Below are 57,671 nucleotides of genomic sequence, written 5' to 3'. Positions count from 1 at the left end.
GTCCAGTTGTCGGGCGTAAAAACAAAACAAGTGATCTATGTTGCTGGAGGCATGTTAGTGTTTCTTGGCTTAATTCCTAAAGTAGCTGCACTTACAACTTTAATTCCAACACCTGTTATGGGCGGAGCAATGGTTGCGATGTTTGGTATGGTATTCGCTTCAGGCATTAAAATGTTAAGTGAAGTAAACCTAGCAAAGCAAGAAAACCTTTTAATCATCGCTTGTTCAGTCGGAATGGGACTAGGTGTAACGGTAGAACCAGAATTGTTCAGCAAACTTCCAGAAAGTGTTCAAATCTTAACAGAGAACGGAATTGTAGCTGGAAGTATCATGGCTATCTTGTTGAATTTACTATTTAACGCAAAATCGAAAAAGGTAATCGTTCCTCAAATTCAAAAGAATCAAAAGCAAGCGGTATAATCATAAAAGCGGTTATCCTCACTGAACCCAGTTGATGATAGCCGCTTTTTATGTTTATTCTGATTTAATGTTTCTTTCTTTGTCTTTGTCTTTTTTGTAGTCATTTTTTTGTACATTTCTTCTGTGGCGAATGCACTTCGATCTTTCATTGGATTACGCAATCCCTCCCGAATCATTTTTTCTCTTAATTTCCTAGCTTTTGATTTTGCCATATTAACAACCCCTTCAGGAATAATATACCATATTTTATGCTGAACATATGTATTTTCTCCTAATAGAAAATAGGTCTTTCTCATTAAAATTTATTAATTTTATGTAATGTTTCTAATTTTTCCCTAGGCTCTCTATCTTTAACAAATAGCACATGGTATCATATTTTGGGACCTGACTCGTCAGTTTCAATTATTGTAAAGGGGTTTGAGGAAATGAAAACCAATCATAAAAAAGTAGTTTCTCTTACGTTAGCAATAAGTCTATTAAGTTCACCTTTAGCTGGAAATGCTATCGCAAAAATGCCTGCTAAAAATGTTGGTAAAGTCAACCTTCGAATTATGGAAACAACAGACATCCATACGAATCTGCTTAACTTTGATTATTACAAGAATGCAACTTCAGAAACTGTAGGATTGGCCAAAACAGCTACCCTTGTAAAGCAAGCTCGTAAAGAAAACAAGAACTCAGTACTCGTTGATAATGGTGACCTGATTCAAGGAACGCCCCTTGGTACATACAAAGCAAAAATTGAACCATTGAAAGAAGGGGAAGTTCACCCCGCTATTGCAGCTATGAATCTAATGGGCTATGATATGGCGACTCTAGGAAACCATGAATTCAACTATGGTTTAGATTTCTTAGATGAAACATATGACGATGCTAATTTTCCATATGTAAATGCAAACGTCTATGTAGATGACCATGATAATAACCCGAACAATGATGTTAACAAATATACTCCTTATAAAATTGTAAAGAAAATGGTTAAAGATGAAAACGGCAGACCACAATTCCTTAAAATTGGTTATATCGGATTTGTACCTCCGCAAATTAACGAGTGGGATAAATCTCATCTTGACGGTAAAGTTATCACAAAGAACATTATTGAAAGTGCCGAAAAGTTTGTTCCTGAAATGAAGAAAAAAGGAGCAGATATCATTATCGCACAAGCTCACTCTGGGTTTAACGGGAGTGAAGCTAATACAGAAGACGTGATCTATTCACTAAGTAAAGTTAAAGGAATTGGCGCCATTACATTCTCACACACACATAAAATATTCCCAGCAGCAGATGAAAAGTCATTAGATGCATTATTTAAAGATGCTAAAGGCAACGTACTTCCAGGAGTAGATAATGCAAAAGGAATGATTAACGGCGTACCGGCTGTACAAGCAGGTTATGGCGGAGGTTCACTTGGATTAATCGACTTAACTCTTCAACAAGAAAAAGGGAAGTGGAAGATCGTAGGATCTCAGTCTTCTGTAAGAAGTGCAAAAGATGTTAAACCTGATGATAAAGTAGTTGAATCTGTTAAAGAGGTTCATGATGCGACAATTAAATATGTAAACACACCGATCGGTACAACAACAGATGACATCTATAGCTTCTTTGCACTCGTACAAGATGATCCATCTGTACAAGTAGTGACGAACGCACAAAAATGGTATGTAGAAAAATATATCTCTTTAAATAAACCAGAATACAAAGACCTGCCGATCCTTTCTGTAGGAGCACCATTTAAAGCTGGCCGAAATGGTGTTGGCGAATACACTGAAATTGAAAAAGGTCCACTTACAATCCGCAGCGCAGGTGACCTTTATCTGTACGACAACACATTAAAAGCACTAAAAGTAAAAGGCTCTGTTGTTAAAGAATGGCTAGAGATGTCTGCTGGTAAATTCAAGACTATTGATCCAAACAAACCAGAAGAGCAACCGTTATTAGATGATGGGTTCCCTGTATATAACTTTGACGTCATTGACGGGGTAAACTATCAAATTGATGTAACTCAACCAGCTAAATATGATAAAACCGGTACAGTTATTAATCCTGACAGCAGCCGAATTATAAACCTCACATACAACGGACTAGCAGTAGATCCGAACCAAGACTTTGTTGTCGTTACAAACAACTATAGAGCGGGCGGCGGCGGAAACTTCCCAGGTGTTAAAGGCAGTGAATACGTTGTGGATTCAGCTGATGAGAACCGTCAAATCTTAATGGATTACATCACAGAGATGAAAGAAATCACACCAACTGCCGATAACAACTGGTCGATTGCACCAATTAGCGGTGATGTTAATGTAACCTTTACTTCTTCACCAAACGGTCAAAAGTATACAAGCGAAGATAGCAAGATTAAGTACCTAAACAGAACAGACGAAAAAGGATTTGGATTCTACCGCATTGATTTAAATTAAATCCGAAAAAGAGAGCCAATTATGGTTCTCTTTTTTTCTTACTTACTAATGAAGGTATATCCTCCATAAAAACAGAAATATAAAATCTAGTGACACATCATTATTAATCGTGATATGATTATTAAGAACAAGTGTTCTTGTTACCGAAAAAATGAGACGATGAGGTGTAAACATGATTGTAGCTGTGAATCCTTACCTGGTTACTAACGGAAATGGCCAAGAAGCAGTAAAATTTTATGTGAATGCATTGAACGCTGAACTAATTTCTTTGCAAACCTTTGGAGAAATGCCAGAAGACCCGAATCATCCTCTTCCTAGCGAAGCGAAGGATCGTGTGATGAACGCTCAGTTTAAAGCGGGGGATACCATCATGATGCTTTCTGATACGTTTCCTGGAATGCCTTACAATCTTGGAAATCAAGTAAGTATTGCGATTCATATCGATACAGTTGAAGAAGCACAGAATGTTTTTGAAAAGCTTTCAGAAGGTGGTAAAGTAACAATGCCTCTGCAAGAAACGTTCTGGAGCCCCTCATATGGTCAAGTTACAGATAAATACGGTGTTGAATGGCAAGTTTCAACGATTAAAGAAGATTAAATATATCTTGCAGACCCCTTCTTGTTATCAAGGAGGGGTCTTTGCGTTTTGCAAGAATATTTTGGGATAATTTTCAATATGTGTATTTATAATAAACTTGGGGTAATCAAAACCATTGACTAAAAATAGTAAAGATATTATAGTATTCACACAAAACATGTTTATAAGTTTAAACACTTAATTATATAATGTTGATAGGGAGGCGTCTGTATTGAATCATTCAACATTCATTATAGAAGAAAAGTCAAAAGAAACGATTGATGAGCTGGTACAGGCTCAGAAGGCTTATTTCAGAAGCGGTATAACACGATCTTATGAATTTCGAATAAAAGCCCTAAACAATCTTTCAAAACTAATTCGTAACAACGAAGCAAAGATTCTACATGCGTTAAAATCAGATTTAAACAAATCAGAAACTGAAGCATATACAACAGAAATCGGTTTTTTATTAGAAGAAATTCGCCATACACAAAAACATCTTAAAAAGTGGATGGAACCTAAGAAAGTGAAAACAGCAAAAACTCATTTTGGATCTAAAGGTTATACAATCTCAGAGCCCTATGGCGTTACGCTTATCATCGCTCCTTGGAACTATCCGTTTCAGCTGCAGCTATCGCCGTTAATTGGTGCAATAGCAGCGGGAAACACAGCTATACTAAAACCATCAGAACTAACTCCACGTACATCTAATTTAATCGATGCATTGATAAAAGAATTCTTTCACCCTGACTACATTGCTGTTGTAGAAGGAGGAGTTGAAACGACTAAAAATTTACTGGATCAGCCGTTAGACTATATCTTTTTTACAGGAAGTGTACCGGTAGGGAAAGTGATAATGGAAGCGGCAAGCAAGCGGCTTATTCCGATTACACTAGAACTTGGCGGAAAAAGTCCTTGTATTGTTGATGAAACAGCAGATATTAAGCTTGCTGCTAAACGAATAGCGTTTGGCAAGTTTACGAATACGGGCCAAACGTGCATTGCACCAGACTATTTGTACCTTCATAAAAACATTCGTACAGAATTTATTGAAACATTTAAAGAAGTCATTACAGATTTTTACGGAGAACACCCATTGCAAAATGAATCATACGGCAAGATTGTGAATGATCGTCATTTTAATCGTCTGAAAAACTATTTATCAGATGGCGAGATCCTTTTTGGTGGTCGTTATGACGAAGCAAAGGAAAAAATCGAACCTACTCTTATGGTTCCTACAGATTCCTCTGTTCCAGTGATGAGCGACGAAATCTTTGGTCCAATCTTTCCTGTTCTGGAATACGAGGATCTGGAAGAAGTAATTGAATTTGTTGTAAGTCGTCCTAAACCTCTGGCACTTTACTTGTTTACGACAAATAAGGAAATAGAAGAAAAAGTGGTAGGCAACATTTCATTTGGTGGCGGATCAATCAATGATACGTTGATGCACATCGCAACACCTTATCTCCCATTTGGAGGAGTAGGTGAGAGCGGGATGGGCAGTTATCATGGGGAATCCAGCTTTGTTGCATTTTCTCACAGCAAAAGTGTCTTAAACCAGACGAATAAATTCGACTTTAGTTTTCGTTATCCGAATGCGAAGAATGGTCTGAAGATGATTAAAAAGTTTATGAAGTAGTTCCAAGTATGATGCGTTGTCACATTGTGATAGCGTCTCTTTTTATGCAAAAGTGCAATATCCCGTGAAAAGAGCCATATATAATCATGCCATAAGTTACCTGCATTTTTACATAGATAAAATAGTTCTGCTGTTGACAACGCTTACATTCTTTAGTTTAATGGTGTTTAAGTTAATGATTAGAGTATGCAGGAAATTGGAGACAAGCATAAATCCTTATAGAGGAATTATGCTGTCTTTTTTTATTAATTAAAAATAGAAATGAGGGATATGTAGTGAACAAGTGGTTAAGTATACTTTACACCTTGATACTAAGTTCAGCTATCGTGATCAGTGGAAGTCAAACTACTGCTAAAGCACAAGAGTCATCAAGTGATGGATTTCTGACAGAACAAGGGATTCCGCCACCTGGAGCAAATGATTCGTCTTGTAAGCCTTCTGCAGAGCACCCTGAACCTGTCGTCCTCGTACCTGGAACTTTCGAAACGATGGAAAGAAACTTTATAAATCTTGCACCCCTGTTAAAAGAAAAAGGCTATTGTGTATTTTCCTTAAACTACGGTTATAACGGTGCTATTCCTGCATCAGGCCCAATTGAGGATTCGGCAGCAGAACTTAAAACTTTTATTGATAACGTTTTAAATATAACTGGAGCAGAAAAAGTATCAATCGTCGGACATAGCCAAGGAGGAATGATGCCTCGTTATTATATGAAGAACCTGGGTGGAGCCGAAAAGGTAGAGGATTTGATTGGTCTTGTTCCATCTAATCATGGAACAGAAGGTGTAGCGGGTCTTACGGATCTTACATCAACTGGAGCCGATCTTGCCTCTTGCAAAGCATGTCAGCAACAAGCTGCAGGGTCTGATTTTCTTTTAGCGCTGAATGAAGGGGACGAAACACCAGGAGATGTATCATATACGGTTGTCACAACACGTAATGATGAAATTGTTGTTCCTTTTACTTCAGCTTTTTTAAACGGAGAGAAAGAAAACGTAACAAATGTAACGATTCAGGATTACTATCCATATGATCAAATCGAACATCAGAACATTGCTCAAGATCCACTCGCTTTTAATTTTGTTTTCGATGCACTTGAACACGAAGGGCCCGCAGATCCCCAAAGAGCTGTCGGTATATTTAAATAGAATGCATCAGATAACAAATCGATTTATATCTGTTTAAAGAAATGATTCTTGTGAATTTTTAGGCGCTGTCACTTTGTGATAAGCGTCTTTTTTATAGAAAAAGTGCCAAAAACTCGACTTAAGAACATATGTTCGTTATAATATAAGTATACGAATAAGGGAGTTGATTGGTATGCGAAAAAGCAAATGCACCATGAGTATCCCTGCAATTATTGAGAGTTTTAACAATGGCATGAGCAGCATTGATATTGCGATACAAGCGAATGTGTCATCCAGATACATCAATATGGTATTGCAAAAGCATAATGTAGAGCGTCATCCGCACAGCAGTTGGTTAAGAAAGTATTCGGTCAATGAAGATTATTTCAAGACGTGGTCAGCCTCCATGGCATATGTTCTGGGATTTTTTGCAGCTGATGGATTTATGCCACAAGATTTACAAATAATAAGTTTTTCACAAAAAGACCCCAAGATCCTCGAAGACATCAAAAAAGAACTCCAATCAAAACATCCAATCATAATAAATCCACGAACAGGCGTACATTTATTAAACATCTCCAGCAAGGTTATGAAAGAAGATTTAATACACTTACATGGAATGATCCCTAAGAAGTCAACAACACTTGAGTTTCCGTATGTACCAGAGGAGTATTTAAGTCATTTTGTTAGGGGTTACTTTGATGGTGATGGGAATATTAACTTTGAAAAGAGAACGGTATCTTTTGTAGGTGGATCACTAAAATTCATGGAACAACTTAAGAAAAGATTAGAATTTTACTCTTTTGAACCTTTTATTGTAAGTAAGGAAAAGTATCATAGGCTATTTCTATCTGGCAGAAAAACTGTTTATAACTTTGGAAATTGGATTTATAGGGATAAAAACTTATATTTATTAAGAAAACATATAGAATTTAAAAGAGAAAAGCTATCGCCGGAACAATTAAATGACCGGCCAATTAAGATTACTAAAACTGCAGTAGAAGAAAGAAAAGAAAAATTACTTGATAATTACAAGTTAAAAGCAGATTTAACTGAAGCCTGTAAGAGTGCTAATATACAAATACAAACTTTTTATCGCTGGTTGAATACAGATGAAGATTTCAAGCAACGATTTAACTCGATGTTTTTTGAAATGCAGATAAAAAAATGAAAAAGCAAACACAGATCGGAATTAAGCGATCTGTGTTTTTTTATGAATAACTCCGAAAGAAGAAGAAAGATAGAGCAAACAAATATAAAGTAAGTTTATTATTTATAATTAGGTGACATAATATCTATTCTCGGAAGCTATGTGAGAATAGAAGGAAGAGGTCTCAAAACCAAAGATTACTTAAGATAGTGAGACGAAAAATGAAAAAACGAATTATTTTACTTATCTTTTATCTAAAAATTATAAACCGCATATGTATTTATCATTTAAACGATTACGTATCATTTCAAAATTTCCTTTAAATTATCTGATCTACTTATGTAATAATTACTAATCGCTTTTGTTATTTGTTCATTTACTCCATACTGTTTTTTATTTAAATCATTCTCCCAGATACAATTACTTATTTTCATCTTACTAAGAACTTTATTGTGTTCTTGAATCCCAAAAACTCAAATACTCTATTTTTAATTATGTGTATATGTGTAAATGTTTACTACCATACGTTTCAAACCCACTCTTATCAAGTTCAAATGCGTACTCTAACTTCATCATTTGCACAATTTTCGATTCGTAGTATAATGTTATACATTAATTCCGATAAAATTAATAGGAAAAGGCGGGATAGTATGGCTCAATCTGCTTTAAATACAAAAATGAACAAATCATATAAAAGCCAGCCAACTACCGAAGTAACTGAGTTAAGTCCTATGCAAAAACCATTAGTAGCATTAGGTGCATTAGCTGCTGTTATACTTCTTACAGCAATCGTTAGTGTTGCTGACTGGACGAAAGGAACTCTCTTTATTATAGGAATAATGCTTGGCTGTGCACTGCTTTATGCACGTTTTGGATTCACTTCAGCTTTTAGACGTCTCGTTTCTGTTGGAAATGTGCAAGGGCTGCAAGCACATATGGTGATGCTTGCAGTAGCATCCGTATTATTTGCTATTATTTTTAACACTGGTTTTAGTTTTACTGGTGCTGAACCAACCGGTAATGTATCACCAGTTGGTATAAGTATTTTAGTTGGTGCCTTTCTTTTCGGTATTGGAATGCAGTTTGGAAATGGATGCGCGTCAGGAACTCTTTATTCTTTAGGCGGCGGATCTTCATCTATGATATTAACGCTTATATCATTTATTGCAGGATCTGTACTTGGAGCTTACCACTTCACATTTTGGATGGGATTGCCTTCTCTTCCACCGCTTTCATTAAACCAAATTCCAGGAATCGGCTATATGGGTGCGTTAGTCATTCAATTAGGATTATTTGCTCTGATTTATTGGATTACCATTCAAATTGCTAAAAAGAAAAAACCGCCTATGATGAAGCCACTGCCGACTACAGTTGGGTGGAAAAAGGTACTTCGTGGTTCTTGGCCGTTATTTACAGCCGCAATCGTGCTCGCGTTGCTAAATGCATTAACGTTAGCGGTTAAAGGAAGTCCTTGGGGTATCACATCAGCGTTTGCGCTATGGGGCGGAAAAGTGATGATGGCATCAGGTATTGACGTTTCTGCCTGGGGTTACTTTGATGGCAAAAACGGAGAAGCTCTTTCTAAAAGTGTTCTAACGGATGGCACAAGCGTAATGAATTTCGGTATTATTCTCGGTGCATTCATTTCAGCTGCTTTCCAAGGAACGTTTAAACCAGGAAAGATTAGACCAGGTATTGCTGGTGCTTCAATAATCGGTGGATTATTGATGGGCTATGGTGCTCGATTGGCATTCGGCTGCAACATCGGTGCTTACTTTAGCGGAATTGCTTCATTTAGTCTTCACGGCTGGGTTTGGGCAGTTATGGCTATGTTAGGTACGTATTTAGCTCTGTTCGTGAGACCTATGTTTGGCCTAAGTAATCCAAAATCTACTGATTCAATATGCTAACAAAAAAGCTAATGGACATTGAATACGTCCATTAGCTTTTTTTATGTTTTAGATTCACAAGAAACCTGATACAGTAACTTTCCGATTTCACCCATAATCCTTCTTGATTCAGCACGATTAGGAACATTGTTACTTAATACAGAAACGGCATAGGTTTGACCAGGTAGATAAAATAATCCTACATTATGCTCGATTCCTGGTACATACCCTGTTTTATGAGCAAACTCCCAATTCGGAATCATTCCGATTACACCGTCTGCCTCTGGAAGAAGACTTGGCAGCAAGTCATTCATCTTTTGCTGCTTCATAATATGTATCATCTTTTTACAAGAATTCAATGAAACCACAGATCCAGCCACTATTTTCTTCAAAAATTCATTCATTTCATGAGCAGTTACGACATTCATCTTTCCAGGTTCTCTTGCAGCTTTAATTTGTAGTTTGTGATGTAAGTGACTTTGATTGAATCCCCATTCTTTCATATAAGAATTAATCTGATCTTGCCCTACTAAATCAATCAATATATTTGTCGCCGTGTTATCACTTTCAATAATCATTAATACGATTAAATCCTGAACGGTCCATTCTATACTAGATGTCAAATGCTTTATGATACCATCCCCAGGCACGATTTCTTCTTCTTTTACCCGAACTTTATCAGATAACGAACATTTCCCTTTCATAGCATGAGCAAATACGGCAGCCATAATGGGAACCTTGATAATGCTAGCTGAATAAAACAGCTCATTCGATTGATATTCAAAGCTTTCTTTCGTTTCAAAATGATAGATCGAAACTCCATATGTTCCATTTCCTGTAGAGATCAACTTTCGTAAGGCTTGTTCGTTTTGTTTCAGCATCCCCGCTTACCTTCTTTCATTATATAAGGCAGCTCTATTAATATTGGCTAACCCCGTTATGTTCATTTGAGTAAGCCATTTTAAATAGTTCCAGGTAGTCTTCTTTAGTAATTTCTCTCGCATTGCTTGATGTGGATCCATTCAAGTATGATGACTCAGCAAGATAATCGAAATCGTTCTCTTTCACTTCAGGTAAAGAGGAGAATGTTGGGATTGAAAGGTCTACTGCCAGCTGCTTCATTTCGTCTACGAGACGTGCGGTTGCATCACGATCTGAATCGACCAGAGAGGCAATTCCAATCGTTCTCGCGATTGCTGCGTGTTTTTCTAGTTCTGTCTCTGCATTATATTCAACGATATATGGCAAAAACATAGAATTGGCAACCCCATGAGGAGTATCATATAATCCGCCGATTGCCTCAGCCATGCAATGAACGGATGCTACATCAGCATGAGAGAAAGCCATGCCTGCAAGCGTTGAACCTACCATCATGTTGTATCTGGCTTCTTGATCATTCCCATCATTTACGGCTTTTCTTAAATAGGGATATATGTGTTTCATTGCTTGTAACGCAAGACCATCTGAGATTGGATTACTTCGTTTACAGGTAAAAGCTTCTATCGCATGTACTAAAGCATCCATTCCTGTGGATGCTGTTAAATGAGCAGGAAGTCCGTAAGTAAGCTCAGGATCCACAATCGCTAAAACGGGTGCGATCTTAACGTCCTTAATCGTAAATTTTATCTTTTTTGCTGTATCCGTAATAACCGATGAACGGGTTACTTCTGCACCAGTTCCTGCAGTTGTTGGTACAACAATGATAGGAGTTACTTTTTTAGGTACGTTATCTCGCCCAGCGTAATCCTGTGGTTCACCACCTAGGCACTGTAAAATGGCAATCGCTTTTGCTGAATCGATAACAGATCCCCCGCCTAATGCCAATATCGCATCGGCACGAAAATCTTTCGCATCTTCACCACCATTTTTACAATCGATATCACGCGGATTTGGCTTTACTTTATTAAACGTTCGGGTTTCAAACCCTTGCTTTTCTAACATTTGAATAGCTTGATTTACGAACCCCGTTTGCTCAATACCAGGGTCTGTCACGATAAAGATTCGATTTCCATCTAAAACTTCTTTTAAGTGTATCCCCATTTTTTTAAATTCACCATTTCCAGCTCGTATGATGGTAGGTAGATAAAAGTCGATGTTCTTCATAAACATAACTCCTCCTCTCTTTTTATCATCATAAAGGATAAAGAAATGGATTCAAAATAAATTATCTTAATTGCATGAAAATTTAAGAAAAAACAACAGCACCTGATAAAAGGTGCTGTTGTTCAACTTAACACATTAAAATACCTCGCTTCAGGATGTGCAAATACAATGGCAGAAACGGAAGCTTCGGGTTCCATCATGCAGCCGTCTGTTAATTGAATACTGATATCCTCAGGCTGAATCAGTTTGAATAGCTTTTGCTGATCTTCAAGTTCGGGACATGCAGGATACCCAAAGGAAAATCGCTGCCCTTGATAGCGTGCGGAAAACCGTTCTCTCATCGTAAAATCAACTGAATCTGGAAAACCCCAGCGATCTCGCATCTGCTGGTGAACCAATTCTGCAAAACCTTCTGCTGTTTCTAAAGCTAATGCTTGAAGTGCGTGGCTTTCAAGAAAACGGCCTTCCTGTTTAAGTTCTGAAGCTAGCTCCCGTATTCCAGTTCCAGCTGTTACTGAAAAGAAACCCACGTAATCCATTTCCCCGCTTTCTTTTGATTTTAAGTAATCCGCTATACAAAGATATGGTTCTTTGTTTTGTCTCGGAAAATCAAAAGTCTCAATAACTCTTTGATGATCAATAGGATCATAAATGAGTACAGAATCCCCATCACTTTGCGCTGGAAAGAATTGATACATCGCTGAAGGAGTGATTAAATTCTTTTCCTTCGCCTCTATTAACAGTGCGTCTACAACTGATTTAATTTGAAGGGTTTTCTCATCTCTTTCTTGGAGCAATCGTGATATTTTCCCTTTAATACCTAAATGATGTCCTAATAGCATCTGTAAATTGATATATGGCTGAATGTGAGACAATGAGTAATTTCTTAGAATATGTCTTTTGGTATCGATCGGAACGAAAACTGGAGCAGTCTGAGATACTTTTGACCGAATCCTTACAGCTGTTGCAACAGAGGAAGAACCTTCATAACTTCCTGCATCAGACACGACTCTTTTTTTCCTTTCCTGAAGTTCAACAGCCAGTTTATCGTAATCTTCTGGTGTTTGAATTTGGTTTGCAATTGAAAGTCCTTCCATTGCATCCTTCGCGTAAAGTACCATTCCTTCGTATTCTTTAGATATCTTTGTATCAGTGAACTTCCTTGATAGTGCTGCGCCTCCAACAAGTATAGGTGTTGATATATTCGCTTCACGCATGTCATTTGCAGTTAAGACCATCTGCTGAGCGGATTTTACTAGCAAACCGGAGAGTCCGATAATATTTGGCTTTTCTTTTTTAACTGCTTCGATTAAAGTTTGTGATGTTACTTTAATGCCTAAATCAACTACCTTAAACCCATTGTTGCTTAGTATGATGTCTACCAGGTTTTTGCCAATATCATGAACGTCTCCTTTAACGGTGGCGAGTAGTACTTTTCCTTTTGATGCAGACTCATCACTTGTTTCCATGTGAGGCTCTAAGTAAGATACAGATGCTTTCATTACCTCTGCACTTTGAAGGACTTCTGCAACGATTAACTGATTCTCGTTAAATAGGCGTCCTACTTCTTTCATTCCATTCATCAACGGCCCATTAATGATGGCTAAAGGTGTTGGATATTTTTCTAAAGCCAATTCCAAATCAGAATGTAATCCTTCTTTAGTTCCTTCTAAAATGTAATATTGAAGCCGTTCTTCTAAACTCATATCCGGCAGTTTTGATTTGATTTCTTTCTTCTTTCCTCTATAAAAGTCAGTAAAAACAGATAAAGCTTCTTCAGTTGTACGGAATAATAGATTTTCTGCAATCTCAATCTCGTTAGAAGAGATTGAAGCAAAGCGCTCTAACTTTTCTGTATTTACAATGGCATAATCCAGCCCCGCTTGTGTGCAATGATAAAGGTATACGGCATTTAACACTTCACGCCCTACAGGAGGCAAGCCAAACGATACGTTGCTGACCCCTAGGATGGTTAAGCACTCAGGAAAATGTTTTTTAATGGTGCGTATGCCTTCAACAGTGGCATTCGCTGATCCGATATATTGCTCATCACCTGTTCCAACTGGGAAAACGAGTGGATCGAATATGATGTCTGAAGGAGAAACGTTATATTTATCAACTAAAAGGTCATAAGATCTCTTTGCGATTTCCAGTTTTCGCTCGACAGATACACCCATGCCTATTTCATCGATCGTTCCGACAACGACTGCCGCTCCATATTTATGTAGAAGCGGGATCACCTTTTCAAATCGTTCTTCACCGTCTTCTAAATTAATGGAATTAATGATGGCTTTTCCTTGTGAATATTTTAAAGCGAGTTCTAATACATCCTCGTCTGTTGAATCGATGACAAAAGGAATCTTCACTTTCTTAACCGCTTCTTTCATAAACTCTTCCATATCACTTAACTCATCGCGGTCAGGGTCAGCTAAACAAACATCGAGTACATGAGCGCCGCCTTTTACTTGAGCTCTTGCGATTTCAGCAGCTTCTTCAAACTTTCCTTCAGCAATGAGACGTTTAAACTTCCGGGAACCGATCACATTTGTTCTTTCTCCAACCATGATGGGTCTTAATGTTGGATCATCATATATAAAAGGTTCGATTCCAGAAACCATATGTGTTTCGTTTACTTGCACCTGTCGCGGGGAATAGTTTTTCATTACTTTTGCAAGTGCTGCGATATGAGCTGGTGTCGTTCCACAACAGCCACCTACAATGTTCAGCCACCCTTTTTCCGCGAATCCAGATAGTTTAGCAGCAAGAGATTCTGGTGTTTCATGATAGTTTCCTTCTTCATCAGGAAGTCCTGCGTTCGGATAACAGCTTATTGCTGTTGAAGACAAATGAGATAAGGAACGAATGTGATCCTGCATGAATTCAGGACCTGTTGCACAGTTTAATCCCACTGCAACTGGATTCATATGCTTTAACGATATATAAAAAGCTTCAATCGACTGACCAGCAAGCGTAGTTCCCATCGGCTCGATCGTTCCAGACACCATGAGGGGAATTTCTTTGCCTGTTTGTTTCATTGCTTTCTCTATCCCTAGATAGCCCGCTTTTACATTTAACATATCTTGGCTTGTTTCTAATAGGAGCAAATCCGCCCCGCCATCAATCAACCCGCGAGCTTGTTCGGCATACGATTCACGTAAAGCATCGAACGTCGTACCCCCTGTAACACTGAGCGTTTTTGTTGTTGGACCGAGTGAGCCCGCAACAAAACGAGGCCATTCCTTTCTTGAAACAGCATCAGCTGCTTTTCTGGCAATGGAAGCTCCAAGCTTATTGATCTCATAAGCTCGATGTCCCAGGTTGTATTCATCGAGCACAAGATTCGTTCCACCGAATGTATTGGTTTCGATAATGTCAGCACCTGATTCAAGGTATTTATGATGAATGGACAGGATAACATCAGGTCTTGTTACATTTAAATACTCATTACAGCCGTCATATTCTTCACCGCCAAAATCATCTGGTGTAAGCTTTGCTTCTTGAAGCATTGTTCCCATAGCTCCATCCATTACTAAAATCTTTAACTTCAGTTGCTGTTCGATTGATGACTTAAGCATTCTGTGACCTCCTGGCTAGTAGTGATGGATGGTTCGCTTTCGCATAATGTGCTAATTCCACAGTTAGTTCATAACGCATGAATGGAGTAATCAAGTAGATGCCGTTAAAGAGTTCCATAGCTGTGTCTAATAATGATTTTGCGATTAGCAAACCTTCTTTCTGGGCTTGAGTAGGATCATCTTTAAACTTGCTCATGCGATCCCTCACAGAGTCAGAAAGCTTTATTCCTGGTACTTCATGATGTAAAAACTCTGCGTTTTGTGATGAAGTTAGCGGCATGATGCCAATATAGATTGGTTTATCAATGTGTTTTGTTGATTCATACGTTTCAATAAGTCTCTCCTCTGAAAAAACAGGCTGACTTATAAAGTAATCTGCGCCATAAGCAATTTTCTTTTCTAAACGATCGACGGCTTTGTCAATGGACCGGATGTTCGGGTTGAAAGCAGCTCCGACCGTAAAAGAAGTTTTCTCTCCCAGCTCTTTTCCAGAAAGAGATAAACCCTGATTAAACTGTTTTATAAGTTTTATAAGTTCAAAAGATGTAACATCATATACGGACGAAGCACCTGGGAAATCTCCGACACTTGCAGGATCTCCAGTAACTGCAAGTATGTCATGAATTCCATGTGTGTGAAGTCCCATCAAGTGAGACTGAAGACCAATTAAATTTCTGTCGCGGCACGTAATATGAACGAGCGGACGAAGGTCAAGTTGCTTTTGAACAATTGATCCTAATGCAGAGTTACATACACGAGGTGAAGCAAGCGAATTGTCAGCGAGGGTAAGTGCATCGATTCCCGCTTCTTTTAAGGCTTTTGCTCCTTCCATAAAACGCAATGTGTCTAACTTGCGCGGGGGATCTAATTCAACAATGATGGATTGCTTTTTTTTAACTTCTTCACTAAGTGGAACGTAGTTAGGTTTTGATGCTGACTGAATAACCAATTTTCTTTTTACTTGCTTTACTTCTTTTTCTGTTACAGCCTCTAAGTCTTTAAGTTCTTGAGAGAAGGCACGAATATGAGCAGGCGTTGTACCACAACAGCCACCTAATAGACGTACACCTTGCTGTCTAAACAAATGTGCACACTCTTTAAAATAATCAGCGTCTCCTTCATATATAAAACGGCCATCTGTATACGAAGGGAGCGAAGCATTCGGAAAAGCTGATAGGAAAGCGGAATTTGGCAATGGTACTTCTTCAAGCGTCTTCAGCATGTGATATGGCCCTAGACGGCAGTTTAAACCAACAACATCAGCTCCAATGTTCTCTAATCGGTTCAACGCTTCCGAGATCGGTGTACGGTCTTGCAAAAATCCCACTTCCTGCAATGACACTTGAGTAATAATAGGTAGAGAAGTTTCTTTTCTAGCAATCTCTAAAACCGTTTCAAGCTCTTGCAGGTCATAATACGTTTCTAACTGTATGCCGTCTACATTCTCCATTAATAAACAATATAACTGCTCGCGAAAACTGCGCTTGATTTCATCTAGTGAGATGCTATTAGGTTTAATACCACGTATTCCACCGATCGTACCCACAACATATTCATTTTGAGCTGCGTTTCTAGCAATTGAAACAGCCGCTTTATTAATCTCTTTTACATGATCTTGAAGGCCATAACGTTCGAGCTTCGAATAGTTCGCTGCATACGTATTGGTTTGAATGATGTTAGCTCCTGCATCTAGATAAGCACGATGAATGTTATAAATCTGGTCTGCTTGAGAAAGATTTAACTCCTCATAACAAAAGTCAGATCCATAGGAATACAGAAGCGTACCCATCGCACCATCACCAATCAGTATCTTGTTTTGTTCTAAGTCTGTGATTAAACTCATAATAGCCTCCTTTATAAAAAATAAAAAAGCCTTCTATAAAAGAAGACTTTTTCTTATGCGCCGGGGTCTTCTTATCTTTACGAGTCTACAAATGAACTCGCAGGAATTAGCACCATTTCAGCTTAAAAAGCTGCTGGTTGCTGAGGTATCATAGGGCCGCTCCCTCAACCTCTCTTGATAAGGTCTATTCTTTTGTTGTTTTACTAGCTAGGTTTCGATCAACTTTGTTCATTAATGCCTGTTTATAGACATTTTGTTTTTCTTTATCACTTAAAAAGCGGGAATCTGTTAGTTCTCTTAATAATGATCTTCGGCATGCTTCCGGATATTCCTTTTTTATAATAGCTCTGCATTCAAATAAAAATTCTAAATACGTTTCATAGTCTTCACTAAATGTTTGCTGCAACTCTTTTTTTATTGACTTGGATAAACTCGGACTCGCTCCACCAGTTGAAACAGAGAGTAGTAGTCTACCTCTTCTTATAACACTAGGAACAATAAAGTTTCCTAATTCCAAATGATCAGCCACATTTACGAGCTGATTCGTTTTAGCATGAGAAGCGATCCAAGAGTTCGTTTCATTAGAGTTGGTAGCCGCAATGATTAGAAATGCTTCTTCCAAATCTTCACGTTTCACTTCTCTTTCGATCCAAGTTAACTTTTGTTCAGAATGCCATTCCTGAATTTCGTTAACAGCCGCTGGACTGATTACAGTAATTATTGCTTCTTCATTCAAAAAATCTTTAATTTTACGGTAAGCTACCAAACCCCCGCCTGCTACAATAACAGTTTTTCCAGACAAGTTTACATGTATGGGATACATAGCATTCCTCGCACTTTAAGAAAATGCATATTTCTTAGTCTCAAGTGTTTCATTGATACGTGTGAGTAAAACTTCTTTTAGTATCGGATGGTAGCCGAGTGTCTCACAAAGAGTTACAATTTGTTTAGATTGTTGCTGATAGCGGCTTATCGTATGTTTCATCCCGTTTCTTAACAACCCTGAAAATAGAAGATACGGCACAACGATAACTTGGTCATACAACTCGCGACTATTCCATAGAGCCTCTTCAAAGCTCGGTTCTGAACCAGTTAGAAAGCAAACTTGTATGCTAGGGATTCCGTAATGGTTTTGAACGTTTGACGCTATTGCTTCTAGGTCCTGCTTAACATCTGGATCGGTGCTGCCTCTGCCTACAAGGAGAATATGTGTAATTTTCTTTAGCTTGACCGCACTGTTCATAATTCTCTCCCACAATAAATGCGGAATGGCTTCATGTACACCGAAGGGACGCCCGTAAATCACTTCTACTCCTGGATATTTATTCTGCAAGTGGTGAAGTTCTTGCGGAATATCCATTTTTATATGATTAGCACTTAATAAGAAAACAGGAATAACAGAGATACTCGTTGCACCTTTTTGTATACACGTTTTAAAACCTTGAGCGATAGAAGGTTCAGCAAGCTCTAAAAAACAAATCTCTTTTATTGAAACATCAACTTGTGCCATACAAAGTCTCACAAATTCTTCCGCTTCCATTCGTCCTTTTTTCAGTCTTGTGCCATGACAGATAAAGAGCAATGCCTTCATTTACAAGGCCCCGCTTATGGCAGCAAGCTTACTCGGTTCTTCATGCAGCTGTTCAAACCATTTCAGTTCACTGCGAAGACGAACGACTTCACCGACAATAATCATGCTCGGATTCTCAATTTGTTCTCTAACCACGATTTCCTCAATCGTATCCAGTGTACCTGTAACGGTTCGCTGATTCTCTAAAGATCCCCATTGAACAAGGGCAACTGGTGTTTCTTTGCTTTTTCCGTGTCTCGTTAATTGTTTACAAATATAACCTAGGTTGCCCACTCCCATATAAATCGCTAACGTATCAATACCGTTCACTAGACTCTCCCATTTCAGTTCATCATCTTCACCCTTTTTTCGATGACCTGTAACGACCGCAAAGCTTGAAGCGATGTTTCGATGTGTAACAGGAATACCTGCATAAGCTGGTGCTGCAATGCCTGATGTTATTCCAGGAATCACCTCAAACGGAATACGGCTTTTTGCAAGTGTTTCTGCTTCTTCTCCGCCTCTTCCAAACACGAAGGGGTCTCCGCCTTTTAACCGAGTTACTACTTTTCCTTTTTGAGCGTGTTTAACTAAGAAACTGTTAATCGTTTCTTGCTTCATGAAATGGTAGTTCGGCAGTTTACCGCAATAAATTAAGTCGCATTTCGGTTTTGCATAAGATAGCAGTTCTTTACTCACTAATCGATCATATAAAATAACGTCTGCTTCTTCTATACAACGAAGACCTTTTACAGTTATCAATCCCGGATCACCCGGTCCAGCTCCGACAAGATATACTTTTCCCATCATCATCACTCCTTAAGGATTTAATATCGTTTCACGTTCATAAAGCACGAACCCGTTGCCCGTACGAATTCTTTTCTTTTCATAAAGAGAGATCTCGTCAACATTAGGCTGTTTCAAAAAATACTTCTCAAGTTCTATGTCAACTAACTGAAAAGCTTGTTCATCTGTAGAAGCGGCTATCACAACAGGAATAACCGTTGATTTTGAAATGACTTCAAATCTGTAAAGATACATGGCGAGACCCCCATTTTATGAGACTTTTTCTTCTAATTCTTCAGCAATCTGGTTAAGATTACTTTGAAGCTGTTGTATACCAACGCGGTCTATATATTCAAAAAAGGTTTCTGATGGAAGTTTCGCAGCTTTAAAGGTTTTAAGGAAGCGCAGCAACACTTCATCAAGCAAATCCGCATGAAACTTTCCTTTTAGCTTTTCGTTAAACTTTCCTCCATCATCAAGTGTGCCTCCAACATAAATCTCAAAGGCTTGAACCATCTTTTTCTCTTTTGTTTTTAACAATACGCCTTGTAGGCCAATATCTGCGATTTGACGCTGACCGCATGAGTTAGGGCAGCCTACCATATGAATTCTAACGGGAACGTCCAAGGCTATTCTTTGATCGAGAACTTCTGCTATTCGGCGCATCCGTTCTTTCGTTTCAACAAGTGCTAAATTGCAATACTCGATACCGGTACAAGAAACAGAATGACCAATGAAAGATAGAGGCTGTGTGGTGATGCGTTTGAAAATGCCTTCTTTTAAGAGTGGCTCAACGTTTTCATGCTTTACGTTAGGAATGATTAAATTTTGAGAATTTACCGTTCGAATTTCACCGTTTCCGTATATCTTTGCAATTTCAGCAAGCTCTAATACCTCATCAGCATGAAGTCGGCCAACAGGTACGTTGAAACCGATATAACTCAATCCCTCTTGCTTTTGTGGATGAACACCATAAAAGTAGCCACCGTTCCACTTTTTGAGCGCATCTTTTCCTTTAGAGTGAAGGGGTCCAGTGTATTCTAATAGTTTTTCTTTAAATTTTTCCGGTCCCCAATCCGCCATCAAGAATTTAAGACGTGCAAGGTGACGCTTTTCCCGATATCCGTAGTCACGGAAAATCGTAGTAATCGCGATGGAAACCTCTTTTACTTGATGCGGTTCAATAAACACATCAAGCGGTTGTGCTAAGAATGGTCTAGATGATAGACCTCCGCCGATTTTTATATGAAATCCTGGAATCTCTTTATCTTCAACCTCTTTATAAGCAGGCGTAAATGCCACACAGTTAATTTCAGCGTGAGCACTATTGTTCACATTTGAACTAATGGACATTTTGTATTTTCTCGGCAAGTTAGAGAAATCTTCATTATGCTGAAAGAACTCATATACTTCTTTTACGATTTCTGTTGTATCGAATAGTTCATATGGATCGATGCCTGCAATTGGGTTACCCATAATGTTTCGGGTAATGTCTCCGCATGCTCCAGCGCTCGATAACCCAACTGCTTCCAACCGACTAAAAATGTCGGGAATTTGTTCGATTGTCAGCCAATGAAACTGAATAGCCTGACGTGTCGTTATATCAAAAACAGATCTTCCATAATCTTTGCAAATATGAGCAAGAGCTTTAACTTGTTCATAGCTTAAAATTCCTGATGGAACATTAACCCTCATCATAAAGTATCCGTCTTCTTTAGGGCGCTGCAGATAAAGTCCGGCCCACTTGAAACTATCCCATTCTTCTTTCGGAATAGAAGAAAAGCCACCTTGTGCGTAAAGAGGAATATCTTCAAATATCTTTAACCCATCTTTTACGAGCTTTTTTTGTTCTGTTTTATTAATCTTCGGATTATCTGCCCACGCTTTTTCATATGCCATCGTTTTCGATCTCCTTTATCGTTAGTTAAATCAGATTCCTGTTTTTCAAAAAGTCTAAGATGACCTCAACACTCTCGGTAACGCTTTGTTCGTTCGTATGAATGGTAAGAGCAGGTGATATCGGTTCTTCGTAAGGTGAATCAATTCCAGTAAAGTCACGGATTTCACCTTTTCGCGCTTTATTGTACAATCCCTTTGGATCTCTTTTCTCACATTCTTCAATTGGACAATCAACAAAGATTTCAACAAACTCTTCTTCTGAAACAATTTCCTTTGCTTTCTCTCGATCTTTTATGAATGGCGAGATAAATGCTGTTAGCACAACGGTTCCATTATCTACAAACAGCTTGGAAACTTCAGAGATTCTGCGAATGTTTTCCGTTCTATCTTCATCTGAAAACGATAAATCACGGTTTAATCCATTTCTGATGTTGTCTCCATCCAGTACATAGTTCCGAATGTTTCGCTCGTATAGTTCTTTGGCGACAGCATTTGCAATCGTTGACTTGCCAGAACCAGAGAGACCGGTAAACCAAAGAACAAAACTGGAATGTTTATTTTGTTTTCTTCTATCTTCTTTTGTAATCGAGCTATCATGCCAGATGATATTGTGTGGTTTGTTCATTTGAATCTCCTTTTCGCTCTTTTTCTTCCTGTTCTCTTAGCCCTTTTATTAAGACTTCTACTACTTCTTTACGGCTAAAAGTGCTAGGCGGCAGTTCACCATTACGAAGCAGCTCTCGTACCTTTGTTCCAGATAAAATCACATGATCTTCACTTGAGTGAGGACACGTTTTAGAAGAGGCCATTGCTTCACATTTTTTGCAAAAAAAGCTGTGTTCAAAGAAAAGTGTTTGTATGCCAATCTCACCCTCTGTAAACTGTGAAAAGATTTCTTGTGCTTCGTATGTCCCGTAATAATTACCGACTCCTGCATGATCACGGCCTACTATAAAATGTGTGCAGCCATAATTTTTTCTAACGAGAGCGTGGAAAATCGCTTCACGAGGTCCTGCATAGCGCATGGCGGCTGGAAACACAGCTAGGAAGACACGATCACTCGGATAATAGTTTTTCAAAAGAACATGGTAGCTTTCCATTCGAACATCGGCTGGTATATCATCAGACTTTGTTTCACCCACAAGCGGGTTTAAGAAGAGACCATCCACTGTTTCAAGCGCTGTTTTTTGGATATATTCATGTGCACGGTGAACGGGATTTCTCGTTTGAAAACCAACAACGGTTTTCCATCCCAAATCCCTAAATGTCTTTCTTGTATCACTAGGATCGAGATGATAGGCTTTAAATTCTTTCTTCTCAGGACGTTTAACAAGCGTGATGTCTCCGCCTATATACACAGAAGAACGATCCAGCAATTTCTTTACACCAGGGTGATCGTAATCCGTAGTTTTGTAGACTTTCTCTGCTTCTATTTGCTTAATGGGGGAATAGATATCTCCAACCAGCATGACTCCGTAAATATCTCCTTTATACGTTAATCGAACTTCTTCACCTATGCTGAGTCCTTCAGCTGTTTCACGATTAACGGGTAACGTGATCGGAAGACTCCAAACTGTACCATCACTTAGCCTGATATCATGAACAACAGATTGATAGTCTTCTTGATTTAAAAATCCTGTTAACGGGCTATATGCTCCTATAGCTATTAATTCAAGATCACTAAGTGCTGTCGCATCGAGAGTGATTTCTTTTTGTATGTGGTGATAAGGTGTGTCAGGCTGATAACGGTTGATTAATTTTCCTCCATGGGGCTGTATTGTACTCATTACGTTTCTCTCCTCCTAAATTTCTCTTTATTGGCTATCGTTTTGATGAAGGCCGCATTCGAGTTTTCCTAAACCAGACCAACGGCCAGAACGAAGGTCACCTGCGTTTAGTGCAGCCTGTGTACATGGCTCGCAACCTATACTCGGATAGCCATTATCGTGAAGTTTGTTATATGGCAAATCATTTTTGTGGGCATACCGCCAAATGTCTTTCCAAGTCCAATGAATAAGCGGACAAATCTTTATGCTTTTAAATCGCCTATCCCGATTAACAAATTGCGTGTTTTGCCGTGTAGGTGACTGTTCACGGCGCAGTCCTGAAAGCCAAGCTGTTATTCCATGCAGTTCTTCTTCTAAAGGAATCACTTTTCTAATATTGCAGCATTGATTCGGATTTAATTTCCAAAGCTCATCACCATGTTTGTTTGCTTGTTCTTCTAGTGAGAGTGCTGGGGCCTTCAGTTTGATACGAAGTGAAGGGTATCTTTTCTTAGCTGCCTCGATGACTTCATACGTTTCTTGAAAATGAAGGTGCGTATCTAGAAACACGATTTGTGCATCTGGCTTCACTTGGTTAACAAGATCAACTAGGACGCTTCCTTCTATACCAAAACTGCAAGCATAAACCAGCTCCTCGTCGTAAGTTTCATAAGCCCATTTCAAAACATGCAGTGCGCCTTTTGTAGAGTTATCACTATCAAAATCTTGAGTTTTCTCCTCCCATGTCTCGTACGTTAGCAATGCCTTACCTCCTTTTTGCCATGAAAAAAGCGGCTTTAACGTTTTTAGGGCTTTGCCCATTCGTTAAAACCGCCTCTAGTTTTCTAGTCAGCGCATTATTTAATTCTTACCTTCTCATTTTTTTCAAGCTGAATCACTTTTCCATCTTGCACAATCAAAGTAATCGATCCAAATTTGATATTGCTCAGCATTTTTTGCAGCTGAGGAAGAAAATCGTTTGCACTATTTTCGTTCGCCACTCCACTGCCTCCCTTTTTAAATCAAATATCTCTTACAAAAACAAAAAAACCTTCCCATTTCGGAAAGATAGTGGAGGTAAACGTATTACCTTATCTTCCAAAATGTAAAAACATTCTGCTGGAGTTAGCACCTTACGATCGCAGGTTGCCGGGTTTCATCGGGCCAGGTCCCTTCACCACTCTTGATAAGAGTTTAATTTTTAAAAATCATATCACATCTGAAGGGGATATCAAGACCTATTTTTTAATTTTTCTTTTTTTACAAAATATTTAAACAAACAGTTGACATTTTGTCTTTTTGGAACATATAGTAATAACTAAAATTTCATCCGCATCGCTGATCGGAAAACCGAAGGCTCTTAACATCACTTGTTAAGGGCCTTTTTATTTTGAGGAGGAAAAGTATGAAAAAGTTAATCGTATTAGCTTTAATCGGACTTGCTGCACAGTTGATTGATGGTTCACTTGGAATGGCATATGGAGTAACTTCAACATCTTTGTTATTAGTAGCAGGGATTACCCCTGCGGCTGCCTCGGCATCTGTCCATCTAGCAGAAGTCGTTACAACGGCAGCATCAGGAATTTCTCACATTAAGTTTGGAAATGTTGATCGCCAGGTTGTACTTCGTTTAATCCTGCCTGGTTCTATCGGTGCTTTTATAGGAGCATGTTTTTTAAGCAGCCTTCCTGGAGATGTAGTAAAGCCCTATATTTCAATCTTTCTTATTTTGCTGGGTGTCTATATTCTGTATCGTTTTCTTTTTAAGCTTGGTGAAAAACGAGCAGCCGCGAGTAAGCCTTTTACAAAAAAACAACTACTGCCGCTTGGTTTGTTAGCAGGATTTTTAGATGCTACAGGCGGTGGCGGATGGGGTCCTGTCACAACTCCAGTCCTTATGGCAAAGCAGGATATGAAAACAAGAAAAGTGATTGGTTCTGTCGATACGAGTGAGTTCGCTGTAGCAGTGTCTGCTTCCATCGGTTTCTTTATTTCGCTAGGCTGGGAACAAGTCGAATGGCTTTGGGTAGGAGCACTAATGGCTGGCGGAGTAATTGCAGCTCCAATTGCAGCTTGGCTAGTCAGATTAATCCCTTCACATATTTTAGGAGTTTTAGTTGGAGGTTTAATTGTGATCACAAATATCCGAACATTGCTTTATACCATAGGAATATCTTCTAATACGATGTATTCAATCTACTTCGTTCTCGCAGCATTCTGGGTTGTTGGAATTATCTATGCTGTAAAAAGCAATCCTGAAAATAAAAATCCAAAATTTTTAAAAAATTCTGTTGACTATTGATTATGAGCTATGTATTATAAATCTTAATTCAATATTCAAATCTTCTTATCCAGAGAGGCGGAGGGACTGACCCTATGAAGCCCGGCAACCAGCGTACACGCATGGTGCTAATTTCAGCAGAACAATTAACGTTCTGAAAGATGAGACTTCGATCGTGTGAAATCATCGGGACCTCTTCTTTTGGAAGAGGTCTTTTTTGTTGGATAAGTTGAATCTGAATTCAAATTGGATGCAAAAAAATTAAAAACGTTGAGGAGAGATTTGAAAATGAGCGAACAAGCAAAGAACGAAGAAAGACAATATGGATTTGAAACCATTTCACTGCATGAAGGACAAAAAGTAGACCCGACAACTGGAGCTCGAGCAGTTCCGATCTATCAAACCACTTCCTATCAGTTCAACTCTACAGAACATGCGGCAAACTTATTTGCGTTAAAAGAGTTCGGGAACATCTACACGCGTTTGATGAATCCGACTCAAGACGCTTTTGAGCAGACAATCGCTAAATTAGAAGGCGGAGTTGGTGCACTTGCCCTTGCTTCTGGTCAGGCTGCTATCACAAATGCCATTTTCAATATCGCAGGTTCTGGTGATGAGATTGTTGCATCCACTTCCCTTTATGGCGGAACGTATAACCTTTTCTCTGTAACGCTCCCAAAACTCGGCATCCAAACAAATTTTGCTGAGATCGATAATCTTCAGTCATTTAAAGATGCCATTACGGAAAAAACAAAAGCAGTCTACATCGAGACGATCGGAAATCCCAAAATCGATGTAGCCGATATTCAAGCAATCGCTGACATTGCACATGATGCGGGAGTTCCACTTATTGTAGATAACACACTGGCTACTCCTTACCTATGCCGTCCAATTGAACATGGAGCAGATATCGTTGTTCACTCCGCAACGAAATTTATTGGCGGTCACGGAACATCAGTCGGTGGTGTAATCATTGATTCTGGAAAATTCGACTGGAGCAATGGTAAGTTCCCAGGTCTGACAGAGCCAGATCCAAGCTATAAAGGAATCGTGTACACGGAAGCATTCGGTCCGCTTGCATATATTTTAAAAGCTCGCGTGCAGCTGTTACGTGACTTAGGATCTTCCATTGCCCCGTTCAACTCGTTCTTATTTATCCAAGGGCTAGAAACGTTAGCTCTTCGAATTGAAAGACACGTTGAAAATACATTAAAAGTAGCAAAGTTTTTAGAAAACCATCCATCCGTTGACTGGGTCAATTATGCGGGCTTACCGAGCAGTCCTTATTATGAACTCGCTCAAAAATACTTGCCAAAAGGAGCGGGTGCAATTCTTACGTTTGGTGTTAAAGGCGGTGTTGAGGAAGGTAAGAAACTAATTGAAAATGTCAGCATCTTCTCTCACCTTGCAAATGTTGGAGATTCTAAATCGCTGATTATCCATCCTGCGAGTACAACACACCAGCAATTATCAGAAGAAGAACAAAGAAAATCAGGTGTTTCACCCGAGTTAATTCGTCTTTCAATCGGTATTGAGACAGTGGATGACCTTATCTATGATCTTGATCACGCACTGAAAGCGATCGCTCTTTCCCCGAGTGGATTGTAATGTTAGAACAGCTCAGAGCATTTGCTCTGAGCTGTTTTTTTGTAAAGAATTCTAGATAGCCTACATAATTTACCATCCTTTAATGAATCATTCATTAATATAAAGCGCTTGCATTTTCATAAGCATGTACTATAATACTTGTATACAAGTATACTCGTTCTATTAAAGGAGGTTATTTTATTGAATGAATCAAAGGATTCTCTTTATCCTGCAAAATGGTTATCTAAAGCCTCAACTGGTGAGCGTGTAACATGCGAGCTAAGAATGCGAATCATTTCTGGGCTAATTGAAAGCGGTACCATACTCTCTGAAAATAAATTAGCTGCTGAATATAATGTAAGCCGCTCACCTATTCGTGAAGCGTTAAAGGTTCTTGCAAACGAAAATCTTATTCGATTAGAACGCATGGGAGCAGTCGTCACTGGAATAACAGAAAAAGAAGTTGAAGAAATATACGATGTCCGATTGATGATTGAGACATTTGTTTTTGAACGTCTTGTTAAAAAGGACACTACGGAATTAGTGACAGAGCTCAACAAGATTTTAGAAATGATGCAAATTGCTATCAAATACAAAGACGCGGAAGAGTTCGCCTTTCAGGATGTCTTATTTCATGAAACGATCATTCGTGCTATCGATCATTCCTACATAACGATGATCTGGAATAACACAAAACCAGTAATGGAAAGTTTCATTTTATTATCAATGCGCATGCATTTTAATGAAAAGTACGATGATCTTTCCCGTATCATGAAAAACCATGAATTATATATCGATGCGATTTCTTCAAAAAACAGAGACGTCATGATTCAATCACTGCATCAAAACTTTGATGATGTACAAGGAAAAGTAGATGATCTATGGATGTCACAACAAATGCTATCAAGAGCACGGGAGCAAGAAAAGGAGTAAACAAATGTTAGATATCGACGGTACACAGCAAAGAAAAAGCTATATGGTAGGAGTCGACATCGGTACCACAAGTACGAAGGCTGTTATGTTTAGTGAAAATGGTGAGGTGATTGCACAAGAAAATATCGGTTACCCGCTTCATACTCCTGATATTTCAACAGCTGTTCAAGATCCAGAACAAATTTTTCAAACAGTTTTGCAAACCCTTACAAATGTATTAAAAAAATCTAAGTGCTCCCCTGAAGAGATTTTGTTCATCTCATTTAGCAGTGCCATGCATAGCGTTATTGCGATGGATCATAACGATCAGCCATTAACACCTTGCATTACATGGGCAGATAATCGAAGTGAAGCTTGGGCTAGGAAGATAAAAGAAGAACTGAATGGTCATGAAATTTACAAAGTAACGGGTACACCGATTCATCCGATGAGTCCATTAAGCAAAATCTCATGGATTGTAAATGAACAACCTGAAATTGCTGCCAATGCTAAAAAATATATAGGAATTAAAGAGTACATTTTCAAAAAGTTGTTTAATGAATATGTTGTTGATCATTCTTTAGCTTCGGCGATGGGTTTAATGAACTTAAAAAAGTTGGATTGGGATGAAGAGGCCTTAAACGTAGCGGGTATCACACGTGATCGACTCTCTAACTTAGTCCCTACAACTGCTGTTTTTACAAATTGTCATATAGATTTAGCGAAACAGATTGGTATAAATCCAGAGACACCATTTATTATTGGAGCCAGTGATGGTGTGTTATCTAACCTTGGAGTCAATGCGATCGGCAAAGGGGAAATTGCTGTCACGATTGGTACAAGCGGTGCCATTCGAACTATCATTGACCAGCCGCAGACAGACGAAAAAGGCAGGATCTTTTGCTATGCTCTAACCGAAAACCATTGGGTAATCGGCGGGCCTGTTAACAATGGGGGCGTTGTCCTACGGTGGATTAGAGATGAATTTGCAGCATCGGAATTAGAAACAGCAAAACGATTAGGAATCGACCCTTACGAAATTCTAACCAAGATTGCTGAACGCGTGAGACCTGGTGCTGATGGATTGTTATTCCACCCTTACCTTGCTGGAGAACGTGCTCCATTATGGAATTCAGATGTACGAGGTTCATTTTTCGGACTAACCCTTTCTCATAAAAAAGAACATATGATAAGAGCTGCCTTAGAAGGTGTGATCTACAATTTATACACTGTGTTCTTAGCATTAGTAGAATGCATGGATGAGCCTGTAACCCGTATTCAAGCAACTGGTGGGTTCGCACGTTCGGAGATTTGGCGTCAAATGATGTCAGACATATTTGATACAGAAGTGGCTGTACCCGAAGTTTTTGAGAGTTCCTGTTTAGGCGCATGTATTCTAGGTTTATATGCTACAGGAAAAATAGAGTCATTTGAAGCCGCTTCTGAAATGATTGGCAGTACGTTTAAACACACACCTAATGCAGAAGCCGTAAAAGAGTATAGAGAATTATTACCGATCTTTATTAGTTTATCTAGAAAACTAGAAGAAGATTATACACGTATTGCAGCTTATCAAAGAACCTTAAGCAATAGAGAAAAATAACATCAGGAGGATCTTATCATGCCATTATTTATTGTAGCTTGTGGTATTTTAGCATTATTGCTATTAATCATGTATTTCAAATTAAACACGTTTATTTCATTAATCATCGTTTCATTTGGTGTCGCGTTAGCGCTTGGAATGCCGCTTGGCGAAATTGTTAAATCTATTGAAGCGGGATTAGGCGGAACACTTGGCCATCTAGCATTAATTTTTGGACTTGGTGCCATGTTAGGTAAATTAATTGCTGATGCCGGCGGTGCACAACGAATTGCCATTACTTTAATTGAGAAATTTGGAGAGAAAAAAATTCAATGGGCGATCGTTGTTGCTTCATTCATTATCGGTATTGCTCTATTTTTTGAAGTTGGTTTAGTATTATTGATTCCAATCGTATTCGCGATTTCAAAACAATTACGCGTTTCTATTCTTTATCTCGGTATTCCAATGGTAGCTGCGTTATCTGTTACTCATGGATTCTTGCCTCCTCACCCAGGACCAACCGTAATTGCGGGCGAATTTGGTGCTAACATTGGTGAAGTGCTGCTTTACGGTTTCATTATTGCGATTCCAACTGTTATTCTAGCAGGACCAGTATTTACGATGATCGCTAAAAAAATTGTTCCGGATTCATTTAATAAAACCGGTAATATTGCATCACTTGGCGAACAAAAAGTATTTAAATTAGAAGACACACCTTCATTTGGTATCTCTGTATTTACAGCAATGCTTCCCGTTATCTTAATGTCTATCGCAACCATTATTACCTTGGTTCAAAACACAATGGGAATCGCGGATAGCAAAACATTTGAAATCGTACGTTTTGTAGGTGATGCTTCTACTTCCATGTTGATCTCATTATTAGTAGCCATCTATACAATGGGACTAGCAAGAAATATCCCGATCAAAACCGTTATGGATTCATGTACAACAGCGATTACACACATTGGTATGATGCTTCTAATTATTGGGGGCGGTGGTGCTTTCAAACAAGTTCTCATTAACGGTGGTGTTGGTAACTATGTAGCTGATTTATTTAAAGACACTACCTTTTCACCCATTCTACTTGCATGGATGATTGCAGCCATCCTTCGTATATCTTTAGGTTCTGCAACCGTTGCAGCTTTAACTACCGCAGGGCTCGTGATTCCATTGCTTGGCCAAACTGATGTTAATCTAGCGTTAGTTGTACTTGCAACAGGAGCTGGTAGTTTGATAGCCTCACATGTCAATGATGCAGGTTTCTGGATGTTCAAAGAATATTTTGGTTTAAGTATGAAAGAAACGTTTGCAACTTGGACGTTGCTAGAAACCATTATTTCAGTAGCCGGCTTAGGATTTATCTTATTACTGAGTTTGTTTGTATAAGGATATTTGAAAGTAGTTGATTTCCGTTCCAGGTGCTCGCTTTCCGCGGGGCAGGCGGTGAGCCACATTCTTAACGTTTCACTTCTAAGTGTCTCACCTGCCCGCCTGTCCCGCAGGAGTCTCACACCTTGCACTCCGATCAACTAGTCAAAGAAGTAAATGAACAAAAAGATTTAAAAGCTACAATCCTTTAGTAAACAACCTTGTATAGAAAATATTTTTAGCCCTATCAGATCATATTTCTGATAGGGCTTTTATTAAGCTAAAATTGGCTTTACTATAACTGCATATCAAATTCCTTCAATAAATCTTTGAAAGCAGGTCGTTCATTTCCATCTCTGCCTATAACATGTGTAGCTGTGATCAATGAATTCAACACAGCTTCTTCAACCGCTTCCCCAACTGCTCGAAATGCAATATCCATATCCTCTTCATGAATTGTTGGAATCGTTAAACAGTCAGCGGATTTATCATGTGGTATTTTAGTAGCGGTAGAAAAACCAATAACCACTTCCCCGCTTCCATGGGTTATGATTGAGCCTGTTCTGGACAAACCTGCTACAGATCTTTTTATTATTCGGTTAAGCTGCCGTTCAGAAACAGGAAGATCCGTTGCCACAATAACCATCACTGAGCCCTTATCTTTTTCTTCCCACGACTTAAGAAGAGCCTCTTTCAATTCCAGACCGATAGCTCGTCCCTTTATCATCAGATCACTCAGAATACCAAAATTAGAAAGCACAAGTATACCGATTGTATAATCTCCATGATCTAATGGTATACGCCTTGATGACGTACCGATTCCACCTTTTAAAGAATAACAAAGCATACCTGTTCCAGCACCAACACTGCCTTCTAAAAACTCAGTTGAAGCATTTTGCAAAGCTTGAAATACATGTTCTTTTTTTACGTGTTGTCCTCTAATATCATTCAGCAGCATGTCATTACATTCTCCAACAATTGGGTTCACGGTACCCGTTGTTCTGCCAATCTCAGGGTTGTTCTCTAGCATATATTGAAAGAGTGCGTCAGCGGCTGTACCGATACTTAACGTATTCGTTAGTATAATAGGTGTTTCAAGCACACCCAGTTCTTCCATTTGAATGGTTCCCATCGTTTTCCCAAAACCATTAATAACATGGCTGGAAGCAATTAGTTTTTCTTTAAACGTATTTCCTTGGTGTGGCACGATTGCTGTTACACCTGTCTGCATATTGCCTTTACTTAACGTTACATGTCCGACAGTCACCCCCTCAACATCAGTTATTGAGTTCAAGGTCCCTACTTCCATACGTCCAATCCCTATTCCATAGTCTCGTAATCTCTTTTGTTTATTCATATGACAGTTCACTCTCTTCATATTATCTGTAAACAGCTTACACTTAGTTCTAAAAATTTGCATACAAAAAGCCCAATTTCAATGAATTGGACTTTTGTTATCTTTCATCTTGTTTGTTTATTGCTCCCCGTTTGTAAGTTTAAGAACTTTTAATCCTGTTCCCATATCTGAAGCATAGACATAGTTACCTGCTACATCAACACCCCAGATGTTTGACTTTTCAGGGATATATTTACCGAGTTCTACGGGATTGCTAGGGTCTGTGATATCAACTGAGCGGACTCCACCGCCATAATGAGAAAGATACAGCGTATTGCCATGAACTTTCGGATCATGAACAGTGTTTGCAAACGTCACTCCATATTGAACATCGTCTACAAGCTCTGTTTTAAACTCACTTAATAGTTTAGGGTTCGTCTTGTCCTTAATATCAAAAATACGTGTATACCCATAAGATTGTTCATAGCCTGCTTTTGTTGGATTATACACTTCACGCGTTTCGATCAACACATTTCCGCCTTTTGCAAGAGCAGCAGAGTGAGCCGATCCTTGCTGTGTTGCACTAAATGTAGTTCTTCCTAAATAAGTTGGGTTTTCTGGATTCTCCAAATCAAGTACGATTGTACCTAGGTCCCAGAAAGACAGATAAGCTGTTTTACCGTTTACATCAGCCATCGTACTGTGGTTGAATACAGCACGCTGCTTGCCATTCGAATCTGTCCAGTTATAGCCGTCAAAATCCTCAGGCACTTCTGGTAAGTCACGTGGATCAAACTGATAAATCGTTTGTGGTGAAGCTGGATTGCTCACATCAACCATTTGGAAGTCCTTTTGCTCACCATGTGTATAATAATCAGCGTATGGATTTGCAGTCAGAACATACGGTTTCCCACCCTGCTCGGTCAAATACAGTTCATGTGTTCCTGTAACACGTTTATCAAGCTCCCAGAAGCCAAGTTTTTTCGGCTGGTATGGATTCGTTACGTCATATAAAAGAAAACCTCCAACAGAGTCTTCTGCTTTACGATTAAGTTGCTGAACGGAAACAACGGCTAAGTCACCTTTAAAGTGTTTCGTGTTCACACGTTTCACAATTACTTTTTCTTGCCATGTACCTGGAATATCGTCTGCGAAAGCTGCTACTTCTTTAGGATTTGATGGATCCTTAACATCCCAAACACGAACTCCGCCTTCACCACCGCTTTTCGTATGTGTTCCTGTATAGGCGAAACCATTATGTACATAAACGTCAGCTGTGTTATTCTGTTTGCCGTCTTTTTCTTTGATTTGAACAGCTGCTACTTCCCTCCAGTTAAAACTTTGAGATCCTTCGATCGTTGATTCAATGGCTTCATAACCAGGACCCGTTCCCTTTTCAATAATATCCGATCCTAATTCATCATGAGCTAAAACAAATGAACCAATACTTCCAATACTTAAAGCCGTTGCAAGACTAAAACTTAATACAAATTTTCTGTTCATATGTACCTCCCAGTGATTTTAGTTCGCTACTGAATTAAATTATCACAAAATTCAGCAAATCAACCTAGAGCCAAAGGAAGGATTTAACAATTTATGTTTTTTAGTATTTTTAAGTAGAAAGTTGCATCTCAACGTTTCAGAGGATGCTTAAAGAACTAGATTATTTAAAGATAATAGTTGCTAGGTATATGGCAATACCCCAAATAATGATTGCTGATCCTTTATTAATTAGACTTAAGATGGTTCCACCAGTGTCTATTCTCCCAATGGTTCTTCCAGCTAATGCCAATCCTATAAACCAGATCCATGAAACTGCGACACAAGATAGTGTGAACATTAGCCTTTCAGATCCTGAATAGGCGAGTGAACTCGTACCTATCACACCAATGGTATCTAAAATAGCGTGCGGATTTAAAAGGGATACAGTTGCGGCGAAAATGACTTGCTGTTTCGGCTGCATACTAGATTGAGAGGTTTCCGGGTTCGTTTTGCTAGACCAAATCGACCACCCCATATACAATAAAAAGAAAATACCAATAACCATGAATAACAATTTCAGCGTGCTAAAAGCAGTAATAATAGCGGATATCCCTGTTACAGCTAACACAATTAATAGGGTGTCACAAACCCCAGCAGTTACTACAGCAGGAAGACTTCTCCAGAATGATGGTTGTTGAGCACCTTGGTTAAAAACGAAAACATTTTGTACGCCTAATGGCAAGATTAGTCCAAAAGCTAAAAGAATGCCATGAATTAGAGCATGAGACAATTGAAAATCAACTCCTTTTGAAGTGGAGGTAGTTAGATGTATACGAGTGAAATACGAAAGAAAAATCATGACCGAAAAAATGTGAATACGACACTAAGCCATTCACTGTACTCAGAAATCAAGGCTTTAGCAAAAAAACTGGATAAGCCAGCAAATGAACTTATTGAAGAAGGCATGGTCCATGTGTTGAATCAGTACAAGAAAACCAAAAAGTGAAGTTTGAAGCGCACAGGATGTATTCTGTGCGTTTTTTTATGTATTCGTTTAAATGATAAGTCTAGAAAAACATAAATCCTTATATCCTATATTAGAGTACAGTCTTAAATTCAATTTATTTGGATAAAAAGAATAATAATTGATAAATAATGCTGGTTATTGGAAGTGATCTACTTGAACACTTATATAGATGTTGTGGTACGTACCATTGTTGCTTTTATCGCCCTATATGTGGCAGCCAGAGTACTAGGCAAACATACTGTCTCCAGAATGACGATCTTTGACTTTATCGCAGTTGTAACACTTGGGTCAGTTACAGCAAACCTCTCATTTGCGCTTGAAATCAAAGCTCGCTATATCTTTTTTAGTTTGTTTATTTTTGTTGTCTTGATCTACCTTTCTGCTTTTCTTTCATTAAAAAGTAAAAGAGCTCGAAAATTTGTAGCTGGTGATCCAACTGTCGTGATAGAAAATGGCAAGATATTAGAACACAACATGAAAAAAATGCGCTATACACTCGATTATTTGAATCAACAACTTAGGCAAAAAGATATCTTTTCTGTTGATGAAGTGGATTATGCTCTTGTTGAAAACAACGGGCTGCTATCGGTTAAGAAAAAAGAGCAGCACCTTAACGTTACACGTAAAGACTTAAATATGTACAAGCCTGAAGTTAAGCTCCCGATAGAGTTAATCATGGATGGTGAGATCTTACTTAATAATTTAAAAGAAAACAACATTTCTAAGGGTTGGCTGCATACAGAACTCACCAAGCGCAGCCTCTCAACCCAAAATGTTGTTTATGCGTTATTAACTAGCAACGATAAACTTTATATAGATACACATAATGATCAGCTTAAGTCCCCTTTGGATGTGGAATAAAAGCAGAAAAAAAACCTTGTAGGATTTACAAGGTTTCAAGACCTTTTTGACATATCAATTATTCTGATTGGGTTTCCTGAATCGTCACTGAAAATTGCATATCGACCTGGAGGGATATCGCATGGTTCTTTGACAAAAGAAAGCGTTTGATTATTTTCATTAAAATATTTATCAACACTATCAACTAAAAAAACGCTACCTGGCCCGTATACATGTTCCCCATTATCATCTTCGAGTAAGATTTGAGTATCCGCATTTGTCTTAAAAGCTACTGTATGATCTCCTTCTCTCCAAGCTTCTTCCATCCCTAACACATCACGGTAAAAAATCACGGCTTTCTTCATATCTTTTACTGGTTGAGAATGAAAAACTAATTTCATGTGACAACGCTCCTTATTCCATTTTTTAGAACATAAACGATTTATGTAAATCGTAAATCATTTACGTTAATGTGTCAACATGATATAATCTAATCATGAAGTCGAATATTCCAATTCCAGGTACAGTTAGAGAGAAAATATTAAACCAAGCGGTACAAGAGTTTGGTATGCACGGCTATGAAGGAGTAAATGTTCAACAACTTGCTAAGTCTATAGGCGTAACAACTGGAGCTCTTTATCATCATTTCGGTAATAAGATAGAACTGTATAAAGTTGTACGCGAAGAGATTGAAAGAAGAATAACAAGCAGAATGGAAGGTGCAGCAGAAGTTCATGACGATTCATTAACGTCACTTAAATCGGCAATGCTGGTAGGTTTTAATGCTGCTGTAAAACTAAATGTGTGCACACTACTAAGTGAGCCCGATTATAGCTCTAATCGAGACCTAGTAGCCATCCTGTTCAAAGAAATTTTAGGAGAGAACTTAGTAGAAGGAGTAGAAGTTCTTCTTTCTTCCGTGTGGCGGTCTGCCTTAAAAAATGTATCTCAAGGTATGTCACCCGAAGATGCAAAAAAAGCGTTAAATTGGTTTAGCGAGAAGATGATCTAGATTAATAATCACGGTTAACTTTCCAATTTCCATTTATGCTATATATCCTAATTACCTTATACAAAAAAGAGACTTATCTAAAGTCTCTTTTTAAGTTTACATAATATTATTATGATATCCTACTTCCAGTTTTCGTTAATGAACGTGTCCCTACCAGATGTTTCACGTTCTTCTTTATAAGCTTTAGGGTTCTTTTTGTAAAAGTCCTGATGATACTCTTCTGCTTCATAAAACTCACTAGCTGGCAAAATCTCCGTTACGATCGGCTTTTTGAAGCGGCCGCTTTCTTCTATTTCCTTACGTGATTTCTCTGCTAGTTTCTTTTGTTCCTCTGTATGATAAAAGATCGCCGTACGGTACTGACTTCCACGATCAATAAACTGACCTTCATCATCTGTCGGATCAATTTGCGGCCAGTACATATCTAATAATTTTTGATATGGGAAAAGCTCTGGATCGAATGTAATTTGTACGGCTTCGCGGTGCCCGGTATTACCCGTTTTAATTTGTTCGTAAGATGGGTTTTCAATTTGGCCACCTGTATATCCAGATACAATACTATGAATCCCAGGCAGTTCATCAAATGGTTTAACCATGCACCAGAAACAACCGCCAGCAAATGTCGCAAGTTCTTTATTGCTCAAAATCCATTCCTCCTATGACAAAACTTCATTGTTAAAGTGATTTTAACGTGATTTTATAAAAAATAACAGTGATTCAACTTCCCTGTTCATAGGATAACCATTTCTGTACATACACTGTAATCACTATGTGGAAAAGTGCGGTGATGGTTATGGATTTCACAAAACTTGAAAACGAAATATATAGACGGTGTAATGATCTGCTTTCTCTTCAAAAACCGGATGGAACTTGGCGTTTTTGCTTTGAAAACTCCGTGATTACGGATGCTTATATGCTCATCCTGTTAAGAACGATAGAATATAGAAACGAAAAATTGATTAGAGAAATCACAGATCGGATACTTTCCCAACAATCTCCAGATGGTTTATGGCGTGTCTATCCTGATGAGGAACCTGCGAATTTGTCTGCAACCATACAAGCCTATACGGCACTTCTTTATTCACAGCAGTATAGCGCAAATAATGATAAGCTCATTGCCGCGAAGGATTTTATTAAAGTTAATGGCGGCTTGAAAAAAGCCGATCTCCTGACAAAAGTCTTTCTCGCAATGAACGGATTGTACGAATGGCCAGATTTACCACTTGATCCAGCCATTCTATTTTCTCTTCCACTCAATTCTCCAATAAATCGATATGATATTAGCAGCTATGCCAGGGCTCATTTTGCACCTGTACTGTTGATGGTTGAAGAAAAGAAAAAGGTTAGATCCAAATTTACACCTGACCTATCGGATCTCATTGAAGAAGGAGACGAAGGTGCTCACATGCAGGATTGGGTGAACTTATTTTCTGTGTTAAACATTAGAGACTCTTATCTTCAATTGAAGAAAGAGAACATTTTGTCTTATATCCAAAACCATATTGAACCTGACGGAACTCTGCTAAGCTATAGTTTAACGACCATTTTTATGATTTATGGTCTCCTTTCCTCAGGTTTTAAACGCTCTTCAAAAGTTATCCAAAACGCTCTCACCGGCTTGTTAAACATGTTTTGTGAAGTAGATGGAAATCTGCACTTGCAAAACTCTCCTTCCACAACTTGGGACACGTCACTCATTTTATACACGCTGCTTGAAGCGGGTGTACCCATGACAGATACAAGAGTTATAAAGGGTTCACAATTTTTGTTATCACAGCAGCAAACAAAGTATGGGGATTGGACTGTTCATAATCCGGATGCTGCACCTGGTGGCTGGGGTTTCTCAGTAGGCAACACACAACACCCTGATATTGATGATACACAAGCTGCGCTTCGGACGATCACACGGTTTCAACCAACTCATTCCCTTTATCAATCAAGTTATGATCGCGGACTTGCCTGGCTTTTATCGATGCAGAACGATGATGGCGGATGGGCAGCATTCGAGAAGAACACGAATCGTTATTTAATTGGCAGTCTGCCGATTAAGCATGCCAAAGATGCTTTGATTGATCCTTCCACTCCAGACATAACGGGAAGAACGCTGGAGTTTTTAGGGAAATTTCATAGGTTAAATCAAGATCACGCCTCTATAAAAAAAGGAGTGAACTGGCTTTTTGCAAACCAAGAACAGGATGGTTCCTGGTATGGCCGCTGGGGTGTTTGTTATGTTTGCGGAACGTGGGCCGCAGTTACGGGTCTGATGGCTTGTGGCGTAAATTCAGAGACCAAAAAAATACAAAAAGCAAAGCAATGGTTATTCAATGTACAAAATGAAGATGGCGGTTGGGGAGAATCATGTGCTAGTGACAATCAAAGAAAATATGTAAAGTTAAATGCAAGTACACCCTCCCAAACCGCATGGGCGCTTAATGCACTAACGGCAATCCATAGACAGCCTACTCTTGAGATGGAGAAGGCAGTTAATTGGCTGTTGATACAAAACAAAAAGGCCAGCTATCCAACAGGATCTGGCTTACCAGGCGCATTTTATGTTCATTACCACAGTTACGATCATATTTGGCCGTTACTAGCACTTGCTCATTATTATAAAACCTATTATTCTGTTTGATTTTCTCTTTTTTGCTCCTTTTTTATATCTTTTTTTCGAAGTATACCAATACCTAAAACCAGGAGTAAAATAAGGTATAACGTAAACCACCATAACGTCCAATTCTGTCCGACAAAATCCGTAAATTCCATAGAATTGGGGTGAAGGTGATTACTCATCGCCCATATTAATAATCCTGCAGGAAGTAAAAAAGGATGGTAGGAAGAAAACTTGGATATATGCTGTAATCCTTTTAAAGCAGTGAATAGACAAACAATGATTTTAACGAGTATGCCAAAAATCCACACAACTCCTATAATAACTTCTACCCTTTCAAAAATATTAATGACTGAAATGTCTCTCATTAATTCATAAGTTGGGTAGCTTTGCCGTTTAACCATATATGCTCCTTCTACACCTACAGCTGCAAATACCGTAATGATTAAAGCAATGCCTCCAATTAAAAAGCCAGAAAGATAATTCTTTGCTAGTTTTTCTTTGTTTTTCACATAGGTAAGCATACTTCCCATCAAAATAATTTCGATAAAAGGAAAACCCGTTGTCGTATATGCGCCTTGTGAAATCTTCAATAGTCCTTGCTCAAAAACAGGCTGTATATGAGAAAATCTGAATTGATTCAACGTAATCGCTAAAGAACCGATGAAAAACAAAATCATGAATGGTGTTAAAAATTCATTTACCCGACCGATATTATTTAATCCATAAAAACAAGAATAAATAGCCAACAAGAGAATCATGAACTGAAAGGTCCATGGACTTGATTCTGGGATAACGTTTGAAATCATAAAATTACTTAGATTTCTAACAACATAGGAAGCTAAATGAAGAGCATAGAAGATAATGATAATATTTAACAGAGTTCCAACGATCTTCCCTCCAGCTACTTCGGTTAAACGAAAGATAGAACGAAACCCGTAGCGTTTAAGGATAAGGATCCAGATTATATTTAACAACAACCCGATTACAACCGCCAAAATCATTGAAAGCCAAGCATCCTGAGCTGAGAAAAAGGCTGTTAAGTTTGGAGCCATTAATAAAGAACTTCCCATTATGAAACTGATTACGATTAAAACTAGCTGCCAGCGGTTAATGGTATGGTTCATGCTTAACCTCCAAACATCATCTTATATACGGGTGTATACAGAGCATTAATCCATTTTGAAAAAGGAAGCAGCTGTTTATTTGATAGGAAACTGGCCAAATAAACCATCGAGAAGATCCAAAATGTGGTAAGCGTTATATGATACGATTTATTTTTGTTCATGGATGGTTTCCACCCTCGCTCCTACTGATTCAAGTTTTATGGAAACATTCGTTTGAAGTTCTACATTCGCGAATTCTTCTTTCCAATTCCCTTTGTATTTCTCCCAAACGTTAGGGTATTTATTATAAAACAACTTCCCAAATCCAAAGATATCCGTCTTTTTTTCCTGTGCTTCTTTTACTGTGCTCACAATGTGACTAGATAATTCTTCATTAATTCTTTTTTCCATTAAAAGAAGACTCTTTGGATCACCAACATCCACCGCACATGTTACTTCTTGTAAGTTCGCTTTCCCCTTAACATTTACCACATATTTTAATTGACCATCAACATAATTAACCTTTGTTTTGGCATCAACGTTTTTCACCATAAAACCTACGTTTCCTTTTTTACTATCACATTTGTGACTCATAATAAAAATATCTTTCACTCTTTGATTTATAATCGACCATCCTCTCGTTTGGTCGTTATTAAGCCAAGTCACCATTTTATCCTTATTAAATACGGCCAAGCCTGAAATCCGGTAGGTCTTATCATTGGCATCTATATTCTCTAAATTGGAGGTATCATCTTGATTTCCACTAAATTTCACGATTTCTACACCTTGAATAACAGGATCGCGAAACTCTCCATAACGCCAGCGAACTATGTCTTTTTCTTTAATGCCTTCTGAGATTCCAGTAGATGTGGCGGCTAATCTCACTCTGTTTTTTAAGGACTCACCCGGATTTTTGAAGATTGGTGTATACAGCGAAAGTATATCTTTTGCGGTAGAATTCTTTGCCACAAACATGATGATATTATCCCTTACTTCATGGTTCCGCTCCATAAAATCAAAGATAGGTGCGATTCCTTTCTTCCTTGCATACTTTTCACCAATAATGACACTTGTAATATGTGAAAAAAGTAATCTTCTCGGTAAAATATTTCTTCCTTTTTCGACTGCGTCATAAATTGTTTCTCCTGCAACCGTATAGGTGTAAACGGATCCTCCAGAACCTCCTATCGGTCCTCCACCTTGTCCACCTGCAGTTCCTCCAGCATTTACTACTTGAAAATGAACAATCGTTTTATTCTTTTTATAATCAATACCTATAGAAGAAACAATTAAAAGTTCATTGAGTTCAACTCTTCCAGCGCATCCTGAAATCAACAGAGATAATGAGATTATTATAACGAAAACGTTCCATCTCCTCATGATTTGTTAACCCGTTTTCTATGCAGTTTGGTTTGAGTCCACCATAAAGGAAGGCGGAGCAGGCTGTCCTTTTGTTTTCCCGATTGAAAAGGAGCTAACGGTGTAAAATAAGGTTTCCCCATGGACGTCAATGAACACAAATGAATGAGCAGACCCAGCATAAAAAAGATCATCCCGAAGATACCTGTCGTTGCTGCTAATATCATTAAGACGAAACGAAGCAAACGAGCAGCACCACTAAAAGCATAATATGGGGATACGAAACTTGATATCGCTGTCAATGATACGACAATTACAATCGCTGGTGAAACAAGACCTGCAGCTACAGCAGATTCACCAATTACGATAGCTCCTACGATAGATACCGCCGATCCAATGGGTCGTGGCATTCGTATTCCCGCTTCACGCAGAATTTCAAAGATCGTCTCCATAACAAGTGCCTCTACAAAAGCAGGAAAAGGTACTCCCTCTCTTTGTGCAGCCAGACTGACAAGAAGATTTGTAGGAATCAATTCGTGATGAAATGTAGTGACCGCAATATATGTCGCAGGAAGTGCTAACGATATCATGAATGAAAGTACGCGAATAAAACGAATAAAGCTTGATAGATCAAAATGGTGGTAATAATCTTCAGCTGCTTGAAAAAAGGAGATAAATGTGGTTGGTGTTATAAGTACAAATGGTGTTCCCTCAAACATAATCACAACGTTTCCTTCTGTTAATGCAGCCGCAGCAACATCTGGTCGTTCTGTGGATTGGAAGGTAGGAAAAGGTGAATAACCATTTTCGTCAATTAACTCTTCAAGCATTCCACTTTCAAAAATTTTATCTGTATTCAAATTCGTTACTCGCTTGATCACTTCTTGTAAAACTTCTTGATCGACCTGACTTTCTAGATATGAAACTAAAATCGTTGTTTTCGTGATCTTTCCCACTTCAAAAGGCTTAAATCGTAATGTTGGATTAGATATTCTTCTTCTAAGCAACGTTGTATTCGTTTGAAGTGTTTCAATAAATCCTTCACGCGGGCCTCGGACCATCGTTTGTGCTTCCGGCTCTTCTACTCCCCGTGTCTCCCATGTTTCGAGTGGAATAGAATATGCTTGATTCACACCATCAACAAAAATAATCGCTTGGCCTTTTAACACCGGAGTAACGATCAAGTTGAAATGATCGCATGTGCTTATCACAGCAGATACTTCTGTTTGGTGGACAAGATCTATCGGCTGTAGTGTTGTATCTTTTAGTTGCCAGCTTTTAATTGGTTCAATGATAGAGAGCTCAAGCTGCTGTTTGTTGATTAATCCCTCGATATAGCAAATAGCAAACGGGATTGGCAGCTCCATAAATTGAACGATTTTTACATCAATGCTGTCTCCTAATATGTTCTCTATCTCTATTAAATTCGTTTTAAGATCAGAGGATACGAGAAGGTGTTCATATTTTTCAGTTTCCGATGATTCTGTATAATGCCGTTTTCTTTTGAAAAATTGCTGACTCATCTCTACCCCTCCTTCTTCCTAAATGATGTTCTCAGCTTTTGTAATTAAATGAGGTTTTATACAGCAAGATACGGTTTAACCGCATGAAAAAGCACCTGTCTAAAATGGACAGGTGCTTAATTTTGAAACTAGGCCAATACATCATTTTTTAATTGAATTTCTTTTAACTTTTGCCGTTGCTCATCTGGCCACCATGCTCCGCAATCATCTGAAACAACACATACGGCACATTTTTTAAGATCATAGACCATCATGCCACTGATAGGTGGAGAATAGAGGTGCAGTGTAACTAAATCGCTTTCCTCTTCAGCTTTCATTTTATGAACACCTTTTTTAGGTGCGTAAAATAAATCCCCTTTTGTATGGACCTTTGCAAATAACTCTGAAGGCAAACCGTTTTCATTGACTTCATAAACGGTGTTCAGAGAAGAGCCATTCAGAACTTTGATCCACCCTTGGGAATTACCATGATTATGTGGCGCACATTCAACCTGAGACCAATTCATCACTAACAATTCCACTTCTTCATTCTGATACAGGAGCTTTCTAAAGTATGGTTTTCCTTTTGAGGATTTCAGATTCGATCTTATATCCTTTAACCCAATGTCTAGAGAAATAAGTGCCTCTCTAAGTTCTTTTTTTGAAGGATTGTTTAATGCATCCAACACGTTCATTGTCTTATGAAGCGTTTCCATTTCAACCAACTCCTTTAGGCCATTTCCTCTAAAGTCAGTAAAACGACATACAAAACTACTTTCATATGTATGAACGCAGACTTGTCTCTTATGTAAGACTACTTTAAAACAACCTTGTAAGGGACTGATAATTTAATTTATCCTGCTGCAGCTTTGTTAAACTATTATCAAGATGTTGAAGAAGTAACGTTTGCAGATTTTCTCTTTCTCCACTTTCAATGTGTTTAATCATTTTCTCATGTTCTAGGATATCTAGCTCTTCATCATCACTATCTCCATTAAAGACATCATAAAGTACCATATAAATTGTGATCTGACTCAAAATTTTCTCCATAAATTCAATTAAATAGCTGTTGCCACTTGCTTTTGCGAGTACAAAATGAAAAGCATTGTTTTTCTCTTGATAAGGAACGATGTTTCGTTCATAATAAGCATTTCTCATTTCAATAAGGAGCTGTTTGAGTTGCTGGACTTCACCCTCTCCAATATTGGAGAATCCTTTCTGAATCGCCATTTCCTCAAGGACTTTTCTCATCTCAAATGCCTGGATCATTTCTTCGATCGTTGGCTGCACGATGAATGCTCCCTTATTAGGAATAACATTCACTAGCCCTTCTGATTCCAGCTTCATGATTGCGCTTCGAATTGGGGTCCTGCTTGCATTAACCTTCTCTGCTATGGCACTTTCAAACAACTGATTACCAGGGGCAATTTGCCGATGCAAAATTGCGTTTTTTATTAAATGATAAACCTTTTGTTCTACGGTTTCTTTACGCATTTTTTATTAACCTGCCTATACGTTCTTTTAACCTATTTTAACATAGAGAATATGTGTTACAAATATTTATTGAACAATATTGTAGAACAATCTTGTTCAAAGGATTTTCCTATGATATATTATCCTACGTATTCAGGTAGAACGGAGTGAAAATATGAACCATACAGGAAAAGAGATTACATTAATCATTATAGGATCCCTGTTTTTTGCACTTGGCGTAAATTGGTTTGCCATCCCTAACGAATTGGGTGAAGGCGGCGTTACAGGTATTTCAATGACCCTTTATTATTTATTAGGTTGGTCACCAGGTCTGACTAACTTCATCATGAACGGCTTACTTTTAGCCATTGGTTATAAAGTTCTAAATAAAAGAGTAACTTGGTATACGATGATTGCCATATTCTTTACCTCTCTCTTTATGCATCTAACAGAGGGTATGGGTAACCCTGTAGACATTATGCTTGGAACTGTTTTTGCAGGTGTTTTCATCGGGATTGGATTAGGACTAGTGCTGCGTTCAGGCGGTACAACAGGAGGCTCAACCATTGTTGCCCGGATGCTGAATCAGCATTTCGGCTGGGGTGTTAGTACATCTATGTTTGTTTTTGATATTCTTGTCGTAATTGGATCTTCGTTTGTAATAGGGATTGAAAATACGATGTACACTGGAATATCCATTTATATTAGTACAAAAATTCTTGATTACTTGATTGATGGTTTCGATACGAGAAAAGCTGTCACGATTATTTCTGAAAGCACGGTAGAAATTGCTCAAAAAGTAAGCGATGAGATGGATCGCGGAGTTACCATTATTAATGCAAAAGGCCATTACTCAAATGAAGCAAAAGATATACTTTATGTAGTAATCAATAAACAAGAGCTGTTTTTGTTAAAGAAAATGATCCAACGAGTTGATGAAAAAGCATTTGTCGTTGTCCACGATGTAAGAGATGTGTTTGGGGAAGGATTTACATTTCCTAAGACGTAAGATGAACTTGAAGAAAAGATGAATACATGATATGAAAAGAAGTTAAAGGGTCGATTCATTTATTGAATCGACCCTTTTGCTATGCTGCAAATGCATACTTACTGATTATGAGGTCCTTCGACCTCTACCCTGTCAAGGTAGTAATAGTTCAAGGGTAACTTATCTAGATAGTCATATACGTTGATATAGCAAGGTTTAAAACAATTTTCCTTTTCTCTTATTTGCTATTATATCGTCCAGCACCGCTAAACTGCAACATTATTTATACGACACCATGTCACGTATGGAAGTCACCTTTAGTCCAAAAGTAATCAAATCTATTTTACAAATACCAATTCTAAATTCCTTTAGATAGTTAACATTTTCTGTTTCGGATTTGGAACCAATCAAATAGTATGAAATAGAAAATACTTATACCGCCCTGTATTTCCCGGCCTTCATTAGCAATAAGTAGTAACTCATGCAAATAAATATGTTCTAATCTTACTTGTTTTCAATTTGGCAACCAAGTAAAGTGATTATAGTATTAGGACGTCTGCTTAACTCGAACTTCATATTCTTCAAAGTAATCCATTAGAAATATTATTTCTTTTCCCATATCTGAAAAGATTCTCTCTAAATTCATTAAGGTTAAATTTTGATTTTTTTAGATAGACTTTTTCAATACTTTCCAAGTCTCCTGCCACATGTATAATACCACTATTTAAGTAATTTTCCAACTTGATAATCGAAATTAATAAATTAGTAGGGAAGAATTGAAAATACTTTTCCTTAATTTCACTAATATCTTCAAGAGACCTGTCCTTAAACATTTTTCCAAATTCTAGATAATCTCTTCCTTCCATACCATGTACTTCCTGATATTTTGTTATCAGAAAGTCTACTCCAATATACTTTGTAATATTATTTACTGTTTCTTCTAATTCTTTTTTTAGGTTTTTCCTTTCCTTTCTAACAACTTGATTTATGGCTTTATTACTATTAAGAATAGTAAATGTTTCTCTGTCAAAACACTTAAATTTTACCACTGTTTGCAGTAACACTCCTTGTCTTAGTTCATAATCATAGTCTTTGTCTTTATCTTTGTCTTTATCTTCATCATCATATTCATCATCATTCTCGGTTTTCAAATCTTTACCATGCTTCTCCCTTGGAGGGATTTTTGTGATATGCCATATATATCTTTTAGCAATGGTTTGAATAACATCGTTGTACTCCTCACCAAAAATCATATAAGCTTCCTTTTTTTTCTTGTTGTTTCCCTTTTTTCTAATAAGTTAGCCAATAAGTATGTAGTGATTAATATACTAATTGCATCAGCAAAGAAGTTTGGTAATAGAGAGGTCCAAAAACTGTCCTGATTGTGTACTCCATATTTATACTGGATAACAATAATTATTGTTAATATTATAAATCCCCAATACCAAATCTTCTTATCTTCATTTTCTAACCCCAAAAACCATTTAAATAACTTCAATCCTTCCCCTTTACAGAAAACTCTGTTCTGTGCTACTTCCTATTTCAATTCTCTTTCGGAAGACATGTCAATGTCCAACATCAATTTGCCTAACTTAGGTATAATTAAAACTGAAATAATTGGGAGTGATGAGGTTGATTTTGCCACCAAATCACCCCCAAAATAAATAATCCACCTGCACCAGGTTGAGATTAATTGACTAGATTTTATATGTATTCTAAGGTTTTAATTTCACTTTCAAGTTCATTTATAAAATCATCACTTTCCAAATGGCGGCAAAAGTTATATCCCCAGGAAGAAGGTAAATAATTAATCGGATTACCATCTAAATTCATTGCTCCTAATTTCAAAAGTCCATATGCTCTTAATTTTTCAAAGATACCTTCTAGAGATAGCTCACCAAATGGTCCTAGACCTATATTCAAAGCGACGCTTGCCTTATTGTACTTTGTTTTATCATGATAAATTTTATAAAGATACCTTATTTCATCTATTGTCAATGCTTTCAGTGTAGATAAATACATATTCTTTTGTATTTTTAAATGGTCTTTTTCAATAAGTACTATTAGACTTTCTATATAGTATTTAATTTTTGCAATTTCAGTGTCTTCTCCTATAGCTTCTAAGAAATCTATAGTTAATTCCCCGTACTTTTCTTTCTCTTTAATTGTAGTTACTTTATGTTCAAGTCTTTGCGCTCTTATTTGTATTTGCTTAATTGCTTCATCAAAATTTTGTTGTACACGTTTTTGTTTTATTGCTGAATAGATACCGTATCCTCCAGGTATTAAACTTGCAGTCGCTTCTCCAGCTAAGTCTAATAAGAAACTTGAACCCACACTAGCCGTTTCTAAAAGTAAATCATAATCTTGACTTTTTTTCTTATTCATTTTATTCAACTCACTTTTTTAAGATGAAATTTCTTTTAGTCTCTTGTTAGCCATGAACTTCGAAAAAGCAGCTATTCAATTTTATGGAGCTACCTATGTGCACGACAATTTTCTTTAAAACTACTATTCCAGCACTGCTGCATATGACTCTACTTTTAAGTATTTTTTTGTTACATCTTTAAATTCATCGTAATGCTAATTCGTTCATTAAGTGCCTCAGTAAATTATCAAGGTAAGTCTTTTTCAATTGTTCATTGAGACCATCTATATTTATTGGAATAAACATATCCTCAACATTTTATTAATTTGATTCCATAAACAATTTTAGCGACAGACTCACTATTGATAATTAACCTTTCTAAACCTTTCTTGATCCAGGACTTTGAGAAATCATCGTTTCCAGCCTTACTATGCCAATCGTTTATAAATTCAGCCCCGACCATGCACAGGCATTTGGAATACTTAAAGACAGGATAGTATTCAGGATAATGTTCATCTTTATGGCTAACGTATCTCTTAACTCCGTTGACTAAAAGCAGCCAATGTACGTGACTTGTTTCCTTTTTAAATATCGCTCTTGTACATCCTAATTTTTCTAGTCCTTCTTTCTCCTTTTATTCCGTTTTCTACTGGCCTCAACCAGTCTTCATAACTTTCTCTATTATTTTAAAATTTTATTAGCCTCTTTTTTAAATTCTTCATAATTTGAAATGTAGAAATTCCTTTTTCCCATTATAACCTCTACTCTCTTGCCTAAATATTTGAATATGAATTAAGCAATTTAATGAGTAATAATTTTATTGCTCTAAACTCCTTATGCTTATCTGAGCAACTGTACCGGAATTAATTATCGAGTCACTAGGGTACAGCTTTCTTAGTAAGAAGTAAATTGCATCTTCAACCAATTGTACATAGTCAACAGCTTTCTCATAGGTTATATGTGCTTCTTTTGGTCGATGAATAAGTTTATTTCTAGTTGTAGCTCCGTCTCCTAATTTATTAGATTTAGGATATTTTTCTCCAATGTAATGTTCTAATACTTTACCATATAAAGTACCTAAAGGAGGTGATGGGAGCTCTAAAAGAATAAATTCCATATCAGGTTTTAAGCGTATCAAAAATTCCTTTATAGCAAGTTCAGCCGCAATAGTTGCTTCAATCCACATATGTCTTGGTACTTCATCTTTACGTGCTCTTTGGAGATGTTTTAATGCAACAAAAGGTTCTATTTTAGAGTCAATATACTCTTGGATAATTATAGAGGTTTCTTGTGTTAAAACTCTTGGCATTGTACTGGGACCCATTTGTAACATTGATTTGGTAGGTATCTCATACCAATTTGAATTATCGATTGAGATTTTATTTGAGCTCACTCTTAATAGTTCTTCAGTTATCCAATCATTATTTAATGAATACTTTAATAAATTTATTAAATAAAAAGCATTTTGACGCATTTGATCCAAGTAACTGTCAACCACTTTTTTAAAATCATCGCTCATCTTGTCCAAGTCACTATCAGTTATTACATCTTCAATACTAAATACCACATTTACTTTTAAATTAGAGTCAGATACGTTAATTTCACATTTACCTTCAAACGGCAAATTAAAACTATATTCCTCACCCTCATTCATATGAATAGAACCCATAATAGAATATTGCTGTTGCAAGAAAATATCCAAGATTTAACTCTCCCAACTTTTTATAATTTCTAAAAAATTCCATACAAATTATATAATAAAATCATTATTAAGAGAAATACTAAAGTTTTTTTGCTACTAAAGAATTTATAAATTTTTAATCAGAATGAAATATTGCATAAAACTGCCCTTTAGTACAAGAGAAACCTCAGCAGACAGTAGCCGAGGTTTAATTAATTTTTATCTTTTTCCAAAGTAACTCCTCTTTTAGATGTGTTTACGAGTCTACTATGAAATGGGTTTCACCTTCTAGAACCAAACCTGCTCCTTTAGTTGAAGAAGAAAAATGATAATATAAATCCCCTATCGAATCTTTGTATTCTGTTTCATTTACGAAACCTTGATTTAAGGGACCAAAAAATTATAATATGTGAAATTTTTAAGAGGTGTATATATGTGGATATAAATGAACTATTTGATATAGAGATAATTATAGAAAATAGCCTCGAGAATATGTTAGATGCAGCTATAAAATCTATATTTTAGTTTTAAATAACAAAGAAATCAATGAACTTGGTGAACAAAATGTGAACATCTGAGTTCCAACGATAAAATGAAAGAGGAAACCCGCAACAATAAAAAACCACACCCCTTTGTTTTTAAAGTGTTTGTGGCATTTTAGGATTGATGATGATCAGAGAGGGATTACCCCTGATCCCTACCCTTTCAAAGGTAGTTCTATTTCCCTAAATCACATTATCCTTTTCGAATTAATTATTAGTTGAACCTGAAACATTCCCCAACCTCTCCACAATCCTTCTTTTCTGATAAAGCATCGTCCCCGTTTCAGCAAGATCACTGATCATTGAACGGTTCGCAAATGCCCCGAAGATGATTCCAGCCACTGGCACCATTTGAAACAGCTTTTTCCAGCCAAAAGACTCGGTAAACGTTAACGTTACTTCTCTCCACCCTTGAATTTGAGAAATGACTTCTCGAGACTTTTGATCGTCTTTTTCACTTATCGCAGAAAGTTCATTTAAGATTGCCTCTTTGCCAACATAATCTGACGTTGAGAATTGCAGACATTTTAAAATGTACACTCTTTCTTGTTTATCTTTTGGATCGTATCCGTGAATAATCGCAATTTCCTGAAGTGTTTTTAATGAAATAGCCAGGATAGCGGGAATATCTATGGCAAGCGTAAAGATCCCACCTATACCTGTGCTTGCCCCTTGAAGAGTTGCTGCACCTTTTCTTTTGTCTGCCAGTTCTAATGAAACTTTTTTCATTTCTTCAACTGGAACGTCTTGAAGATCTGATAACTCGTTTATCGGACGCCCTGTTTTCTTTTCAATAAACTGAAATACTGATTTCTCGTTTGATAGATATTGCCCACCATTTTGAATATAGCCACCAATTTCATCAAGAAGTGTACCAATTTTGTTTTGAATAAATTTTGGTGTCACTTTATCAATCAGCTTAAATGGCAAGCGTGTGATACGCTCCCAAAACCAAAGACCTTTTTGATCCTTTTCCCACTTCTCAATTTCTTTTAGTTCACGTAACAAATATTCTCTTGATTCCACGTCATATCATCCATTCTTTATTTTCCATACTTCTATATACGGTTTTCTTTTACCATAAGTTTCATTTCATAGAAAAAACCGCCTAGGAATACACCCTAGACGATTTATCTCAATTTCCTCTTATTGTTCAAGTATTTTTAGTGACTCTCGTATAAACGCTGGAATATCATCAGGTTGACGGCTTGTGACTAAGTTGCCCCCACATACCACCACTTCTTCATCTTTCACTGTTGCACCAGCGTTTTTCAGATCCACGTGAATGGATTTGTAACCTGTGATATGTCTTCCGTTTAACACTTCTGCAGAAATCAACAACTGTGGCCCATGACAGATTGCAAACACCGGCTTGCCTTCATCCGAAAAATGCTTCGTGAACTGAACGAACTTATCGTCGCCTCTTAAAATATCTGGTGAAAATCCACCTGGAATGAATAGAGCATCAAAGTCATCTGGTGATACTTCTGAAATGGCAGCATTTGTTGTCACTTGTGCTTCTTTTTGCATGCCTTCAAGTGTTGCTCCTTTTTCTGAGCCGATTACGGTTACCTCATGGCCAGCTTCTCGAAACGCTTTTGCGGGTTCCGTGTATTCTACATCTTCAAACAGGTTTGCTAATACCGTTGCAATTCTAGCCATTATTTAACCACTCCTCGTTTTTGTGTATACAATTGTTGTATTACCATTGAGGAAGGAAAGTAAACCCTTTTTTAAGTTCATGTCTTAAAATAATGAAACGATATAGAGATGAATCATGAGAACAGCGGCTAGTAAACTAATAATGGATGCAATATTCGTTTCAGTTTTCGACCCTGTTTTGGTATACAGAGGAAAACGAAATCGAATAGGCAGCGGGTAGAGAAGCTGTATACCTCTTGAAGTCGCGGCATCCAGTATCAAATGTGAGATCACCCCAACGACAAGGCCCATGCTTAAGCTGTCTTCATAATTCCAATCAATCCATTTAGGCAGCATCATCAGGAGTAGAATCATAATCCAGCTGTGCGTAATGGTCCGGTGACCAAACGTTTTTGATATTGTTTTTGATAGAAAGCTAGTCTTCTTGCCTAAATATGACCCCGGATGACAAAGGTCTGGCAGCAAACTCCCCAGAACAGCTGCTCCAAAAAAGGTCAGTTCATGCTGAAGGGAGTCAGGCGGCAGATCCGTTACAATCTTATAAATCGCACCTGCTGCCACTCCCCCAATTAGATGTGTGTTGCTCTTCATGTTATGTATCTCTCATTTCTCTAGTTGTTTTTCCATAGTGCTTAATCTGAAATTTGTTACTTTTAAGTTTTTTTGGCTCTTTTCTAACAGTTGTTGTTTTTTATTTTCTTCATTGATCAGTTGATTGGAGTGCAAGGTGCGAGACTCCTGGGGGATCAGCGGGACAGGTGAGACACCTAACAGTGCAGAGCGCTAGGTGGCTCACCGTACGCCCCCCCCGGAAAGCGAGCATCCTGGAACGGAAATCAACTACTTTCAAAAGCAACAGAGCCATATGTAAAAAGAAGAAAAAGAGCAGCATACGCTACTCTTTTGTTTGTTCCGTCGAAACCAACAACTTGATTCGTGTGATCGGACCTGTCTCACCAGTATCCACAACAAACGAACCATTGTTATATCGATCAGCTGGTTTGTAGTTTAAAGCTGAAATGGTTTCTTCTTTTCCTGATTTCGTCTCTAGCACAAAATGTGTTTCTTCTTCAGATACAAGCTTCATACCTACGATGCGATGTGGGTTTGATTTTAATTCTCTGACCATCACAAGCCCTCGTTTAGCACGAGATGTTTTATCAAACTCCGAAACCTTCATCTTTTTCAATGCGCCGCGCTGAGTGGCAATAATCACTTGCGCTTTGTCTGGATCTTCTGGAAGCGCAAATCCGCTTACCACATGGTCACCAGCTTTTAAGTTAATTCCTTTTACGCCAGATGCCCTTTGGCCGACGATGGAAATTTCTTCTTCTGCAAACCATAATCCTAACCCAAAATGAGTGGTAATAAAGACATCCTGTTTTCCGTTCGTTAACGAAACGTCTACTACTTCATCTTCCGCTTTTAGCTTAACTGCCATCAGTGGACGGTTGTAGCGTGATGCTTTGTAAGCCTTGAGTTCTGTTTTCTTCGCCATACCCTGCTTTGTAAAGAAGATGAGGTATTGGTCTTCTGCAAATTCTTTGATCGGGTACGCTTTAATCAGCTTCTCATCTTTATCCAGTCCAACAAGACTCGCTAAATGCTGCCCCATGTCCTTCCAGCGGATCTCAGGCATCTCGTATACTGGCAGATAGATGTAGTTTCCTTTGTTCGTGAACATGAGAAGCGTTTCTGTCGTGTTCAGCTGTGACGCCATGAGCAGTGAATCCGTATCCTTCATGCCTGGCGGTTCGCCGTTTGATGCACTGTAAGAACGAACGCTTGAACGCTTAACATACCCATCTTCCGTAACGGTCACCATCACGTCTTCAGAAGGAATCATCACTTCCATGTCGATTTTAATTTCTTCAATTTCCGCTTCGATCACCGTGCGGCGGGGATCTGCATACTTTTTCTGTACCTCAGACAGCTCTTTTTTAATCACATTATATAATTTCTTCTCACTATCTAAAATTGAACGAAGATACGTAATCTTTTTAGCCAGTTCTTCTGCTTCAGATTGAAGCGTCGTGATATCCGTATTCGTTAAACGATAAAGCTGCAACGTAACGATCGCTTCAGCTTGTGGTTCTGTGAACTGAAACTTTTCGATAATGTTGTCTTTTGCGTTTCGCTTATCTTTAGAAGCACGGATGGTTTCAATCACTTCGTCTAGAATTGAAATAGCCTTGATCAAACCTTCAACGATGTGTGAACGTTCTTCTGCTTTTCTCAGATCATAAGTAGTACGGCGTGTAACTACTTCTTTTTGATGCTGAATATAAGAATGAAGAATGGCTTTTAATCCCATCAGCTTCGGTGTTTTGTTATGAATTGCAACCATGTTGTAGTTGTAAGAGACTTGAAGATCGGTATTTTTGAAGAAAAAGTTTAATATTCCTTCTGCGTTACCGTCTTTCCGAAGCTCAATTACGATTCGTAAACCAGTACGATCCGTCTCATCACGAATCTCAGCGATACCATCTACCTTTTTATCTAAACGCAGCTCGTCCATACGTTTAACGAGGTTCGCTTTGTTCACTTCAAAAGGTACTTCTGTAATAACAATCTGCTGGCGACCGCCTTTTAAGCTTTCAATCTCCGTCTTTGCACGAATGACAAAGCGGCCTTTTCCTGTTTCAAACGCCTTTTTAATTCCGTCAAGCCCTTGTACGATTCCGCCTGTCGGGAAATCAGGACCTTTAATAACCGTCATTAATTCATCTAGTGAAACATCAGGGTTATCGATCTGCATCGTAACGGCATCAATTACTTCACCTAGATGATGTGGCGGAATATCTGTTGCATAACCAGCAGAGATACCGGTTGAACCATTTACAAGAAGGTTCGGGTAACGGCTTGGCAACACAACTGGTTCTTCTGTTGTATCATCAAAGTTTGGTGCGAATTCTACGGTTTCTTTATCAATATCACGCAATAGTTCAGACGCGATTGCAGAAAGCCTTGCTTCTGTATAACGCATGGCTGCTGCTGGATCTCCGTCGATACTACCATTGTTACCGTGCATTTGAATCAGGACGTTTCTTACTTTCCAGTCCTGACTCATACGGACCATCGCTTCATAAACGGAAGAATCACCGTGCGGGTGATAGTTACCGATTACGTTACCGACCGTCTTTGCCGATTTTCTGTATGGTTTTTCGTTCGTGTTTCCTTCTGCGAACATCGCGTATAAAATACGGCGCTGAACGGGTTTCAGGCCGTCTCTTGCATCAGGTAATGCACGCTCCTGAATGATGTATTTACTGTATCTTCCGAAGCGGTCGCCGATTACGTCTTCTAACGGCAGCTCTCTAAATTTCTCAAGCAGTGACAATCTTTAAACCTCCTCAGAATGCTGACAAGTTCTCGTTATCTAGTATGTTCGTTTCTTCGTTTATGCCGAACGCCACATGTTCTTCAATCCACTTACGGCGTGGTTCAACTTTATCTCCCATTAAGACAGATACACGTTTTTCGGCACGGGCAGCGTCATCTATACGTACACGGATCAGCGTACGTGTGTCAGGATCCATCGTTGTTTCCCATAGCTGGTCGGCGTTCATCTCGCCTAGACCTTTGTAGCGTTGAATGATGTAGCCTTTTCCGATCTTTTTCTGTGCTTCTCTTAGCTCGTCTTCATCCCAGGCGTACTCAATGACTTCTTTCTTTCCGGTTCCTTTGCTCACTTTGTAAAGAGGAGGAAGTGCGATAAACACTTTTCCTTCTTCAATAAGCGGCTTCATATAACGATAGAAGAACGTTAAAAGAAGAACCTGAATGTGCGCGCCATCTGTATCCGCATCGGTCATGATGACAATTTTATCGTAGTTCACATCTTTCAATGTAAAATCAGAGCCGACTCCAGCACCGATTGCATGAATGATTGTGTTGATTTCTTCATTTTTAAAAATATCTGCAAGCTTTGCTTTTTCCGTGTTGATTACTTTACCACGAAGCGGCAAAATCGCTTGGAATTTACGGTCTCGTCCTTGTTTTGCTGAACCGCCCGCAGAGTCACCCTCTACCAGGTACAATTCATTACGCTCAGGATTCTTTGATGTAGCTGGAGTTAATTTACCGCTTAACATCGAATCTTTACGCTTGTTCTTCTTACCGTTACGCGCATCTTCACGAGCCTTACGAGCTGCTTCACGAGCTTGTGCGGCTTTAATACTTTTACGGATGAGCATTTCACTTATTGCAGGATTCTCCTCAAGAAAATAAGCGAGCTTTCCAGCTACAACCGCATCAACGCTAGATCGCGCTTCACTCGTACCTAACTTACTCTTCGTTTGCCCTTCAAATTGAAGAAATTCTTCAGGAATGCGTACGGAAACTACCGCCGTTAACCCTTCACGAATATCAGATCCATCTAGGTTCTTATCTTTCTCTTTCAACATGTTCGTTTTACGGGCATATTCGTTAATGCTTCTTGTAATTGCTGTTTTCGCACCAGATTCATGCGTCCCACCGTCTTTCGTACGAACGTTGTTTACGAATGACAGTACGTTTTCTGCATAGCCATCGTTGTATTGAAACGCAAAATCAACTTCAATCTCGTTTTGTGTTCCTTCAAAACTTACGACAGAGTGCAGAGAATCTTTATCTTCGTTCAAATATTTTACGAATGCTTCAAGACCTGTATCAAATTGAAACTCATCTTTTTCACCGTTACGGGCATCTTCAAGCACAATCTTGATGCCTTTTAACAAGAATGCTGCTTCTCTAAGACGTTCGCTTAATGTTTCATAATTATAGTTGATCGTGGAAAACATCGTACGATCTGGTTTGAAATGGACGGTCGTTCCAGACTTGCGTGTGTTTCCGATCACTTCTAGAGTTGTAACGGGCTTACCGCCATTCTCAAAACGCTGGCGATATGTCTTACCATCACGATGGATTGTTACTTCAAGCCATTCTGATAGAGCATTTACAACAGAAGCACCTACTCCGTGAAGTCCTCCAGATGTCTTGTATCCGCCTTGTCCGAACTTACCTCCAGCGTGAAGTACGGTAAAAATGATCTCTGGTGTTGGTTTTCCGAGCTTATGCATTCCAGTAGGCATTCCGCGGCCATCGTCTGATACTGAAACACTATTATCTTTGTGAATTTTCACATGTATGTAATCACCGAATCCGCCTAAAGCTTCATCAACGGCGTTATCTACAATTTCATAAACGAGGTGATGCAAACCTCTGGCATCCGTACTTCCAATATACATACCAGGACGCTTTCGAACGGCTTCTAAACCTTCAAGCACCTGTATGGCATCATCGTTATATTCCATAAATGACTTATTACTTGCCAAAATGTGTTGCTCCTTTCACGTTGCTGCAGTACTACTATAATAGCAGAACGTTTGTTTCTATACTACTGTTGTCTGTATATTCTCCTCTTATTTCTCGGTATATCGACCGAAAACCTTTAGCCTAAAAAAGAATATTACTTATAAAAAGTGACAATGTAGTTAAGCATGGGAAAACCACCCGTATGATTGCGGGTGGTTCATTACTACCGTATCATAGCATGTTCCACTTTAATGCACTTATCCATAATATAAGGAATCGTCGCACTTTGCAAAATCTCTTCTGCTTCAGCGCTGTATAAACCAAGCTGTGCCCAGAAAAAACCTGCTTTTATTTTTACTGCTGAACGGGCAACCTCTGGAAGGAATTCACTGCGTCTGAACACGTTGACAATATCAACATGTCCCTCAATGTCCTCAAGAGTAGCATATGCTTTTTGCCCTAAAACCTCAGTGACATTAGGATTCACGGGAATGATCTCATAGCCAGCATTCTGCATGTATTCTGAGACCATATAGGAAGTACGAAACGGCTGATCGGATAAACCGACTACAGCAATACGTTTTCTTAATTTTAACAGGTTCTGGATATCTTGTGTCGTTGCAGCTCCCATTTTTTCTTCCTCCTAATATCTTTTTATATAGTTTTAGACAAAATTCGTACAAATGAAACATTTTCATGAAAAAGCCGGCATTCTCGAGTTCGTTTCGAGAGCCGCCGGCTTATGGAAAATTATCCGTTTAAGCGGTAAATATCACTGTACTTTTTCTCAAAATAAGCGATCAGATGATCTGGATTCAATCCTTCACCTGTTACATCTTTTAGGATTTCAATCGGCTTCTTCATCTTCCCATACTGATGGACATTCTTCGTTAACCATTCTT

Annotated in this window: 52 protein-coding genes and 3 riboswitches (2 of these 55 running past the window's edge); of the genes, 17 read left to right on the top strand and 35 right to left on the bottom strand. The window is 38.2% G+C overall.

Annotated elements, in window-relative coordinates; translation table 11 throughout:
• Positions 1-420, top strand: partial view of a nucleobase:cation symporter-2 family protein gene (locus tag P8610_RS06860; RefSeq protein ID WP_394603704.1) — the 3' end only. 885 nt of this gene lie to the left of the window's left edge; only the last 420 of its 1,305 coding nucleotides appear in the window; its start codon lies off the left edge, out of view; its stop codon occupies positions 418-420.
• Here the strand turns inward: P8610_RS06860 and P8610_RS06855 are convergent.
• Entirely contained in the window at positions 402-632 is a 231-nt protein-coding gene (locus tag P8610_RS06855) for a hypothetical protein (RefSeq protein ID WP_394603703.1), read from the bottom strand. The genes P8610_RS06860 and P8610_RS06855 overlap by 19 nt on opposite strands.
• A 213-nt stretch (positions 633-845) precedes the next feature.
• Between P8610_RS06855 and P8610_RS06850 the strand changes: the two genes are divergently transcribed.
• The 6 genes from P8610_RS06850 to P8610_RS06825 all read left to right on the top strand — a co-directional run bounded on the left by P8610_RS06850 (position 846) and on the right by P8610_RS06825 (position 9,237).
• A complete protein-coding gene (locus P8610_RS06850) occupies positions 846-2,834 on the top strand; it encodes a bifunctional 2',3'-cyclic-nucleotide 2'-phosphodiesterase/3'-nucleotidase (protein WP_394603702.1) in 1,989 nt (662 codons plus the stop codon).
• Between the two features lie 172 nt (positions 2,835-3,006).
• Entirely contained in the window at positions 3,007-3,432 is a 426-nt protein-coding gene (locus tag P8610_RS06845; protein WP_289495422.1) for a VOC family protein, read from the top strand.
• A 211-nt stretch (positions 3,433-3,643) separates the two neighbouring features.
• Positions 3,644-5,050: an aldehyde dehydrogenase gene (locus P8610_RS06840; protein WP_394603701.1), complete on the top strand. Its 1,407-nt coding sequence runs from the start codon at positions 3,644-3,646 to the stop codon at positions 5,048-5,050.
• 275 nt (positions 5,051-5,325) lie between these two features.
• A complete protein-coding gene (locus P8610_RS06835; protein ID WP_394603700.1) occupies positions 5,326-6,198 on the top strand; it encodes an esterase/lipase family protein in 873 nt (290 codons plus the stop codon).
• A gap of 172 nt (positions 6,199-6,370) precedes the next feature.
• Positions 6,371-7,348 (top strand): LAGLIDADG family homing endonuclease, encoded by a 978-nt coding sequence (locus tag P8610_RS06830; RefSeq protein WP_394603699.1) that lies wholly within the window; start codon positions 6,371-6,373, stop codon positions 7,346-7,348.
• Between the two features lie 629 nt (positions 7,349-7,977).
• Positions 7,978-9,237: a YeeE/YedE family protein gene (locus tag P8610_RS06825; protein WP_394603698.1), complete on the top strand. Its 1,260-nt coding sequence runs from the start codon at positions 7,978-7,980 to the stop codon at positions 9,235-9,237.
• A 41-nt stretch (positions 9,238-9,278) separates the two neighbouring features.
• On the opposite strand, the gene P8610_RS06820 is transcribed toward P8610_RS06825, so the two are convergent.
• From P8610_RS06820 to P8610_RS06760, 13 genes are all read right to left on the bottom strand, one after another.
• Positions 9,279-10,097, bottom strand: a complete 819-nt coding sequence (locus P8610_RS06820; protein WP_394603697.1) for a serine hydrolase — start codon at positions 10,095-10,097, stop codon at positions 9,279-9,281.
• Between the two features lie 37 nt (positions 10,098-10,134).
• A complete protein-coding gene (locus P8610_RS06815) occupies positions 10,135-11,319 on the bottom strand; it encodes an iron-containing alcohol dehydrogenase (protein ID WP_394603696.1) in 1,185 nt (394 codons plus the stop codon).
• Positions 11,320-11,441: 122 nt separating this feature from the next.
• The gene (gene metH / locus P8610_RS06810; protein ID WP_394603695.1) at positions 11,442-14,894 is read right to left on the bottom strand and encodes a methionine synthase; all 3,453 of its coding nucleotides are present in this window, start codon (positions 14,892-14,894) and stop codon (positions 11,442-11,444) included.
• Positions 14,887-16,737: a bifunctional homocysteine S-methyltransferase/methylenetetrahydrofolate reductase gene (locus P8610_RS06805; RefSeq protein WP_394603694.1), complete on the bottom strand. Its 1,851-nt coding sequence runs from the start codon at positions 16,735-16,737 to the stop codon at positions 14,887-14,889. Before P8610_RS06805 ends, metH begins: the two co-directional genes overlap by 8 nt.
• Before the next feature lie 68 nt (positions 16,738-16,805).
• Positions 16,806-16,921: riboswitch (SAM riboswitch) on the bottom strand.
• Positions 16,922-17,560 (bottom strand): precorrin-2 dehydrogenase/sirohydrochlorin ferrochelatase family protein, encoded by a 639-nt coding sequence (locus P8610_RS06800; protein ID WP_394603693.1) that lies wholly within the window; start codon positions 17,558-17,560, stop codon positions 16,922-16,924. It lies immediately after the preceding riboswitch.
• Positions 17,561-17,575: 15 nt separating this feature from the next.
• On the bottom strand, positions 17,576-18,328 hold the full coding sequence (locus P8610_RS06795; RefSeq protein ID WP_394603692.1) for a sirohydrochlorin chelatase: 753 nt from the start codon (positions 18,326-18,328) through the stop codon (positions 17,576-17,578).
• On the bottom strand, positions 18,329-19,114 hold the full coding sequence (gene cobA / locus P8610_RS06790; protein ID WP_394603691.1) for a uroporphyrinogen-III C-methyltransferase: 786 nt from the start codon (positions 19,112-19,114) through the stop codon (positions 18,329-18,331). It lies immediately after the preceding gene.
• A gap of 12 nt (positions 19,115-19,126) precedes the next feature.
• Positions 19,127-19,348, bottom strand: coding sequence for a DUF3906 family protein (locus P8610_RS06785; RefSeq protein ID WP_394603690.1), 222 nt, complete (start codon positions 19,346-19,348; stop codon positions 19,127-19,129).
• 15 nt (positions 19,349-19,363) lie between these two features.
• Positions 19,364-20,992, bottom strand: a complete 1,629-nt coding sequence (locus tag P8610_RS06780) for a nitrite/sulfite reductase (RefSeq protein WP_394603689.1) — start codon at positions 20,990-20,992, stop codon at positions 19,364-19,366.
• Between the two features lie 25 nt (positions 20,993-21,017).
• On the bottom strand, positions 21,018-21,617 hold the full coding sequence (gene cysC / locus P8610_RS06775) for an adenylyl-sulfate kinase (protein WP_394603688.1): 600 nt from the start codon (positions 21,615-21,617) through the stop codon (positions 21,018-21,020).
• Positions 21,586-22,779, bottom strand: coding sequence for a sulfate adenylyltransferase (gene sat, locus P8610_RS06770; protein ID WP_394603687.1), 1,194 nt, complete (start codon positions 22,777-22,779; stop codon positions 21,586-21,588). The genes cysC and sat overlap by 32 nt, the downstream gene beginning before the upstream one ends.
• A gap of 27 nt (positions 22,780-22,806) precedes the next feature.
• Complete coding sequence (locus P8610_RS06765; protein WP_394603686.1) at positions 22,807-23,520, bottom strand: phosphoadenylyl-sulfate reductase; 714 nt, start codon at positions 23,518-23,520, stop codon at positions 22,807-22,809.
• Positions 23,521-23,615: 95 nt separating this feature from the next.
• On the bottom strand, positions 23,616-23,720 hold the full coding sequence (locus tag P8610_RS06760; protein ID WP_394603912.1) for a DUF2292 domain-containing protein: 105 nt from the start codon (positions 23,718-23,720) through the stop codon (positions 23,616-23,618).
• Between the two features lie 126 nt (positions 23,721-23,846).
• Positions 23,847-23,951, bottom strand: a riboswitch (SAM riboswitch).
• A 212-nt stretch (positions 23,952-24,163) separates the two neighbouring features.
• On the opposite strand from P8610_RS06760, the gene P8610_RS06755 reads away from it, so the two are divergent.
• The 5 genes from P8610_RS06755 (at position 24,164) to P8610_RS06735 (ending at position 30,506) form a co-directional block, all read left to right on the top strand.
• Positions 24,164-25,060, top strand: coding sequence for a sulfite exporter TauE/SafE family protein (locus tag P8610_RS06755; protein WP_394603685.1), 897 nt, complete (start codon positions 24,164-24,166; stop codon positions 25,058-25,060).
• A gap of 42 nt (positions 25,061-25,102) precedes the next feature.
• A riboswitch (SAM riboswitch) is annotated at positions 25,103-25,207 on the top strand.
• A 120-nt stretch (positions 25,208-25,327) separates the two neighbouring features.
• Positions 25,328-26,647, top strand: coding sequence for a homocysteine synthase (locus tag P8610_RS06750; protein ID WP_394603684.1), 1,320 nt, complete (start codon positions 25,328-25,330; stop codon positions 26,645-26,647).
• A 180-nt stretch (positions 26,648-26,827) separates the two neighbouring features.
• The gene (locus tag P8610_RS06745) at positions 26,828-27,559 is read left to right on the top strand and encodes a GntR family transcriptional regulator (RefSeq protein WP_394603683.1); all 732 of its coding nucleotides are present in this window, start codon (positions 26,828-26,830) and stop codon (positions 27,557-27,559) included.
• A gap of 43 nt (positions 27,560-27,602) precedes the next feature.
• The gene (gene gntK, locus P8610_RS06740) at positions 27,603-29,141 is read left to right on the top strand and encodes a gluconokinase (RefSeq protein WP_394603911.1); all 1,539 of its coding nucleotides are present in this window, start codon (positions 27,603-27,605) and stop codon (positions 29,139-29,141) included.
• Between the two features lie 18 nt (positions 29,142-29,159).
• Positions 29,160-30,506, top strand: a complete 1,347-nt coding sequence (locus tag P8610_RS06735) for a GntP family permease (protein WP_394603682.1) — start codon at positions 29,160-29,162, stop codon at positions 30,504-30,506.
• 277 nt (positions 30,507-30,783) lie between these two features.
• On the opposite strand, the gene P8610_RS06730 is transcribed toward P8610_RS06735, so the two are convergent.
• The 3 genes from P8610_RS06730 to P8610_RS06720 form a co-directional block, all read right to left on the bottom strand.
• Entirely contained in the window at positions 30,784-31,845 is a 1,062-nt protein-coding gene (locus tag P8610_RS06730) for a P1 family peptidase (RefSeq protein WP_394603681.1), read from the bottom strand.
• Positions 31,846-31,962: 117 nt separating this feature from the next.
• Positions 31,963-33,327, bottom strand: coding sequence for an LVIVD repeat-containing protein (locus P8610_RS06725; RefSeq protein ID WP_394603680.1), 1,365 nt, complete (start codon positions 33,325-33,327; stop codon positions 31,963-31,965).
• A 160-nt stretch (positions 33,328-33,487) separates the two neighbouring features.
• Positions 33,488-34,096 (bottom strand): LysE/ArgO family amino acid transporter, encoded by a 609-nt coding sequence (locus P8610_RS06720; RefSeq protein ID WP_394603679.1) that lies wholly within the window; start codon positions 34,094-34,096, stop codon positions 33,488-33,490.
• 36 nt (positions 34,097-34,132) lie between these two features.
• Here P8610_RS06720 and P8610_RS06715 point away from each other — a divergent pair, with 36 nt between their 5' ends.
• Both P8610_RS06715 and P8610_RS06710 read left to right on the top strand, forming a co-directional pair.
• Positions 34,133-34,312, top strand: coding sequence for a hypothetical protein (locus tag P8610_RS06715; RefSeq protein WP_289495397.1), 180 nt, complete (start codon positions 34,133-34,135; stop codon positions 34,310-34,312).
• Between the two features lie 174 nt (positions 34,313-34,486).
• Positions 34,487-35,194 carry a DUF421 domain-containing protein gene (locus P8610_RS06710; protein ID WP_394603678.1) on the top strand — a complete coding sequence of 236 codons (708 nt, stop codon included), beginning with the start codon at positions 34,487-34,489 and terminating at the stop codon, positions 35,192-35,194.
• A gap of 35 nt (positions 35,195-35,229) precedes the next feature.
• Here the strand turns inward: P8610_RS06710 and P8610_RS06705 are convergent, their stop codons facing one another.
• On the bottom strand, positions 35,230-35,574 hold the full coding sequence (locus tag P8610_RS06705; protein WP_289495395.1) for a VOC family protein: 345 nt from the start codon (positions 35,572-35,574) through the stop codon (positions 35,230-35,232).
• A 95-nt stretch (positions 35,575-35,669) separates the two neighbouring features.
• Between P8610_RS06705 and P8610_RS06700 the strand changes: the two genes are divergently transcribed.
• The gene (locus tag P8610_RS06700) at positions 35,670-36,185 is read left to right on the top strand and encodes a TetR/AcrR family transcriptional regulator (protein WP_394603677.1); all 516 of its coding nucleotides are present in this window, start codon (positions 35,670-35,672) and stop codon (positions 36,183-36,185) included.
• Positions 36,186-36,304: 119 nt separating this feature from the next.
• Here the strand turns inward: P8610_RS06700 and msrA are convergent, their stop codons facing one another.
• Positions 36,305-36,829, bottom strand: a complete 525-nt coding sequence (gene msrA / locus P8610_RS06695; protein ID WP_394603675.1) for a peptide-methionine (S)-S-oxide reductase MsrA — start codon at positions 36,827-36,829, stop codon at positions 36,305-36,307.
• Positions 36,830-36,978: 149 nt separating this feature from the next.
• Here msrA and P8610_RS06690 point away from each other — a divergent pair, with 149 nt between their 5' ends.
• Positions 36,979-38,817, top strand: coding sequence for a terpene cyclase/mutase family protein (locus P8610_RS06690; RefSeq protein WP_394603674.1), 1,839 nt, complete (start codon positions 36,979-36,981; stop codon positions 38,815-38,817).
• On the opposite strand, the gene P8610_RS06685 is transcribed toward P8610_RS06690, so the two are convergent.
• The 6 genes from P8610_RS06685 to P8610_RS06660 form a co-directional block, all read right to left on the bottom strand.
• The gene (locus P8610_RS06685) at positions 38,805-39,920 is read right to left on the bottom strand and encodes a GerAB/ArcD/ProY family transporter (protein ID WP_394603673.1); all 1,116 of its coding nucleotides are present in this window, start codon (positions 39,918-39,920) and stop codon (positions 38,805-38,807) included. The genes P8610_RS06690 and P8610_RS06685 overlap by 13 nt on opposite strands.
• Before the next feature lie 2 nt (positions 39,921-39,922).
• Complete coding sequence (locus P8610_RS06680; RefSeq protein ID WP_394603672.1) at positions 39,923-40,081, bottom strand: hypothetical protein; 159 nt, start codon at positions 40,079-40,081, stop codon at positions 39,923-39,925.
• Positions 40,068-41,279, bottom strand: coding sequence for a Ger(x)C family spore germination protein (locus tag P8610_RS06675; protein WP_394603671.1), 1,212 nt, complete (start codon positions 41,277-41,279; stop codon positions 40,068-40,070). The genes P8610_RS06680 and P8610_RS06675 overlap by 14 nt, the downstream gene beginning before the upstream one ends.
• Entirely contained in the window at positions 41,276-42,781 is a 1,506-nt protein-coding gene (locus P8610_RS06670) for a spore germination protein (protein WP_394603670.1), read from the bottom strand. The genes P8610_RS06675 and P8610_RS06670 overlap by 4 nt, the downstream gene beginning before the upstream one ends.
• A gap of 128 nt (positions 42,782-42,909) precedes the next feature.
• A complete protein-coding gene (locus tag P8610_RS06665) occupies positions 42,910-43,476 on the bottom strand; it encodes a cysteine dioxygenase (RefSeq protein WP_394603669.1) in 567 nt (188 codons plus the stop codon).
• Positions 43,477-43,579: 103 nt separating this feature from the next.
• On the bottom strand, positions 43,580-44,254 hold the full coding sequence (locus P8610_RS06660) for a GntR family transcriptional regulator (RefSeq protein WP_394603668.1): 675 nt from the start codon (positions 44,252-44,254) through the stop codon (positions 43,580-43,582).
• 154 nt (positions 44,255-44,408) lie between these two features.
• Here P8610_RS06660 and P8610_RS06655 point away from each other — a divergent pair, with 154 nt between their 5' ends.
• Complete coding sequence (locus P8610_RS06655; RefSeq protein WP_289495389.1) at positions 44,409-45,242, top strand: YitT family protein; 834 nt, start codon at positions 44,409-44,411, stop codon at positions 45,240-45,242.
• 560 nt (positions 45,243-45,802) lie between these two features.
• On the opposite strand, the gene P8610_RS06650 is transcribed toward P8610_RS06655, so the two are convergent.
• From P8610_RS06650 to P8610_RS06605, 10 genes are all read right to left on the bottom strand, one after another.
• Positions 45,803-46,474 carry a hypothetical protein gene (locus tag P8610_RS06650; RefSeq protein WP_394603667.1) on the bottom strand — a complete coding sequence of 224 codons (672 nt, stop codon included), beginning with the start codon at positions 46,472-46,474 and terminating at the stop codon, positions 45,803-45,805.
• Between the two features lie 451 nt (positions 46,475-46,925).
• The gene (locus tag P8610_RS06645; protein WP_394603666.1) at positions 46,926-47,609 is read right to left on the bottom strand and encodes a hypothetical protein; all 684 of its coding nucleotides are present in this window, start codon (positions 47,607-47,609) and stop codon (positions 46,926-46,928) included.
• Between the two features lie 797 nt (positions 47,610-48,406).
• Positions 48,407-49,291: a hypothetical protein gene (locus P8610_RS06640; RefSeq protein ID WP_394603665.1), complete on the bottom strand. Its 885-nt coding sequence runs from the start codon at positions 49,289-49,291 to the stop codon at positions 48,407-48,409.
• A 728-nt stretch (positions 49,292-50,019) separates the two neighbouring features.
• The gene (locus P8610_RS06635; protein WP_394603664.1) at positions 50,020-50,838 is read right to left on the bottom strand and encodes an EcsC family protein; all 819 of its coding nucleotides are present in this window, start codon (positions 50,836-50,838) and stop codon (positions 50,020-50,022) included.
• 120 nt (positions 50,839-50,958) lie between these two features.
• The gene (locus P8610_RS06630; protein ID WP_394603663.1) at positions 50,959-51,474 is read right to left on the bottom strand and encodes a type 1 glutamine amidotransferase domain-containing protein; all 516 of its coding nucleotides are present in this window, start codon (positions 51,472-51,474) and stop codon (positions 50,959-50,961) included.
• Positions 51,475-51,558: 84 nt separating this feature from the next.
• Positions 51,559-52,065, bottom strand: a complete 507-nt coding sequence (locus tag P8610_RS06625; protein ID WP_394603662.1) for a metal-dependent hydrolase — start codon at positions 52,063-52,065, stop codon at positions 51,559-51,561.
• A 304-nt stretch (positions 52,066-52,369) separates the two neighbouring features.
• Complete coding sequence (parC, locus tag P8610_RS06620) at positions 52,370-54,814, bottom strand: DNA topoisomerase IV subunit A (protein ID WP_394603661.1); 2,445 nt, start codon at positions 54,812-54,814, stop codon at positions 52,370-52,372.
• A gap of 13 nt (positions 54,815-54,827) precedes the next feature.
• The gene (parE, locus tag P8610_RS06615; protein ID WP_394603909.1) at positions 54,828-56,768 is read right to left on the bottom strand and encodes a DNA topoisomerase IV subunit B; all 1,941 of its coding nucleotides are present in this window, start codon (positions 56,766-56,768) and stop codon (positions 54,828-54,830) included.
• Positions 56,769-56,992: 224 nt separating this feature from the next.
• Entirely contained in the window at positions 56,993-57,400 is a 408-nt protein-coding gene (locus tag P8610_RS06610; protein WP_394603660.1) for a CoA-binding protein, read from the bottom strand.
• Between the two features lie 119 nt (positions 57,401-57,519).
• Positions 57,520-57,671, bottom strand: partial view of a carboxypeptidase M32 gene (locus P8610_RS06605; protein WP_394603659.1) — the end only. The gene runs 1,369 nt beyond the window's last position; 152 of the gene's 1,521 nt are visible here — the last part of the coding sequence; its start codon lies beyond the right edge, outside the window — the gene reads right to left on this strand; the stop codon is at positions 57,520-57,522.

The organism is Fictibacillus sp. UD (assembly GCF_043558025.1).
Lineage (GTDB): Bacteria > Bacillota > Bacilli > Bacillales > Fictibacillaceae > Fictibacillus.
The sequence above is the reverse complement of the archived record's forward strand: the minus strand, read 5'-3'. Positions and strand labels throughout refer to the sequence as shown.

Bases quoted from the DNA above. Each gene is read 5' to 3' on its own strand.
- P8610_RS06785 (WP_394603690.1), bottom strand. From the start codon at position 19,348: ATGTATCTTTACAGATTTGAAGTCATTTCAAAATCAACGGTTATTCCT.
- P8610_RS06805 (WP_394603694.1), bottom strand. From the start codon at position 16,737: ATGAGTTTAATCACAGACTTAGAACAAAACAAGATACTGATTGGTGAT.
- P8610_RS06650 (WP_394603667.1), bottom strand. From the start codon at position 46,474: ATGATTTTTGGTGAGGAGTACAACGATGTTATTCAAACCATTGCTAAA.
- P8610_RS06845 (WP_289495422.1), top strand. From the start codon at position 3,007: ATGATTGTAGCTGTGAATCCTTACCTGGTTACTAACGGAAATGGCCAA.
- P8610_RS06665 (WP_394603669.1), bottom strand. From the start codon at position 43,476: ATGGAAACGCTTCATAAGACAATGAACGTGTTGGATGCATTAAACAAT.
- P8610_RS06795 (WP_394603692.1), bottom strand. From the start codon at position 18,328: ATGAAGGCATTGCTCTTTATCTGTCATGGCACAAGACTGAAAAAAGGA.
- P8610_RS06750 (WP_394603684.1), top strand. From the start codon at position 25,328: ATGAGCGAACAAGCAAAGAACGAAGAAAGACAATATGGATTTGAAACC.
- P8610_RS06820 (WP_394603697.1), bottom strand. From the start codon at position 10,097: ATGCTGAAACAAAACGAACAAGCCTTACGAAAGTTGATCTCTACAGGA.
- P8610_RS06625 (WP_394603662.1), bottom strand. From the start codon at position 52,065: ATGAAGAGCAACACACATCTAATTGGGGGAGTGGCAGCAGGTGCGATT.
- P8610_RS06735 (WP_394603682.1), top strand. From the start codon at position 29,160: ATGCCATTATTTATTGTAGCTTGTGGTATTTTAGCATTATTGCTATTA.
- parE (WP_394603909.1), bottom strand. From the start codon at position 56,768: ATGGAATATAACGATGATGCCATACAGGTGCTTGAAGGTTTAGAAGCC.
- P8610_RS06645 (WP_394603666.1), bottom strand. From the start codon at position 47,609: ATGAATAAGAAAAAAAGTCAAGATTATGATTTACTTTTAGAAACGGCT.
- P8610_RS06690 (WP_394603674.1), top strand. From the start codon at position 36,979: ATGGATTTCACAAAACTTGAAAACGAAATATATAGACGGTGTAATGAT.
- P8610_RS06685 (WP_394603673.1), bottom strand. From the start codon at position 39,920: ATGAACCATACCATTAACCGCTGGCAGCTAGTTTTAATCGTAATCAGT.
- P8610_RS06610 (WP_394603660.1), bottom strand. From the start codon at position 57,400: ATGGGAGCTGCAACGACACAAGATATCCAGAACCTGTTAAAATTAAGA.
- P8610_RS06700 (WP_394603677.1), top strand. From the start codon at position 35,670: ATGAAGTCGAATATTCCAATTCCAGGTACAGTTAGAGAGAAAATATTA.
- metH (WP_394603695.1), bottom strand. From the start codon at position 14,894: ATGCTTAAGTCATCAATCGAACAGCAACTGAAGTTAAAGATTTTAGTA.
- P8610_RS06660 (WP_394603668.1), bottom strand. From the start codon at position 44,254: ATGCGTAAAGAAACCGTAGAACAAAAGGTTTATCATTTAATAAAAAAC.
- gntK (WP_394603911.1), top strand. From the start codon at position 27,603: ATGGTAGGAGTCGACATCGGTACCACAAGTACGAAGGCTGTTATGTTT.
- sat (WP_394603687.1), bottom strand. From the start codon at position 22,779: ATGAGTACAATACAGCCCCATGGAGGAAAATTAATCAACCGTTATCAG.
- P8610_RS06670 (WP_394603670.1), bottom strand. From the start codon at position 42,781: ATGAGTCAGCAATTTTTCAAAAGAAAACGGCATTATACAGAATCATCG.
- P8610_RS06705 (WP_289495395.1), bottom strand. From the start codon at position 35,574: ATGAAATTAGTTTTTCATTCTCAACCAGTAAAAGATATGAAGAAAGCC.
- P8610_RS06755 (WP_394603685.1), top strand. From the start codon at position 24,164: ATGAAAAAGTTAATCGTATTAGCTTTAATCGGACTTGCTGCACAGTTG.
- P8610_RS06675 (WP_394603671.1), bottom strand. From the start codon at position 41,279: ATGAGGAGATGGAACGTTTTCGTTATAATAATCTCATTATCTCTGTTG.
- P8610_RS06730 (WP_394603681.1), bottom strand. From the start codon at position 31,845: ATGAATAAACAAAAGAGATTACGAGACTATGGAATAGGGATTGGACGT.
- P8610_RS06855 (WP_394603703.1), bottom strand. From the start codon at position 632: ATGGCAAAATCAAAAGCTAGGAAATTAAGAGAAAAAATGATTCGGGAG.
- P8610_RS06715 (WP_289495397.1), top strand. From the start codon at position 34,133: ATGTATACGAGTGAAATACGAAAGAAAAATCATGACCGAAAAAATGTG.
- P8610_RS06780 (WP_394603689.1), bottom strand. From the start codon at position 20,992: ATGGCATATGAAAAAGCGTGGGCAGATAATCCGAAGATTAATAAAACA.
- P8610_RS06825 (WP_394603698.1), top strand. From the start codon at position 7,978: ATGGCTCAATCTGCTTTAAATACAAAAATGAACAAATCATATAAAAGC.
- P8610_RS06800 (WP_394603693.1), bottom strand. From the start codon at position 17,560: ATGTATCCCATACATGTAAACTTGTCTGGAAAAACTGTTATTGTAGCA.
- cysC (WP_394603688.1), bottom strand. From the start codon at position 21,617: ATGAACAAACCACACAATATCATCTGGCATGATAGCTCGATTACAAAA.
- P8610_RS06630 (WP_394603663.1), bottom strand. From the start codon at position 51,474: ATGGCTAGAATTGCAACGGTATTAGCAAACCTGTTTGAAGATGTAGAA.
- P8610_RS06725 (WP_394603680.1), bottom strand. From the start codon at position 33,327: ATGAACAGAAAATTTGTATTAAGTTTTAGTCTTGCAACGGCTTTAAGT.
- cobA (WP_394603691.1), bottom strand. From the start codon at position 19,114: ATGGGAAAAGTATATCTTGTCGGAGCTGGACCGGGTGATCCGGGATTG.
- P8610_RS06830 (WP_394603699.1), top strand. From the start codon at position 6,371: ATGCGAAAAAGCAAATGCACCATGAGTATCCCTGCAATTATTGAGAGT.
- P8610_RS06815 (WP_394603696.1), bottom strand. From the start codon at position 11,319: ATGAAGAACATCGACTTTTATCTACCTACCATCATACGAGCTGGAAAT.
- P8610_RS06655 (WP_289495389.1), top strand. From the start codon at position 44,409: ATGAACCATACAGGAAAAGAGATTACATTAATCATTATAGGATCCCTG.
- P8610_RS06850 (WP_394603702.1), top strand. From the start codon at position 846: ATGAAAACCAATCATAAAAAAGTAGTTTCTCTTACGTTAGCAATAAGT.
- P8610_RS06680 (WP_394603672.1), bottom strand. From the start codon at position 40,081: ATGAACAAAAATAAATCGTATCATATAACGCTTACCACATTTTGGATC.